Annotated in this window: 41 protein-coding genes and 2 pseudogenes; 22 read left to right on the top strand and 21 right to left on the bottom strand. The window is 66.6% G+C overall.

What is annotated here, in order from left to right:
* A pseudogene (locus VB777_RS15870) lies at positions 1 to 143 on the top strand (photosystem II D2 protein (photosystem q(a) protein)); the annotation flags it as partial.
* A gap of 416 nt (positions 144 to 559) precedes the next feature.
* Here the strand turns inward: VB777_RS15870 and VB777_RS15865 are convergent.
* Complete coding sequence (locus tag VB777_RS15865) at positions 560 to 2,227, bottom strand: DUF2079 domain-containing protein (RefSeq protein WP_322758253.1); 1,668 nt, start codon at positions 2,225 to 2,227, stop codon at positions 560 to 562.
* 4 nt (positions 2,228 to 2,231) lie between these two features.
* On the bottom strand, positions 2,232 to 3,770 hold the full coding sequence (locus VB777_RS15860) for an ArnT family glycosyltransferase (protein WP_323250115.1): 1,539 nt from the start codon (positions 3,768 to 3,770) through the stop codon (positions 2,232 to 2,234).
* 146 nt (positions 3,771 to 3,916) lie between these two features.
* Between VB777_RS15860 and VB777_RS15855 the strand changes: the two genes are divergently transcribed.
* The 3 genes from VB777_RS15855 (at position 3,917) to VB777_RS15845 (ending at position 8,353) form a co-directional block, all read left to right on the top strand.
* Positions 3,917 to 5,521 (top strand): iron uptake porin, encoded by a 1,605-nt coding sequence (locus VB777_RS15855; protein ID WP_323250113.1) that lies wholly within the window; start codon positions 3,917 to 3,919, stop codon positions 5,519 to 5,521.
* A 390-nt stretch (positions 5,522 to 5,911) separates the two neighbouring features.
* On the top strand, positions 5,912 to 7,516 hold the full coding sequence (locus VB777_RS15850; RefSeq protein ID WP_416238378.1) for an iron uptake porin: 1,605 nt from the start codon (positions 5,912 to 5,914) through the stop codon (positions 7,514 to 7,516).
* Between the two features lie 99 nt (positions 7,517 to 7,615).
* Positions 7,616 to 8,353: a J domain-containing protein gene (locus VB777_RS15845; RefSeq protein ID WP_323250108.1), complete on the top strand. Its 738-nt coding sequence runs from the start codon at positions 7,616 to 7,618 to the stop codon at positions 8,351 to 8,353.
* An 18-nt stretch (positions 8,354 to 8,371) separates the two neighbouring features.
* Here the strand turns inward: VB777_RS15845 and ndhO are convergent, their stop codons facing one another.
* Entirely contained in the window at positions 8,372 to 8,623 is a 252-nt protein-coding gene (gene ndhO, locus VB777_RS15840) for an NAD(P)H-quinone oxidoreductase subunit O (RefSeq protein WP_322758257.1), read from the bottom strand.
* 53 nt (positions 8,624 to 8,676) lie between these two features.
* Here ndhO and VB777_RS15835 point away from each other — a divergent pair, with 53 nt between their 5' ends.
* Entirely contained in the window at positions 8,677 to 9,930 is a 1,254-nt protein-coding gene (locus VB777_RS15835; protein ID WP_323250105.1) for a cation:proton antiporter, read from the top strand.
* 33 nt (positions 9,931 to 9,963) lie between these two features.
* Positions 9,964 to 10,899, top strand: coding sequence for a TIGR01777 family oxidoreductase (locus VB777_RS15830; protein WP_323250103.1), 936 nt, complete (start codon positions 9,964 to 9,966; stop codon positions 10,897 to 10,899).
* On the opposite strand, the gene VB777_RS15825 is transcribed toward VB777_RS15830, so the two are convergent.
* From VB777_RS15825 to VB777_RS15810, 4 genes are read right to left on the bottom strand one after another with little or no spacing between them, the layout of a single operon-like run.
* Entirely contained in the window at positions 10,856 to 11,113 is a 258-nt protein-coding gene (locus VB777_RS15825) for a hypothetical protein (RefSeq protein WP_322758259.1), read from the bottom strand. The genes VB777_RS15830 and VB777_RS15825 overlap by 44 nt on opposite strands.
* On the bottom strand, positions 11,106 to 12,410 hold the full coding sequence (locus VB777_RS15820; protein ID WP_323250102.1) for a lipid-A-disaccharide synthase-related protein: 1,305 nt from the start codon (positions 12,408 to 12,410) through the stop codon (positions 11,106 to 11,108). The genes VB777_RS15825 and VB777_RS15820 overlap by 8 nt, the downstream gene beginning before the upstream one ends.
* Positions 12,407 to 12,826, bottom strand: coding sequence for a tetratricopeptide repeat protein (locus tag VB777_RS15815; RefSeq protein ID WP_197158612.1), 420 nt, complete (start codon positions 12,824 to 12,826; stop codon positions 12,407 to 12,409). Before VB777_RS15815 ends, VB777_RS15820 begins: the two co-directional genes overlap by 4 nt.
* Before the next feature lie 58 nt (positions 12,827 to 12,884).
* Positions 12,885 to 13,310 (bottom strand): HesB/IscA family protein, encoded by a 426-nt coding sequence (locus VB777_RS15810; RefSeq protein WP_416223884.1) that lies wholly within the window; start codon positions 13,308 to 13,310, stop codon positions 12,885 to 12,887.
* 342 nt (positions 13,311 to 13,652) lie between these two features.
* Between VB777_RS15810 and zds the strand changes: the two genes are divergently transcribed.
* From zds to VB777_RS15795, 3 genes are read left to right on the top strand one after another with little or no spacing between them, the layout of a single operon-like run.
* Positions 13,653 to 15,155: a 9,9'-di-cis-zeta-carotene desaturase gene (zds, locus tag VB777_RS15805; protein ID WP_197158614.1), complete on the top strand. Its 1,503-nt coding sequence runs from the start codon at positions 13,653 to 13,655 to the stop codon at positions 15,153 to 15,155.
* 18 nt (positions 15,156 to 15,173) lie between these two features.
* A complete protein-coding gene (locus VB777_RS15800) occupies positions 15,174 to 15,653 on the top strand; it encodes an SRPBCC family protein (protein WP_197158615.1) in 480 nt (159 codons plus the stop codon).
* A complete protein-coding gene (locus tag VB777_RS15795) occupies positions 15,574 to 16,140 on the top strand; it encodes a hypothetical protein (protein ID WP_197158616.1) in 567 nt (188 codons plus the stop codon). The genes VB777_RS15800 and VB777_RS15795 overlap by 80 nt, the downstream gene beginning before the upstream one ends.
* Positions 16,141 to 16,149: 9 nt before the next feature.
* On the opposite strand, the gene VB777_RS15790 is transcribed toward VB777_RS15795, so the two are convergent.
* The 5 genes and pseudogenes from VB777_RS15790 to VB777_RS15770 form a co-directional block, all read right to left on the bottom strand.
* Positions 16,150 to 16,953 (bottom strand): uroporphyrinogen-III synthase, encoded by an 804-nt coding sequence (locus VB777_RS15790; RefSeq protein WP_231605593.1) that lies wholly within the window; start codon positions 16,951 to 16,953, stop codon positions 16,150 to 16,152.
* Between the two features lie 774 nt (positions 16,954 to 17,727).
* Positions 17,728 to 18,150, bottom strand: a pseudogene (locus VB777_RS15785) (glycosyltransferase family 2 protein); the annotation flags it as partial.
* Between the two features lie 91 nt (positions 18,151 to 18,241).
* The gene (locus tag VB777_RS15780) at positions 18,242 to 19,918 is read right to left on the bottom strand and encodes a glycoside hydrolase family 3 N-terminal domain-containing protein (RefSeq protein WP_323250097.1); all 1,677 of its coding nucleotides are present in this window, start codon (positions 19,916 to 19,918) and stop codon (positions 18,242 to 18,244) included.
* Positions 19,915 to 20,334 carry a 30S ribosome-binding factor RbfA gene (gene rbfA / locus VB777_RS15775; protein WP_197170785.1) on the bottom strand — a complete coding sequence of 140 codons (420 nt, stop codon included), beginning with the start codon at positions 20,332 to 20,334 and terminating at the stop codon, positions 19,915 to 19,917. The genes VB777_RS15780 and rbfA overlap by 4 nt, the downstream gene beginning before the upstream one ends.
* Positions 20,335 to 20,336: 2 nt before the next feature.
* A complete protein-coding gene (locus VB777_RS15770; RefSeq protein WP_197158619.1) occupies positions 20,337 to 20,543 on the bottom strand; it encodes a DUF751 family protein in 207 nt (68 codons plus the stop codon).
* Between the two features lie 127 nt (positions 20,544 to 20,670).
* On the opposite strand from VB777_RS15770, the gene VB777_RS15765 reads away from it, so the two are divergent.
* Complete coding sequence (locus VB777_RS15765; RefSeq protein WP_197171934.1) at positions 20,671 to 21,390, top strand: glutathione S-transferase family protein; 720 nt, start codon at positions 20,671 to 20,673, stop codon at positions 21,388 to 21,390.
* Here the strand turns inward: VB777_RS15765 and VB777_RS15760 are convergent.
* The gene (locus VB777_RS15760) at positions 21,347 to 22,048 is read right to left on the bottom strand and encodes a DUF6816 family protein (RefSeq protein WP_323250095.1); all 702 of its coding nucleotides are present in this window, start codon (positions 22,046 to 22,048) and stop codon (positions 21,347 to 21,349) included. The genes VB777_RS15765 and VB777_RS15760 overlap by 44 nt on opposite strands.
* Here VB777_RS15760 and VB777_RS15755 point away from each other — a divergent pair.
* Positions 22,047 to 22,313, top strand: coding sequence for a chlororespiratory reduction protein 7 (locus VB777_RS15755; RefSeq protein WP_197158621.1), 267 nt, complete (start codon positions 22,047 to 22,049; stop codon positions 22,311 to 22,313). The two genes, VB777_RS15760 and VB777_RS15755, sit on opposite strands and share 2 nt — an antisense overlap.
* A 22-nt stretch (positions 22,314 to 22,335) precedes the next feature.
* Here the strand turns inward: VB777_RS15755 and VB777_RS15750 are convergent, their stop codons facing one another.
* Positions 22,336 to 23,040: a shikimate kinase gene (locus VB777_RS15750; RefSeq protein ID WP_323250093.1), complete on the bottom strand. Its 705-nt coding sequence runs from the start codon at positions 23,038 to 23,040 to the stop codon at positions 22,336 to 22,338.
* 196 nt (positions 23,041 to 23,236) lie between these two features.
* On the opposite strand from VB777_RS15750, the gene VB777_RS15745 reads away from it, so the two are divergent.
* Both VB777_RS15745 and VB777_RS15740 read left to right on the top strand, forming a co-directional pair.
* Positions 23,237 to 24,109, top strand: coding sequence for a 6-carboxytetrahydropterin synthase (locus VB777_RS15745; protein ID WP_231605596.1), 873 nt, complete (start codon positions 23,237 to 23,239; stop codon positions 24,107 to 24,109).
* Positions 24,110 to 24,120: 11 nt separating this feature from the next.
* A complete protein-coding gene (locus VB777_RS15740; RefSeq protein ID WP_231605539.1) occupies positions 24,121 to 24,855 on the top strand; it encodes a RibD family protein in 735 nt (244 codons plus the stop codon).
* 10 nt (positions 24,856 to 24,865) lie between these two features.
* On the opposite strand, the gene VB777_RS15735 is transcribed toward VB777_RS15740, so the two are convergent.
* Positions 24,866 to 25,342: a hypothetical protein gene (locus tag VB777_RS15735; RefSeq protein WP_231605540.1), complete on the bottom strand. Its 477-nt coding sequence runs from the start codon at positions 25,340 to 25,342 to the stop codon at positions 24,866 to 24,868.
* A gap of 69 nt (positions 25,343 to 25,411) precedes the next feature.
* Here VB777_RS15735 and VB777_RS15730 point away from each other — a divergent pair, with 69 nt between their 5' ends.
* Positions 25,412 to 26,593, top strand: a complete 1,182-nt coding sequence (locus tag VB777_RS15730) for a GNAT family N-acetyltransferase (protein WP_323250091.1) — start codon at positions 25,412 to 25,414, stop codon at positions 26,591 to 26,593.
* Positions 26,594 to 26,602: 9 nt separating this feature from the next.
* Positions 26,603 to 27,001: a DUF4346 domain-containing protein gene (locus VB777_RS15725; protein WP_197158625.1), complete on the top strand. Its 399-nt coding sequence runs from the start codon at positions 26,603 to 26,605 to the stop codon at positions 26,999 to 27,001.
* A 55-nt stretch (positions 27,002 to 27,056) separates the two neighbouring features.
* Here the strand turns inward: VB777_RS15725 and VB777_RS15720 are convergent, their stop codons facing one another.
* Positions 27,057 to 28,664 carry a B12-binding domain-containing radical SAM protein gene (locus tag VB777_RS15720; protein WP_197158626.1) on the bottom strand — a complete coding sequence of 536 codons (1,608 nt, stop codon included), beginning with the start codon at positions 28,662 to 28,664 and terminating at the stop codon, positions 27,057 to 27,059.
* A 153-nt stretch (positions 28,665 to 28,817) separates the two neighbouring features.
* On the opposite strand from VB777_RS15720, the gene VB777_RS15715 reads away from it, so the two are divergent.
* Complete coding sequence (locus VB777_RS15715) at positions 28,818 to 28,910, top strand: cytochrome B6 (RefSeq protein ID WP_197158627.1); 93 nt, start codon at positions 28,818 to 28,820, stop codon at positions 28,908 to 28,910.
* Between the two features lie 37 nt (positions 28,911 to 28,947).
* On the opposite strand, the gene VB777_RS15710 is transcribed toward VB777_RS15715, so the two are convergent.
* Positions 28,948 to 30,168, bottom strand: coding sequence for an MFS transporter (locus tag VB777_RS15710; protein WP_322758784.1), 1,221 nt, complete (start codon positions 30,166 to 30,168; stop codon positions 28,948 to 28,950).
* 101 nt (positions 30,169 to 30,269) lie between these two features.
* On the bottom strand, positions 30,270 to 31,664 hold the full coding sequence (gene rimO / locus VB777_RS15705) for a 30S ribosomal protein S12 methylthiotransferase RimO (RefSeq protein ID WP_323250089.1): 1,395 nt from the start codon (positions 31,662 to 31,664) through the stop codon (positions 30,270 to 30,272).
* 138 nt (positions 31,665 to 31,802) lie between these two features.
* Here rimO and VB777_RS15700 point away from each other — a divergent pair, with 138 nt between their 5' ends.
* Positions 31,803 to 32,717: a vitamin K epoxide reductase family protein gene (locus tag VB777_RS15700; protein ID WP_323250087.1), complete on the top strand. Its 915-nt coding sequence runs from the start codon at positions 31,803 to 31,805 to the stop codon at positions 32,715 to 32,717.
* 112 nt (positions 32,718 to 32,829) lie between these two features.
* Here VB777_RS15700 and nadB read toward each other — a convergent pair whose 3' ends face one another.
* The 3 genes from nadB to VB777_RS15685 all read right to left on the bottom strand — a co-directional run bounded on the left by nadB (position 32,830) and on the right by VB777_RS15685 (position 35,814).
* Positions 32,830 to 34,473 carry an L-aspartate oxidase gene (gene nadB, locus VB777_RS15695; RefSeq protein ID WP_416238379.1) on the bottom strand — a complete coding sequence of 548 codons (1,644 nt, stop codon included), beginning with the start codon at positions 34,471 to 34,473 and terminating at the stop codon, positions 32,830 to 32,832.
* A gap of 153 nt (positions 34,474 to 34,626) precedes the next feature.
* On the bottom strand, positions 34,627 to 35,004 hold the full coding sequence (gene psbU, locus VB777_RS15690) for a photosystem II complex extrinsic protein PsbU (RefSeq protein ID WP_197158631.1): 378 nt from the start codon (positions 35,002 to 35,004) through the stop codon (positions 34,627 to 34,629).
* A 165-nt stretch (positions 35,005 to 35,169) separates the two neighbouring features.
* A complete protein-coding gene (locus VB777_RS15685; protein ID WP_323250083.1) occupies positions 35,170 to 35,814 on the bottom strand; it encodes a DUF3120 domain-containing protein in 645 nt (214 codons plus the stop codon).
* Between the two features lie 252 nt (positions 35,815 to 36,066).
* On the opposite strand from VB777_RS15685, the gene VB777_RS15680 reads away from it, so the two are divergent.
* From VB777_RS15680 to VB777_RS15660, 5 genes are all read left to right on the top strand, one after another.
* Positions 36,067 to 36,945 (top strand): undecaprenyl-diphosphate phosphatase, encoded by an 879-nt coding sequence (locus VB777_RS15680; protein ID WP_197171926.1) that lies wholly within the window; start codon positions 36,067 to 36,069, stop codon positions 36,943 to 36,945.
* Between the two features lie 68 nt (positions 36,946 to 37,013).
* Positions 37,014 to 38,441 carry a TIGR03279 family radical SAM protein gene (locus VB777_RS15675; protein ID WP_416238377.1) on the top strand — a complete coding sequence of 476 codons (1,428 nt, stop codon included), beginning with the start codon at positions 37,014 to 37,016 and terminating at the stop codon, positions 38,439 to 38,441.
* A 255-nt stretch (positions 38,442 to 38,696) separates the two neighbouring features.
* Positions 38,697 to 40,271, top strand: coding sequence for a TolC family protein (locus tag VB777_RS15670; protein WP_323250081.1), 1,575 nt, complete (start codon positions 38,697 to 38,699; stop codon positions 40,269 to 40,271).
* A gap of 17 nt (positions 40,272 to 40,288) precedes the next feature.
* Positions 40,289 to 41,683 carry a BCD family MFS transporter gene (locus VB777_RS15665; RefSeq protein WP_323250079.1) on the top strand — a complete coding sequence of 465 codons (1,395 nt, stop codon included), beginning with the start codon at positions 40,289 to 40,291 and terminating at the stop codon, positions 41,681 to 41,683.
* Positions 41,680 to 42,483: an inositol monophosphatase family protein gene (locus VB777_RS15660; protein ID WP_197158633.1), complete on the top strand. Its 804-nt coding sequence runs from the start codon at positions 41,680 to 41,682 to the stop codon at positions 42,481 to 42,483. The genes VB777_RS15665 and VB777_RS15660 overlap by 4 nt, the downstream gene beginning before the upstream one ends.
* Positions 42,484 to 42,752: the final 269 nt, after the last annotated feature.

Here is a 42,752-nt window from a genome sequence, read left to right as displayed (position 1 = left end):
CTGAGGATCCTGAATTCGAGACCTTCTACACGAAGAACATCCTTCTGAATGAAGGTCTGCGGGCCTGGATGGCCCCGGCCGACCAGCCGCACGAAAACTTCGTCTTCCCTGAAGAGGTTCTGCCCCGCGGCAACGCTCTCTGATCCCTCCACCAGGCTTCAGCATTTGCTCGATCCGAGGTGTCCCTCAGCGGGGCACCTTTTTTCTTGGCTAGAATTCATCTGTTCTGGCAGCAGTGGTGTGGCAGGTTCCCTCCTCCGGGAGAGTAGCCGCCGAAGGCATCACCGGCTGTCATCCATCCCCGAGGAGGAGGTGTCCATGAGTCCCAGTTGTTCGACCCAGGGTCTGCTGATCGCGGAGAACGCCGGCTGATCGCGGCGCCACCCCCTTGATCAAACGGTTCCGCGCTAAGAGTGGACCCGGCGAGAGCCCCCGGATGCCTCTAAGGCAGCCGGGGGCATCGTTTTATCTCCTGCTCAGCCAGTTTCAGGTGGTGGAATTGATGCTAGCTCCCTCTCGTGCAGACCTCCTATATCTTCAGAGACCTATCCAGGGCTGATTAATCAAGGCCGCTGCTCAGGAGTTGTTTCAGTCGCTGATGGTCAACTTCTAGAGAGGCTGATCCGCGCTTGAGCACAACCACACCATCCTCAATCGCCTGTATTCCATACGTTCGCTTGTGAACAAGCTGGAGCAATCGTTTGCGAACCTTGCGGTACTGCTGTCGGTCGCCTGGAAAGGCTACGGCGTAGCGCTGCAGCCAGTCCACGTCGACGGCGATCCAGTCCACGGGCCGTTCCTGGCCCTGGCGGTCCTGGTAGGCCTGATCATGGGGAAAGCGCACCACCACCTCACGATCTGCCAACAGAGGGACCAGGGGGGTGTTGGCGGCAACCGAGGCTTTGGCCGGTATCGCCGAGAGGACCAGGCGCGCTGCTCGGCCATGCTCCCATTGCCGCCAGGGAGCCTGGTAAACCCATGGATCAATGCTGTCCGGAATGATGAAGGAGAGGCTTCTGTTTGGATTTCCGCTGAGGGCGAACATCAGGGAAAGCAGCATGGCTGCAGCCCAGATTGCCTTGAGGTAGCGGCTACGGAAGAGAGCACCATGGCGCGACCACCAGAACACTGCTCCACTGAACAGACCAGGCACCACCAGGAATGTGTAGCGGATATTGATGGAGAGTGGGTTGTTGGTTCCCTGGGCCAGCAACAGCCCCAACAGCGGTAGACCCATCATCAGCCAGCTGTCGAGGCTGATCAATGGCACAAAGGCCAGGGGCAGGCCCTGGGCCGCCAGGTAGCGGAGGGTCTCCCCCGGCGGACTCACCAGTTCCCGCAACAGGATCAGGGGTTGCCGCAGGACCAGAAACAGCACCTCCAGGCTGCTGGCTTGATCCCGCTCGCCCAGGTATTGCCCGAAGTTCTCCACCATGAAGCGTCGGGAATTGTCTTCGCTGAACAGGGGCATCAGCACATTGGTGACCAGGACCACCCAGCCGCCGCCGTAAGCCGCCAGAGCCAGGGCGAGCGGCCAGCGCTGTCGTTCGCGAACCACCAGCCAAAGGGCGACCCCCACCAGAAGCACTCCGGTGTCTTCCCGGATCAGGGGCATGGCGAGCCCTCCCAGGGCGATCTGCCAGATGCAACGGCGCTCCAGTCCGAGGATGAGGACGAAGAAAACCAGTGGCAGCTGGCAGAGGTCGGTGAAGTTGCCCCAGGTGGGGCCGATCACGGCGTTGGCGACGAAGAAACTGAGGGCGACCCACGCGGCCAGCGCCGGCTCCAGGCGCCGACGGGCCAGGTGGTGCAGCACCAGGCCAGCGGCGGTGACCAGCCCCACCTGAATCAGGGGAAGGGCCCAGATCCCCAGCAGTCGTACCAGTGGAATCCACAGCGCCAGGATCGGCGTGAAGTGTTGGCCAAGGCGGTGATACCCCAGGGCGGGAAGTTCGCCGCCATGCACCACGTTGGTGGAGAGCTGCGAGGAGAGGGTGCTTTCGAAGGGATGCCCTCTCCAGCCATTGGCGAGCACCTGCAGAAAGATGCCCTGGTCGTAGGAGGCGGTGAGCACGCTCAGGCGCCACCACTGGAGCAGCAGTCCCACGGCCGCGAAGATGGCCGCGGCGATCCACACACGCCGCGCCGCTGTTTTCTGCCGCTGGGTTCGGTTGGGTGTGTGGGAGGCCGTCCCTCCCTCAAGGCTGGCAGGCTCGTGTGTGTGCATGGCGTCAGTTCAGCGGCATGACATACCAGCTCTGCTCAGGCCAGGGGCAGGCGGTCTTGGTCGCCGACGGGTCGCCGGCGCTGGTAGCGCTGCGGGATTCTGAGCCGGTGACGTTCTCGTGGAGCTGGCAGAGGGTCTGCACCAGCTTCTGTCTCTCTGTCCCATGGTCAAACGGGCGGAAGCTCTCGATCGTGTCCAGGCTGCCTGCCAGCACCACAGCCCCCTGGCGCCGCCAGCGCCGGATCGCCTTGGCACTCACTTTGCCGGGGCTCACCAGCCAACCCTGCCTCTGGGCCAGGTTCAGCAGGGTGGGATCCGGGCCGGTGACGGCCACAATGCGGTCGCCCGGAGCTGTGGTGGCCCGGATCGCCGCCGCCAGAGGTCCGAGCTGCTGCAGTTGCTGGCGCTCCACCCTCCAGTAGTCCAGCGAGAGGATCGTGAGGCTGCCGGCCAGCAGCAGGGCCAGTCCGCCGAAGGCGATCCACTGGCGTGGCGGCGCTGCCCATCGCTGTCGCAGTTGTTCCCAGCCCAGACCCATCAACGGGCAGGCAAAGAGCATCAGCGGCAGCTGGTAGTACTCATGCACGGCGCTGGAGCGGGCTGCCAGGGCCCCTGCTCCCAGCACGGCGGCGACGCCGACGATCAGGGCCGTGCCCCCCCGGGCCGGCGCGGCCCCCAGACCCAGGACCAGCAGGGGCACGCCGAGCACCGCCAGATTCCGAACCGCGATCCGCAGCAGCAGTTCCAGCCAGTAGCGCCAACCGAGCAGTGCCAGTGGGTTAGCGCGATCGACATCGTCACCCCAGAAGCCGAAGCTCAGCCCGCTGGCCTGGCCGAGTCGGTAGGCATGCCAATACCAGAGGGCCGTGACAACCACGCTGGCCAGGCCGAAGACCATCGGACCGGCCCAGCCCACGGTGGTGGCCTGCCGATTGGGCTGCCTGTGCCAGAGCCACAGCATCGGCAGGCCGAGCCAGAGCAGGGGAAACACTTTGAGCAGGCAGGCTCCCGTGAAGGCAAGCCAGCTCAGGAGCAGATCACGGCGTTGACGCCGCTCTCGCCAGGCCAGCAACCGCTCAAAGGCCAGGGCCGCCAGCAGCATCAGCAAGGGCTCCGGCTGCACACTGCGGCCGAAGTAGACGCTGCTGGGCAGCACGCCGAAGAAGAGGCCTCCCCACCATCCGGCGCTGGGGCCGAACAGCTGGCTGCCGATCCGGATCACCAGCCAGAGGGTGAGCAGGCTGAAGGTCACCGCCAGGCCGCGGGCCAGCCACTCGTGCACGCCGAACAGGCGGTAGAGCAGGGCACTCAGATAAGGAGACAGGGGGAACTCGCTTTCCACATATCCGGGAGAGGCCCCGGCCCAGTCGATCTGAGGAAGCCAGAACACGAGGCCGTTCCCGGCGAAGTGGCGTGCCATGGCCGCCGTGTCCGCCTGACGCCAGCTGTGGACTCCCACGATCGGCATCCAGATCTGCACCAGCCGCAGCGCGGCACTCAGACCCAGGGGCAGCCAGGGACCCGGGTCTCTGGATCGGTGCATCCCCGGGGCTGGCAGCAGGCGCTCACCCTATGTCCAGAGCACCAGGCCGCTGGTCATTGCCCGGAGTGGCACAGCGGTGCTTGTGGGCTGCCGATCCAGCCGCCATCCTTCGGGTTGGCGCATTGCGCCTTTTGTGTGAGGACCCCATGAAACTCTTTAAGCAACTGCTGGTTGCTCCTGCGGCCCTTGGCTTGCTGGCCCCGATGGCCGCCAACGCCAACGAGCTCAACCTGGACGGCGTCAACCAGTACGCCTCCCAGGAGCAAGTCACCAGCATCAGCCAGTTCTCCGACGTTCGCCCCACCGACTGGGCGTATCAGGCACTCAGCAACCTGATCGAGCGCTACGGCTGCGTCGCCGGCTACCCGAACGGCACCTACAAAGGCGGCCAGGCCATGACCCGCTATGAAGCGGCGGCCCTGCTGAACGCCTGCCTCGACCGGATCACCGAAGTGACCGACGAGCTCAAGCGCCTGATGAAGGAGTTCGAGAAGGAACTCGCCGTGCTCCGCGGCCGCGTCGACGGTCTTGAGGCCAAAGTGGGCGAACTGGAAGCCAACCAGTTCTCCACCACCACCAAGCTGAAAGGTAAGGCCACCTTCGTTCTGGGTGCCAACAGCTTCAACGGCGACGCCACCTTCCTGCGGAACCAGTACCGCTCCGAACTGGGTGCCACCACCTTCAACTACGACGTTCAGCTGGACTTCGATACCAGCTTCACCGGCAAGGATCTGCTGCGGACCCGTCTGCGCGCCGGTAACTTCCGCGACACCACCTACCTGGGTGGCAACGAGTTCGCTCCCAACCCCCTGAGCGCCCTGGAAATCGCCTTCCAGGAAAGTGAGGCCTCGGATAACCTCGTAGCGATCAACCGCCTGTTCTATCAGTTCCCGGTTGGCAGCGACTTCACCGTCACCATCGGTGGTCGCGTCCGTCAGGACGACATGCTGGCCATGTGGCCCAGCGTGTACCCCGCTGACACCGTGCTCGACTTCTTCACCTACGCCGGTGCGCCCGCTGCCTACAGCCTGAACCTCGGTTCCGGTGCCGGTATTTGGTGGCAGAAGAACGGCTGGAGCGTCAGCCTCAACTATGTGGCCGCCAACGGCAACAATGGCAGCCCTGATGACAGGAACCCCAACTGCGGTGGTATCGGCACCGATTGTTCCGCTCAGACCGGAACCGCTCAGATCGGTTACGCCGCTGAGAATTGGGGCCTGGCCGTGGCCTACACCTATGCCAACGGCATCGGGTTCGCCTCCGGTACCCCCTTCGCCGTGGGCGTCAGCGAGTTCGGTGGTTTTGACAGCAGCAACTCCATCGGCATCAGCGGCTACTGGCAGCCTTCCCAGGCTGGCTGGGTTCCCTCGATCAGCGCTGGCTGGGGGCTGACGGGCTACAACTCTGAAGATGATGCCTTCGGTTTCGATGGTCTTCAGAGCCAGTCCTGGTACGTCGGCCTGCAGTGGGAAGACGTGTTCATCAAGGGTAATGCCGCCGGTATGGCCGTTGGCCAGGGTACCTTCATCACCAGCTTTGGTAATGACTCCGACATCAAGGATGCCCTTGGTGACACCCCCAACGACGGCAACTACGTCTGGGAGTGGTGGTACAAGTTCCAGGTGACCGATAACATCTCCGTCACCCCGGCCATCTACTACCTCAGCGCTCCTCTGGGTCAGCTCCAGAAAGTCAATGGCGATACCTTCAATCAGTTCGGCGGTCTGGTCAAGACCACCTTCAAGTTCTGATCAGGGCATGAGCTTGGCAGGGAGAATTGTTAACGCTTTTCTCCCTCCTTGTTCAGTTTGACTGACTTTCTCCGTCGATTCCATCGGCGCTAGCGCAGGCTCCTCACACACCATGCCTTGCTGCAATTAATGCGCCAGGATTTTCTTGCTTTGCAACCTGTGCTTTAAGTACCACGCACCCCGAGCATTCTTCCTTTCTTCGTTTTCCCTGTCCCGGTGAGCTTGTCTCGCCGGTTTTTTTGTGCTGATCTGATCTTGCGCGCCGCTGAGTCTGGTATCGCAGGGCACCCCGGTCTGTGCTCACACTGCAGGCACTTTGCAGTTGTGTCAGGCAGGATATCGCAGTCGATCCCTTGGATTGGCCTCCCTCAATTTGGTGTGAGGATTTCGATGAAACCATTCCAGAAACTCTTTCTGGCGCCAGCTGCCTTGGGCCTGCTGTCCCCCCTGGCTGCCCAGGCAGCCGATCTCAATCTGGCCGGCGTGAATCGCTACGCCGAAGCTGACGTGGTGGATGGCCAGGATCAGGTCACCAGCATCAATCAGTTCTCTGATGTACGCCCCACTGACTGGGCGTATCAGGCACTCAGCAACCTGATCGAGCGCTACGGCTGCGTCGCCGGCTACCCGAACGGCACCTACAAAGGCGGCCAGGCCATGACCCGCTATGAAGCGGCGGCCCTGCTGAACGCCTGCCTCGACCGGATCACCGAAGTGACCGACGAGCTCAAGCGCCTAATGAAGGAGTTCGAAAAGGAACTCGCTGTGTTGAAGGGCCGCGTGGATGGCTTGGAGGCCAAGGTGGGAGAGCTGGAGGCCACCCAGTTTTCCACCACCACCAAGCTCTCGGGCGAAGCCACCTTCTTGCTGGGTGCTTACGCCTTTGGCGGTAGCGCTGGAGAGGCGCGCGATCTGGCTCGTGAAGAATATGGGGCCACTGTCTTTGTTTACGACGTTCGCCTGAACTTCGATACCAGCTTCACGGGCAAGGACCTGCTGAGAACTCGTCTGCGTGCCGGCAACTGGGCATCCAGCGCTTTCGATGGCCCTACCGATTTCCGCAGCCTGAAGTTCGATAAGTCGTTCGAGTCTGACGCTGGCCCTAACGTGGTTGATATCGACCGCTTGTACTACACCTTCCCGGTGGGCGACCAGCTCAAGTTTACTCTTGGTGCTCGAGCTCGTAATACAGAGCTCTTAGCTCTTAAGCCTGTTGTTTATAAGTCCGATCTCCTGGACTTCTTTACTGGCACCTTTGGTGCTTCGGGTACCTATAATAAGGAGACTGGCGCCGCTGTCGGTGCTATCTGGAAGCAGAAGGTGAAGAAGGGTAATCCCTACCTCGCGGCTGCGGTGAACTACGTCGCCAAGAATGCCGCCAATGGGAACCCTAGTGAGGGTGGCGTGGGGACCGACAACTCCGCAGCTTCCTTCATGGCTCAGCTGGGCGGGGCTGGTAAAAACTGGGGCTTAAGTGCCGCTTACCGCTATGGCCAGTGTGGTACTAATCTGCGCTCTGGTACCGGCTACACCTACCGTGCGTCCAGGGTGGGTTGCGATGATCTAGGCAATGGTGGTGGCAACACCAACAACTTTGCTGTCAGCGCCTACTGGCAGCCCTCTGAGTCTGGCTGGGTCCCTTCGATCAGCGGTAGCTGGGGAATCAGTACCTTCAGCGACAGCTATAAAGTTGCCACCGATACCCAGGCTGCTCAGTCCTGGATGGTGGGTCTGCAGTGGAGTGATGTGTTCGTGAAGGGGAATAAGGCGGGTATGGCCGTTGGTCAAGCCCCCTTCACTACCTCTGCCTTCAGCGATACCACCCCCCAAGACGGCAACTACGTCTGGGAGTGGTGGTACAAGTTCCAAGTCACCGACAACATCAGTGTGACCCCTGCGCTGGTGTATCAGAGCCGTCCTCTTGGTCAGAACACGCCCTCAGGAAAGAGCCTCGATTCCCTCGGCGGAGTGGTCCAAGTGGGCTTCAAGTTCTGATTGCCTGATTGCTTCACTCCTCACACATCACAAGTCGTTTGCCTCCCGCGTCAGCGGGGGGCTTTTTTATGGGGCGCCCCTGTGCTGCCTGCGGTGAAAATGGAGCCTGATCCCGTGCCGTTGCCCTTGTCTGCGTTCCAGCCCGCCCGTGATCCCTACCAAGTCCTGGGGGTGGCCAGCTCCGCTAGTGCCGCCGAGATCAAGGCGGCTTACCGCGCTCTGGTGAAGCAACACCATCCCGACGCCGGCGGTGGCGACGACACGATCCTGGCCCTCAATGCGGCCTGGGAGGTGCTGGGCGATGGTGAGCGGCGCCGGCGCTACGACGGCCATCGCGGTCGGGGGGCCGTGGCAGCCTCTGCCGCGTCGTCTGCCGCTGCAGCCAGCGGGACCGGTCGCGGAGTGCGACGGGCAGCATCACGCCGCGGCGGCCAGGACGATGGGTTGCTGCTGGCCTGGTTGCAGCAGGTCTATGCACCGATTGATCGGTTGCTCGGGCAGGTGATTAATCCCTTCCCTGCCCAGCTGCGGGAGCTGGCCGCGGATCCTTATGACGATCGCCTGATGGACGTGTTCTGTGGGTTTCTGGCCCAGAGCCAGGCGAAGATCGAGAAGGTGGAGGCGCTGTTTGGCTCACTGCCCTGCCCGGCCTCAGCCAAGGGCTTTGGCCTCAGCCTCTATCACTGCCTCAGCCAGGTGAAAGACGCCCTGCAGGAGCTGGAGCGCTACACCATGGGATATGTGGACGGCTATCTGCACGATGGCCGCGAGATGCTGCGGGAGGCCAAGCAGCGTCGCAGCCTGTTGAAGCAGGAGCGGCGCCGCCTGGAACTCTGAGCTGCTGTTGCCGATCGCTCAGGCGACGTAGGCCTCCAGTTGATCCAGCCGCAACCACACGTCAGGCACGGGGCGGCGCCAGCGCAGCTGGGCGTAATCCCCCTTCACCAGCAGGATTTCGCCGGGCCCATCAAAGAGATAGGCCGGCGGTGCCGGATCGCTCGCCGCGGCCTCAAGGCTGCCGCAGTAAGCAGCCCGGTTCACCCGCACCAGGCTCCCCTTCTTTAATGGAGGCGGGCTGGTGGTGGTGTCGGTCATCGTTTCAGCCATCGGTGGCTGCTGGACTTGAGACACGCTAGGACCCCTGCAGCTCAACCACGCCGATGTCCCCCACCCTGGCCTTGCTGCTGGCCGTGTTTGGCGCCCTGATGCTGGTCGCGGTGCTGCTCGACGACATGGCGGCCCGCCTGCGGGTTCCTGGCGTGCTGCTGGTTCTGGTGCTTGGCCTGCTCACCGATAACGACCTCGATGCCCTGTCCGGCCTTGATGCCCAGCCGCTGCTCACCCTGGCCGGTGCTGATCAGATCGCCCAGGTTTCGCTGGTGCTGGTGCTGTTCTTCGGTGGGCTCACCACCAACTGGGGCGAGCTGCGGGCCGTGCTTCAGCCGGCTGCCCGGCTTGCCAGCCTTGGTTCGTTGGTCACGGCCCTGTTGATCACGGGGGTGGTGATGGCCATTGGCTCCCTGCCGGATGTCGATGTGCCGGTGAGTTTCCCTTTGGCCCTGTTCATCGGTGCCATGGTCTGCAGCACCGACGCTTCTGCCGTGCTGGCCCTGCTGCGGCCCCTGGCGGGGCGGCTGCCGAAGCGCCTGGTCGATCTGATCGAGTGTGAGTCCGCTTTCAACGACCCCGTGGCGGTGGTGCTGGCCGGTGTGGCGATGGCGATGGCTGGGGCCGGCGGGGAGTCGGGGCTGGCGACGCCCTCCTCCCTGGTCACCGAGGTGATGCGTCAGTTTCTGCTGGGGATCCTGCTGGGCTTTTTAGGCGGCAGTCTGGCCGGGCAGTTGCTGGGGGCGCGCCGTTCGCTCACCAGCCCGGCCTTGCTGGCCGTGGTGAGCCTGGCGGTGCTGATGTTGCTGGTGGGCGGCACCCAGTTGTTGGGCGGCAGTGGTCTGCTGGCGGCCTACATCGCCGGTCTGGTGCTGGGCAACAGCGCCGATTCCGAGCGCCTGGTGCTGGAGGAGGCCCACGCCGGCTTCGCCAAGATGGCGGAGCTGCTGCTGTTCCTCTGCATGGGACTGGTGGTGAGCGCCGATGCGGTGGTGGAGTCGTCCCTGCAGGTGCTGGTGCTGTTCGGCTCGATGTTGCTGGCCCGCTGGCTGATGGTGGAACTGGTGTTGGCGCGTTCCGGCTTCCGCCGCAATTCCCGGCTGTTCATCTCCTGCTCCGGTCTGCGCGGCGCGGTGCCGATCGCCCTGGCGATCCAGGCCGCTGCAAGCTCCGTCCCCTGGGGGGATGCGATGCCTCCCCTGGCCCTGGGGGTGGTGCTGCTGGGCTTGCTGGGACAGGGCTTTCTGCTGGTGCCACTGGCGCAACGGCTGGGACTGGCCACCGCCGCGGAGCCGCCGCAGACCTAGCCTCGCCGCATTCCATCGCATTGATCGACGGGCGTGCGTTTGCTGTTGCTGGGTTGTTCGGGTTTCGTGGGGCGCGAGTTGGTCCCGTTCCTGCTGGAACTGGGGCATTCGATCGTGCTGGTGAGCCGCCAGGCCCAGCCGTTCCCCCATCTGCTCGGGGAGCGATTTGCGGCCATGCAGCTCGACCCAACGGACGTCACCAGCTGGCAGCGATCCGAGCTGCTGCAGGCCCTTGCTGAGGCCGATGGGGTGGTGAATCTTGCCGGGGAGCCGATCGCCGAGAAGCGCTGGAGTGCGTCCCAGCGGCAGCTGCTGCTCGACAGCCGCCTGAGCACCACCAACGGTCTGGTGCAGGCGATGGCCGGCCTCAGGCGCCCCCCGGCCGTGCTGGTCAACGCCTCGGCGGTGGGGTACTACGGCACCAATCTGGAGAAGCGGTTTTCCGAGTCGAGTCCCGCGGGGGCAGATTTCCTTGCTGATGTCTGCCGGCAGTGGGAGGCGGCGGCCGATCGGGCGCCAGCGGGCTGCCGGGTGGTGAAGCTGCGCATCGGCATTGTGCTGGGGCCCGATGGTGGTGCCCTGGCCAAGATGTTGCCGGTGTTCCGGGCCGGTTTCGGCGGTCCGATCGGCTCAGGCCGGCAGTGGATGAGCTGGATCCACCGTCATGACCTCTGTCGCCTGATCGGTGCGGCCCTCGAGGATGGAGGCTTCAGTGGGGTCTACAACGCGGTGGCACCGGAGCCCACCACCATGGCCTCGTTCGCGGCGGCCCTGGGCAAGGCTCTGGGCCGCCCCAGTCTCCTGCCTGTTCCCGGCCCGATCCTGCAGCTGTTGCTCGGCGATGGCGCCCAGGTGGTGCTCGAGGGCCAGCGAGTCGTGTCGGAGCGGCTGCAGCCGCAGGGTTTCAGCTTTCACTACCCGGAGCTCAACGCTGCCCTCGTCGCTGCCACCAGCCCAGCGCCCCACTGATCAGGGCAGCGGCCATCAACAGACCGATCGCCGGCGTGAACAGGGGCTCCCAGAGCCCTTGAAACACTCGCAGCGGTGCCTCGATCTCCTGGCTGTGCAAGACCACCGCCAGGGCGAACCAGCCGGCACCGGTCAGCACCACGAACACATCGATCACCAGCACGGTGTCGAGGGCACCCTTGAGCCGCTGAAGAATTGTGGGGGGGTCAGCCATGGGCGGCACAGGACTCCTGGGGCAACAGGGTCATGATCGCTGCGGCCATGCGCTGGGTGCCGGCGGCCTCGCCGATCCGCTCCAGACCCAGCTGATGCAGCTGCCGGCGCCATTGAGCCCCGCGTTCGGCATCAGCCAGCTCTTCCAGCAGTCGCGCGGCCAGAGCCGCACTGGCGCGCAGGGTGTCGAGCATGCCGGCCTCACCAGGAGCACACACCACCCCGGGGCCGAGCAGGCGGCGCTGCGCCTCGGCGAAGCCCTCTGTGAACTGGGGGCCCTGGCCGGCCAGCTGCAACACCGGTTTTCCCAGCCCAACGGCCTGCTCGGTGGCGGTCCCGGCCATGGCCAGCACCAGATCGCTCTGCCGCAAAAGGGAGGCGAATCGATCCCAGCCCAGCTCCAGCCGCAGCTCCTCACGCTGCATCCAGAGGCCCTGGGGTTGATCGGCGGAGCCCTGCAGTTGCCAGCCCAGTCGCTGGGCCAGGGCTGCCAGGCGCTCGCTGTCGAGGTGCCGCACCAGAGCCGCCCGCAGACACAGCCGTGACGGCTGCCTCAGCTCCTGCGGCAGCAGGATGAGCAGGTGCAGCATCAGCTCCAGGTTCTGCTCGGCTTCCGGCAGGCGACTGCCGGGCAGCAGGACCAGGCTCTGTGGTGCAGCACTGGCGTTCCTGGCTTCGTCCGTGGGCGTGGCGCTGTCGATCGCTTCGGCATCTCCAGGCCCTGCCGGCGCTCCGGTCCCGGAGCCATCTGCCACCAGATCAAAGAAGGGGTTGCCCAGGAACAGCACCGGCCGCCCCAGCTGCTGGCTCAGGTCAGTGGCGGTGAGGGCGTCGCGGCTCCACACCTGCAGCAGGCGGCGCCGCCGCAGGATCCAGCCGCAGGGCCAGGGCAGCCGCAGGCGGCCTTCGTAGTGGCTGGAATACGCCACCAGATACACGACGCCTCGGCAGCCGGTCAGCCACCAGGCCAGCAACGGCACCACGTCGCCCACGATCACCACCAGATCGGTCTGCTTGCGCCGCCGCCACAGACGCAGCAGCTGCCCGAACAGGTACACCACCTGACCCTGGGCCAGTTCGGTGAGGCGCCCGCGCAGACTGGTGTAGCCGAGCCCACCGGTGCTGAAGGAGCGGGTGCGGCCCAGCACGGCGATGCCGGCCTGGCGGTAGGGCTCGCCATGGCCCACCAGGGGCAGGGCGCTCACCTGGATCCCCGGCTGCTGGATCAGGGCCCGGCCGAGCAGGGCGCCACTGAGGTCTTCCCCGTGGCCGTTGCTCAGCAGCAGCAGGCGTGTCAACCCTGCAGCCACCGCTGCACCTTCTGCATGGCCGGCCAACCTGGCTTGCGCTGCAGGCCATCGGCCATCGAGTCGTTCAGTTCAGCAGCCAGTTCCGGTGCCATCTGCATCACCCGCTGCACCATCTCGATCTGTTCGCGCACCCCCTTGGAATCGGTCTCGAGCAGGGCCAGGCAGAGGTTGATGCGGGCCTGGGGATCCTGGGGATTGAGCTTCACGGCCGTGCGGGCCGAGCGCAGGGCGTCGTCGGCCTGGCCTTCCAGCAACTGCAGCCAGGCCAGGCAGGTCCAGCCCGCCGACTGGCGGGGGGCCTGCTGGGTGATCGCCTGGAATTCCCCGATCAACTCGGCGGACGGCCCACCCTGCTGATAGCGGGCGATGGCCGCATCGAAGCGGGATTCAAAGGTGGCCGTCATCGGCGGGAGCGAAGCCTCGGGATCTCAGATTCCCATGTCGGCCGTCGCAGCCCAGGGATCAGACGGCAAAGGAACTGCCGCAGCCGCAGGTCTGGGTGGCGTTGGGGTTGGTGAAGTTGAAGCCGCCACCGATCAGGGCGCTGGAGAAGTCGAGCTGCATGCCGTAGATGTACAGCAGGCTCTTGGGGTCGCAGACCACCTGGAAGGCAGCCGATCCGTTGGGTTCGTAGGTGTACTGCTCGTCATCGGAGCGGATCTGGTCGGCATCGATGAAATCCATCGTGTAGCTCATACCGCTGCAACCGCCGGAGCGCACGCCCACCCGCAGCACTTTGCTGTCCCCCTGCTGGCTCGTCAGGGCGGCCAGCTGCTTCATGGCCGGCTCGGTGATCAGGATGCCCCGGCCGTCCTTGCCGGCGGAAGCCTGGGGGGGGGCGGAGGCGGGTTGGCTCGCGGTGGGGGCCGCGATCGTTTCGGTGTTCAAGGTTTCGAGGGTTGCGGATGTCGTAGTTGCGGTTGCGGTTGCGGAGCGCACGGTCTCGGGGCTCATCGCTGGGGCCGCGGATGGGTCATGCCACAACTCTATGGAGCCCTGGCTGCCATTGTTGCTTTCGTGGGTGTCCGCGGCTTTCGCTTCCTTGTGGTCACGAGGGCCATCCGGTCACGAGGCCCATCCGGCGCTGTTGCAGCCATCCCTCTGACTTTCCGTGCTGCTGGGGCTGTCGTCTCGCCGACAGACGCCACAGGCTGGCGGCTGCCTCGACCGGATATCCGCTCGCTGGCGCAGCCGTCTCCATAGAGTCGGCCCAGTTTGGGAATTCAGAGGGTGAGGGTCGCCATCGTGGGAGCGGGGCTGGCGGGACTCTCCGCAGCAGTGGATCTGGTCGATGCCGGTCACCAGGTGGATCTTTACGAGGCCCGGCCCTTCATGGGTGGCAAGGTGGGCAGCTGGGAAGATCCCGAGGGCAACCACATCGAGATGGGGTTGCATGTGTTCTTCTTCAACTACGCCAACCTCTTCGCCCTGATGCGCAAGGTGGGGGCGTTCGAGAACCTCCTGCCCAAGGACCACACCCACCTGTTCGTGAATGCGGGTGGGGATCTGCGCGAACTCGATTTCCGTTTCCCGATCGGCGCCCCCTTCAACGGTCTCAAGGCCTTCTTCACCACCCCCCAGCTCGACTGGATCGACAAGCTGCGCAATGCCCTGGCCCTGGGCACCAGCCCGATCGTGCGCGGACTGGTGGATTACGAGGGGGCGATGCAGGTGATCCGCGATCTCGATCGGATCAGCTTCCAGGAGTGGTTCCTCGGCCATGGAGGCAGCCTGCGCAGCATCGAGCGCATGTGGAATCCGGTGGCCTACGCGCTGGGTTTCATCGATTGCGCCACGATCTCGGCTCGCTGCATGCTCACCATCTTCATGATGTTCGCGGCCAAGACCGAGGCCTCCAAGCTCAACCTGCTCAAGGGGTCGCCCCATCGCTGGCTCACCGGCCCGATCCTGGCCTATATCGAAGCCCGTGGCGGCCGCCTGCACCTACGCCACCGCGTCAAGGAGGTGCACTTTGAGGAGGCACCCGCAGAGCCCGGTGATTCGGCCCTTGCTCCGCTCACCCGGGTCACGGGGCTCACGATGGGAACACCGGCGGGGGATCTGAACGTGCAGGCCGATGCTTATCTCGCCGCCTGTGATGTGCCCGGCATCCAGCGCCTGCTGCCGCAGGCCTGGCGCTGCCACGAGGCTTTTGATGCGATCTACCGGTTGGAGGCCGTGCCGGTGGCCACCGTGCAGCTCCGCTACGACGGCTGGGTCACCGAATTGGGCGATTCCGCCGAGGCGACCGGTCGCCGGGCCGACCTCGCCCATCCGGCCGGTCTCGACAATCTCCTCTACACGGCAGACGCCGATTTCAGTTGCTTCGCGGATCTGGCCCTGGCCAGCCCGGTGGACTACCGCAGGCCTGGCCTGGGCTCGCTGCTGCAATGCGTGCTCACCCCGGGCGATCCCTGGATTCCCAAAAAGACCGAGGAGATCGTGGCCGCCACCGATGCCCAGGTCCGCAGCCTCTTCCCCTCGGCCCGCAACCTGACGCTGGTGTGGAGCAACGTGGTCAAGCTGGCCCAGTCGCTCTACCGCGAGGCGCCAGGGATGGAGCCGTTTCGCCCGGATCAGCGCACCCCGGTGTCCAACTTCTTTCTGGCGGGCAGCTACACCCGCCAGGACTACATCGATTCGATGGAAGGCGCCACCATGAGCGGGCGTCTGGCTGCGGCCGCGATTCTGGACCGCCCGGTTCAGCTCGCCAGCAATGCGGCCGTGGCCTGACCCCTTGCACCTTTCCCCATGGGCCGTTGGCTTGAGCACAGCGTCACCACCGAGATCCAGGCCCCCGCGGATCGGGTCTGGGTGGTGTGGAGCGATCTCGAGGCGATGCCGCGCTGGATGCGCTGGATCGAGTCGGTCAAGACCCTTGATGACCCCGATCTCACCGACTGGACCCTGGCGGCCCAGGGATTTCGTTTTCATTGGAAGGCTCGCATCACCCAGCGGGTCGAGGCCCAGCAGCTGCACTGGGAATCGGTGGGGGGATTGCCGACCCGGGGGGCGGTGCGCTTCTATCCCCAGGGTCCCGGATGCACCACGGTCCGGCTCAGCGTCAGCTATGAGCTGCCGGGGGTGCTTGCACCCCTGATGGAACCCACCATCCTGGGGGGCATCGTCACCAAGGAACTGCAGGCCAACCTTGACCGTTTTCGCGACCTGGTCGAAATCTCCAGCGGCCCTGGCGCTGACCTTGCTGCTGACGGGCTGTCAGGGGATTGAGCTTCCCTTCTCGATCCCCGGCTTTGGCGGCGGCCCTGCATCTGAGGCGCCTGCTCCCGATCGCCAGCCGCCAGCCCGGGAGAACCCTCTGTCCGAACCTCCGCTCGACTCTGCCGGCCTGACTCCCCTGCTCAAGCCCCAGGCCGTGGTGGCTTCCATGGTGGTCGGCCGCCTGGATCCCTTTAGTTCGCCGTTGCTCAGTGCCAACGGCCAGCTCATCTCTGGCCTTCCAGGAGCTCCTGGAACGGAGGTGCGACCTCCACTGCTGTTGCCCGAAGCCTTCCGCTTCAATGGTGTGGTGGCATCCAGTGGTCGGCCGAAGGCTCTTGTCCAGTTCGAATCTGTGAGCGGCAGTCTTGCTCCCGGGGATCAGGGTGGCCGCTCCACCGATCTTCTGCCGCCTGGTTGGTCTGTGCAGGCGGTGGACGTGCAGCAGGGGCGTCTGGTGCTGCGCCAGGCCGACCGCACGATCACGGCTGAGCTTTGAGGGGTTGCCTCAGTCTTGTTCGCTGAGGGCCCTGCAGCAGGCTGCCACCAGTCCGTTGAGGTCATGGGGGTCCGCTTCGGCGTCCACCCGGCCCAGCTCCTGGCGGCAGCGGGCCGTGGTCTGGGGGCCGATCGAAATCACGGCCACGCTGTCCAGCCGCTGGCGCCAGTCGCTCCCGAAGTGGCGCTGCAGCAGCTGGCAGGTGTGGCTCACCGTCTTGCCGCTGCTGAAGGTGATCGCATCCAGGTCGCCTCGCTCCAGAGCCAGCAGGGTCTGCGAGGGCAGGGCCTCAGGGCAGCGCGTTTCGTAGGCGGCCACTTCCACCACCCGGGCACCGGCTTCGCCGAAGGCCTCCGCCAGCACGGTGCGGCCGCCGCTCTGCACCCGTGGCAGCAGCAACCGCAGGCCCCAGGCTGAGACAGGGAAGTGCTCGATCAGGCTGTCGGCGACATAGGCAGGAGGTACGAAGTCTGCAGGGGCGCCGAGATCCTCCAGCTGCCGGGCCGTCTTGCGGCCCACCGCGGCGATGTTGAGGCTGCCGGGGAGGTGCGCCAGGTCGCCGCCGCGGCGGCGCAGCCGCTGTTGCACCGCCTCCACCCCGTTGGCGCTGGACAGGATCAGCCAGTGAAAGTGCTCCAGTTCCGCCAGGGCGTCGTCGAGCGGACCCCATTCATCGGGGGGACCGATCACGAGGGCCGGCAGATCCACGACGCGCGCTCCCATCGCCTCAAACAGAGCGCGAGCTTCCCCCAGCTGTTGCTCCGCCCGGGTCACCGCCACGGTGCGGCCCGTCAACGGGCTGGCAGGCTCCAGCTTCACCAGCGAGGACGCCTGCTGGCGCAGGGCCTCCGCTGCCGAGGTCTTGCCCTGGCTGGTAAGCAGGGCGATCGCCTCACGGAAGCCCTCGCGGGCTGCGGGGATGTCGCCCATCAGCAGGGAAACCACGCCCAGGTTCTGGTGGGCCCCTGCCTGGCTGCTATCGCAGGTGATCGCTCGGCGATAGGCCGCGGCGGCGGCCTCCAGGTGACCGCAGCGCCGTTCGATCAGACCGAGCTGGATCCAGCCCGGCGCCAGTTCGGGAGCGGCGCCGGTGGCGGCACGGGCCAGTTCGAGGGCTTCGCTCAGGTGGGATGGCGTGGCGGAGGGTCCAGCGTTCTCGGCTTGTTGCAGCAGCAGCGCCGCCAGATTGTGAAAGGCCGCCAGTCGGACCCGCGCCGGCAGGGGCTGGGTGAGGGCTTCGCGATACAGCGTGGTGGCCCGCTGCGGCTGGGATGGCGCCGTGGCGATGGCGAGATGCAGCAGCAGCTCGTAGCGCTCCGCCACCGCTTCAGCGGGGCACTGGGCCAATCCCTGCTTCAGCAGGGACAGCCCCCGTGCCGTGTTGCCGTCACTCACCTCGAGGGCGCCCAGCTTGGCGCAGGCGTAGGGGTCGCCGGGCTTGCGGCGCAGTTCCTGCTCCATCGCCTGGCGCAGGCGCTGGGCCTTGCGTCCATCGGCCAGCAGTTCCGGTCGGTAGCCGTCGTGCAGCAGGGCCGGTTCCGGACAGTCGGCAATGCGCCAGTGGGGCTCCTGCGCCATCAGCGCCATCACGCTGTCGTCCACCAGGGAGTGGTAGGCCTGGCTCCAGTGGATCGCCGGATGGCGGCGGAACAGTCGGCTGACACTGGAATAGGGCGACTGACTGGCCCCCTGCTCCCGTCGCAGCAGGTTGATCAGCAGCAGGTCGGGCTGCTCCATCAGTTGCCGCAGAGCGGGAATGGCCTCGGGGAGCAGCACCTCGTCCGCATCGAGAACCAACACCCACGCGCCCCGGACCCACTCCAGGGCGCGGTTGCGTGCCGGTGCGAAATCGCCGGGCCAGGTGATCGGGTGCACCACGGCGCCACACCGCTCGGCGATCGCCACCGTGTCATCGGTTGAGCCGGTGTCCACCACCACCATCTCGTCGACGAAGTCCCGTACCGAGGCCAGGCAGCGCTCCAGGCACGCGGCCTCATCCCGCACGATCATCGAGAGGCTGAGCTGAGGCTCGGTGCCCATGGCGGTGGGTAGGGACTTGGTCACGGTTGGTCTGGAGCGAGGCGGAGGGGCGCCAAGGCGCTCAGTCGGTGAAGGACCCAGCCTGGCTTCCTTCTCCAAGGCCGATGGCCTCCAGGGCGTAGCGCTGGGCCAACGGTGTCTGGGCGGGGCAGTAGGCGGCGGGAATCTGCGGGTCGAGCTCCGCCACCAGGCTGTCCCAGCGATAGGGGCTGCCGTAGACCACCAGGGCAGCCAGCCGGCCGATCTCCTGAAGTTGCTGGATTGCCTGCTCCCACGGCTCCTGACCGCCGGCGCCGCCGGTGAAGGGATTGCCGCGCAGGAACAGCTGCAGCAGCACCGCTCCACTGCCCAGGCTCTCCAGGTTGAGCGGATGGCGGGGATCCTGGCTCCAGGGGGAGGGGCTGCGAGGTTCGAGCAGGCGGCTCCGGAAGCCCGCTGCTGCCGGCAGGTTCAGGGCTGGTGCCCCCAGCGGCAGGGCAGGGCATTGCAGGGCGTTGTCGATACGAATCAGGTTGCAGCCTGCCGCGCTCGGTGTGCCCTGCGGGCGGACCGTCAGGCGGCCGCCGCGATGCTGCAGACCGCCCTGCACCAGCTCCCTGGCCAGTGCCCGGTGCTCAGCCCGGGGGCCCTCGCTGAGGCGCCGGAGTGGCAGGGCCACGTCTGCACCGGAGGGCTGCTGAGCCGCGGGTTCCGCGACCGAGGCCAGGGCGCGCCGCCGCCGTTGCTGGCTGGCTGCCAGCCGCTCTGGCGACAGGCGGCCCTGCTGCACGGCCTCCAGGATTGCGTCGATGGCCGCGTCGGCGTTCTCCGGCATCAGCACCAGATCCGCCCCGGCGACCAGGGCCAGCACGGCGGCCTCGGCCCCGCCGGTGCGGGCCGCAATCGCCTCCATCACCAGGGCGTCGGTCACGATCAGGCCCTCGAAGCCCAGCTCCTGGCGCAGCAGTCCGTCCAGGACGGCCGGCGACAGGGTGGCAGGCTGCTCCCTGTCCAGCTCGCTCAGCAGCAGGTGGGCGGTCATCACCGAGGCCACTCCAGCGGCGATCGCGGCCCGGAAAGGCGGCAACTCCACCTGCTCCAGCCGGGTGCGCTCGTGGTCGAGGCGGGGCAGTTCCAGATGGGAATCCTCGGCCGTGTCGCCGTGCCCCGGGAAGTGCTTGGCGCAGCAGAGCACCCCCTCGGCCTGGGCGCCGCGCAGGAAGGCCGTGGCCAGGGCCGCCGCGGTGGCGGGATCCTCCCCCCAGGCGCGCAGGTTGATCACCGGGTTGGCGGGATTGTTGTTGACATCGCACACCGGCGCCAGCACCCAGTTGAGGCCCAGCTCCCGGGCTTCGGCGCCCGTGCAGCGGCCATAGCGCTCGGCAAGCTCCTCGGCTCGCCCTGGCTCCCGCTGGTAGAGGCGACCCAGAGTGAGGGGTGGTGCCAACCAGCTGGCCCCCTCGAAGCGCTGCCCCACCCCCTCTTCCACGTCGGCGCAGAGCAGCAGTGGCTGGCCTGACCAGGCCTGGAGCTGGCGGCAGCGCAGACCCAGCTCGGCGGCGCTGCCGCCCAGCAGGATCACGCCCCCCACCCCCTCAGCCAGAAGGCGCCGCAGGGTGGCGTTGTCGAGCTCCCAGCGGGGATAGCGCCGCTGATCGTCGCTGAGGTGGCCGCTGCAGCGCACCACCAGCAGCTCGGCCACCAGGCGCCGCAGGTCCTGCTCCGTGGCCGTTCCAGCGCCAGCCCCGGCCGCCGTCATGGCGCAGTGCCGTTCTGGTCCTCGGGGGCCTCAGTCAAGGGTGGCTCACTGTCTTTGCTCAGCCGTTCTTCCCCAAGGCGGTTCAGCAGACTCAGCACCGTGGTCCCGCGTTCGAGGCCACGATCCAGTTGGAACACCACCTCGGGTGTTCGGCGCATCTTCAGCCGGCGGCCCAGTTCGCCTTTCACGTAGGCCGCGGCCGACTGCAGGCCGGCCATCGCCTGGATGCGGTCGTCGTCGCTGCCGAACACGCTCACGAAGATCTTGCAGTGCTGCAGATCGCCGGCCACATCCACATGGGTGACGCTCACCATGCCCTGGCTGACCCGTTCGTCTTTGATGCCCGTGATCAGGAGCTCGCTGATTTCGCGGCGGATCAGGGCCGCCACCCGTTCCACCCGTCGGCCCTGTGCCATGGCTATGCCAGAGGTGCTGTGGTCACCATCGCACGCAGCACCAGGCCCAGACTGAGCAGGCCGCTGATCAGGGCCCCCACCAGGGCCACCGCCGTGACCGGATTGCTGCGTCGCCGTGCCAGCGGCTCCACCACCGAATTGATCACCCCGAGGCTGAAGGCGATCAGATAACGCGGGTACCGCGTTACGTTCACGAAAAAGTCCTTCATGGCCGCCGTGCACCGCGCTCGCAGGTGCTAGCTACTCTGCCGCCCGGAGGTTGGCTCTGTCGCATTCCGGCCGCGGATCCCTCCCGCCGCATCCCGCCAGTCCCCCTTGCCCCCGGAGTCACCGCCGATGGAACTGCATCAGTTCAGACATTCGGCCTTCTGCGAGAAGGTGCGCCTGATCCTGGCGGCCAAGGGTCTCGATTACACCGTTGTGGAGGTGACGCCAGGCCTTGGCCAGCTGGAGGTGTTCCGCCTCTCGGGTCAGCGGCAGGTGCCGGTGCTGGTGGATGGCGGTGAGGTGATTGCTGATTCCACTGCCATCGCCCTGCATCTGGAGGATCGCTACCCCACGCCGGCCCTGCAACCCGTCGATCCGGTCGAGCGGGCCCGCCTCTGGCTTCTGGAAGACTGGGCCGATACCGCCCTGTCCGCAGGCTGTCGCCTCGCCCTGGTGCAGGCCGCCGCCGCCGATCCGGTCTTGCGCACGGCCCTGCTGCCGGATCGGTTGCCCGGCCCGCTGCGCAGCCTGGTGGGTGCCCTGCCGGCCGAGGCCCTCTCCTCCCTCACCGGTGCTGTTGGCGAGGCGATCGCCGGTGAGGCGATGCAGCAATTGCGCCGCAACCTCGAGCAGCTCGCCCTGCTGGTGGAGTCCACTCCCTATCTGGTGGGCGATGCTCTGTCCATTGCGGATCTGGCCGTGGCGGCCCAGCTGTCGCTGCTGAAGTTCCCCGCCAGCGCCGGAGCACCCCTGGCGGGCCGTGGCGTCACCGGTATCGCCGACAACCCCCTGCTGGAGCCCCTGTTCAGCTGGCGGGACCGGATTGTGGCCGCAGCGGGACGAGCCTGAGCTCGTACTCGGCGAGGCTCCTGGGGCTGGCCATCAGGCCCTCGGTCGGGGAGGGGTAGGTGGCCAGCCATTGCTCGCCCCTGATGGTTCCATCCGCTTCAAGCTGGTAGTGGCTCAGCACCTCCACCCGGCTGACCCTGGGTGCCGCCTCACCATGCAGCACCTGCAGGCTGAGTTCGTCGGCCAGGAACTGGTCGGGTGGCAAGGTCAGCACCTGCCGACCGATCACGCGGGTTTCCAGCAGGGATCCGTCGCGCAGGCGGGCCAGCTGGCGGTTCGGGTTCGCGGGGTCGTCTTCCACGCTGACCAGACGATGGCCCAGCACTGCCCGGCCGATCGCAGCGGCGTTCGCGGCCCGGGCGCCCACGATGCGGCCCCGGCGATCGGCGATGAAGTCGACGCGGTAGTGCAGCGGTGGCTCCTGGGCTGGCCCCGCAGGCGCTGCGGTGTCGCCCTCAAGGCTGTGGCTGGTCACCTCCCAGGCTCCCGCAAACCAGTGGGGATAGATCAGGTCGCCTCGCCCCGGCCGCGGCAGGGGGACCGGCAGCCGCCACTGCGGCCAGCTGCTCAGGCGCTCCTGCACAACCGTTCCAGGGGCGGCTGCGACCGGCAAAGCCAGCAGGATCGCCAGGATGGTGCCCAGCAGCGTTGCGGCCATGTCTGATCCCCTGATGCGGGAGCTTGATCATTACGTGGTGCTCGAGCCGGGGCGGCCTCAGGAGATCCTTGATGTGGGCGCCGCGTTGGGTTGGTTGGCGGCCCACCTCGAGCGTCTGCCTGCGGTCCCAGAGGATCTGGCCGGCCTCGCCGATGCCCGGGCCCAGGCGGAACGCCTGCTCGACACCGCCTGCGAGTTGGAGCTGGCACCGGGGCTGGCGATCCAGTGGTTCGCGGTGCGTCTGGAGCCCGGCGGCCACCGGTGAGCCGTGGTCGGCTGAGCGGTGGTCAGTTGAGCGAGGAAGTGATAGCTCCGTCGCCGTTGATCAGCGTCAGTGGTTCGCTGGGGCCGGCCTGGCGTTCCTTGAGGATCGAGGGGAGCCCGTCCAGCACCTGGAGCGCCACCTGCTCCGGGGGGCCGCTGCCCTGCACGATGTGCAGATCCGCCTGGGCATAGAAGGGGCGGCGCTGCTCCAGCAGCTCCCGCAGCCGTCCGTGCGGGTCGGGGCCGGCCATCAGCGGGCGCGGGGTGGGGTCGGCGCTGAGCCTCTGCAACAGCACCGCATCGGCGGCATCCAGCCACACCACAACCCCCTGGTGCAGGTGGCCCCAGTTCTCCGGCCGTGTCACGGCGCCGCCGCCGGTGGCCACCACCAGGGAGTGCCAGCTGGCGATGCGATCGAGCACTGCGGTTTCCAGGGCACGGAACCCCGCCTCCCCCTCCTGCTCGAAGATCGCCGGAATCGGCTGGCCGGCCACCTGTTCGATCGTGGTGTCGGCATCGAGGAAGCGGTAGCCGAGCGCCGCGGCCAGGGGCCTGCCCACCGCGCTCTTGCCCGCGCCCATCATCCCCACCAGATAGATGTTGATCCCCTCCAGCCGGCGGGCGAGGGAGCGGTGGGTGGTGCGATCGGCGGCTTCCCTGCTGATGTCTGAGGCAGAGCCCCTGAATCCGTCACGGCCATCGGATCCGGAGGAAGCGGCGGGGGGCATGGGCGGCGGGCGTCGAGCGCGGCAGTGCTTGGGATCCGGTTTCTAGGATGCACGCTCTACACAGGCATGGGCGAAAATGGCTACCGGCTTGCGTGCGCCCACCCTGGCCCCACCGGAGTCGGCTGCGCTGCGGCCGGCGTCTGCGGCATCCGTGCCCGCTGGAACGGCCTGCCCCCACGGCCGGGGCCGCCCCTGTGTGATCACACGGCGGGCCACCTTCAGTGCCAGCCACCGCTACTGGTTGCCGGAACTGGATGCGGCCACCAACCAGGAGCGCTTCGGTCCCTGCAGCATCGCCCCCGGCCATGGCCATAACTACGAGTTGGTGGTGGCCATGGGTGGCGATCTCGACGCCGATGGCATGGTGCTCAATCTCTCGGATGTGAAGCACGCCATCCGCCGTGAGGTGACCGGACAGCTCGACTTCCGCTACCTCAACGAGGTCTGGCCGGAGTTCGATCTCTCCACCCCAGCCGGTTGTCTGCCGACCACCGAAGCCCTGGTGCGGGCGATCTGGACCCGCCTGGCCCCCCATCTGCCCCTGATGGGGCTGCGCCTCTACGAAACCGCCAACCTCTGGGCCGACGTGATCGGCGACACCATGGAAGCCTTCCTCTCGATCCGCACCCATTTCGCCGCCGCCCATCGCCTGGCCCGCCCCGAGCTTTCCCAGGCGGAGAACGAGGCGATCTACGGCAAGTGCGCCCGGCCCCATGGCCATGGCCACAACTACCTGCTGGATGTGACCGTGCGCGGCAGCATCGACCCCCGCACCGGCATGGTCTGCGATCTGGCGGAGCTCCAGACCCTGGTCCAGGACCTGGTGGTCGAGCCCTTCGATCACACCTTCCTCAACAAGGACGTGTCCCACTTCGCCGCCTGCGTGCCCACCGCCGAGAACATCGCGCTGCATATCTGCGATCTTCTGGCGTCACCGATCGCCGCCACAGGCGCCTGCCTGCACAAGGTCCGCCTGCAGGAGAGCCCCAACAACGCCGCCGAGGTGTTTGCCGAAACCGCCCAGCTGGGCATGCTGCCCCGTGGGCTTGAGGTGCTGGCGGCGGCCTGAGGCCTGTCGCCGTGGTTGCCCTGTCGCCTGGCCGGAGCCGACCACTGCTGAGGCTGGTGCTGGCCGTGAGCCTGGATGGACGGCTGGCGCCGGCAACGGGAGGTGCGGCCCAGATCGGCGGCCGCGGCGATCGGCGGGTGCTGGAAGAGTCCCTGGCCTGGGCAGACGGCTGCCTGATCGGCGCCGAGACGTTGCGGCGCCACGGCACCACCTGCCTGATCCGCCAGGCCGACCTGCTGGCCCAGCGCGCTGCCGCCGGCCGTGAGCCCCAGCCCCTGGCGGTGGTGGTGAGCCGCAGTGGTGTTGTGGAGGTCGGTCTGCCTTTTTTTGCCCAGCCCCTGCGGCGTTGGCGGCTGGATCCTGGTGGCGATCCGGCCGGCCTGGCGGCTGGTCCTGGTGCCCCCGCCGGGGATCGAGCCTCCGCGCCCGCTGGTTTTGAGCGCCAGCTGTGTTGTGGCGGCTGGCAGGAGGCGTTGGAGCAGCTGGCGTTGGCCGGCCTGGAGCGGCTGGTGGTGCTGGGCGGCGCACGGCTGGTGGCCTCCCTTGTGGCCGAAGGCTGGCTCGATGAACTGCAGCTCACCCTGTGCCCCCAGCTCCTGGGGGGGGCGCACAGCTGGTTGCCGGCGACATCGCCGGTGATGGATGCGCTGCAGCGCGGCTGGCGGCTGCAGGAGCAGCGCCTGCTTGAGGACAGCGAGCTGCTGCTGCGTTATGACCGCCCCGGCCTTGGTGGCGATCGCGCGTAGGGCGTGCCGTTCAGGGCGTACGGCTTCGGTCTTTGCCTGTCCCCGCGCTCTGACCGAAGCGTTTGGCCAGCTCCTCCAGCGGCACCTCCTGCAGGCTTTCGGGTTTCAGTCCCAGCAGACGGGCCAGGCAGCGTTTCACCACCCATTCGCTGTCGTCGCCGAAGCGGCCCTGCACCAGTTCGCTGACCACGCCGAGGCTGCGGCCACTGCGGTCGGTTTCTTCGATCAGGCAGGCACTGGTGGGCCCGGCCAGCTGGCGGCAGGGATCCTTCAGTCTGCGGGCCAGATCGCTCTGCCCTCCAGAGGCGGTCTCCACACAGACCCGGGCGAGCCGCTCCTCCAGCTGCGGTTTCATCATCATCAGCAGCGGCCGGGCCAGGCCAGCCCGGGCCGGTGGCGCTGCGCCCAGCCCGCCCAGGCCACCCAGCAGTGCGGCGGCCAGGGGCAGCAGCAGGGATCGGTGCGATCGTCGCTGGGGCTGGTGCATGACAGACCGCCGTGGCTGGAACAGTCCCGTTAGTTTTGCGCCCGAACACTCGCCACCGCGGCCCGCTCCATGGCTGAGTTGCACGCCCGCTGGCACCAGTCGATGGCGGAGCTGCCTTCCGAACAGTGGCAGGCGCTGGTGGGCCAGCACCTGCCGTTCTATGGCTGGGACTGGCTGCATCAGCTCGAGGCCAGCGGCAGCATCGTGCCGCGCCAGGGCTGGCAGCCCTGTCACCTGTGTCTGTGGCGCGGCGACCTGCTGGTGGCGGTGGCACCGCTCTATCTCAAGGGGCACAGCTATGGCGAATTCGTCTTCGACCAGGCCTTCGCACGCCTCGCCGACGACCTGGGGCTGCGCTACTACCCCAAGCTCGTGGGCATGAGTCCGGTGAGCCCGGTGCAGGGCTATCGCTTCTGGTTCGCCCCCGACGAGGACGCCGCGGCACTGACCGGGTTGATGCTGGAGCTGATCGACGCGTTCTGCCGCCGCAATCATCTGCTCAGCTGCAACTTTCTCTATGTCGATCCCGCCTGGCAGCCCCTGGCCGAGGCGGCCGGCTGCGCCACCTGGATCAATCAGCAGAGCCTCTGGCACAACCCCGGCTATCGCAGCTTTGCTGATTACCTGGCCAGCTTCAACGCCAACCAGCGCCGCAACATCAAGCGGGAACGCAAGGCTGTCGCCAGTGCGGGGCTTCAGGTCACGCCTCTGGTGGGGGCGGAGATTCCCCCCCGGATGGTGGGGCGGATGCACGACTTCTATGCCCAGCACTGCAGTCGCTGGGGGCCATGGGGCAGCAAGTACCTCACCGAGGCGTTCTTCACGGCGGCGGCTGAGCAGTTGCGGCAGCATCTGGTGCTGTTCAGTGCACACCGCGGTGATCCCTCGGAGCCGGTGGCGATGTCGCTGTGCGTGCGCTCCGAGCAGGAGCTCTGGGGTCGCTACTGGGGCAGTGATGTGGACCTCGACAATCTTCACTTTGAGGTCTGTTACTACGCGCCGATTGAATGGGCGATCGCCCAGGGCATCCGCAGCTTCGATCCCGGTGCGGGGGGCAGCCACAAGCGTCGTCGCGGTTTCCTGGCCGAGCCGCGGGCCAGCCTGCACCGCTGGAGTGATCCCCGCTTCGACACGATGCTGCGCCAGTGGCTGCCCCGGGCCAATGCGTTGATGCGCGAGGAGATCGAAGCGATCAATGCGGAGTTGCCCTTCAGTGCGACTCCGCTGCCTCTCGACCAGCGGGCGGCTTAACTTGGAGCCATGGTTCTGTTTTCCCCCGCCAGCGCCGCCGATCAGCGCCGCAGCCTGGATGAGCAGCTCTCGCAGCGCCAGATTGCACTGGATCCGGCCGGTTATTTCCTGATCAAGCTGGATGCCGAGGCCGGTGAATTGGTTGCCGAGCACTACGGCAACGGCATCAATGACCAGGGGCTGGCCACCGATCCGGAAAGCGGGGAGGTGTTGAGTTGCCGCGGCGCCGGTCCCCATGCCCCCCTGGCGGTGTTCCGGGGCCGCACGGCCAAGGAGCTGGGTGTGGCTCTCACCGAGGGGCCTGGGCCCCATCCGCTCAGCCGTCTGGATCATGCCCTGTATCTCGGGCGTGAACTGCAGAAAGCGGAAGCCTGCCTGCTACAGGGAATCCCCTACATCCAGGACTGAGCGTCAGCCAGGCCGTGCGTCAGTCAGGCAGTGAATGAGCCAGACACTGCTGTCTTCAAGCAGGCTGCAGCTGACGATCGGCCACCTGGCTGCGCGGCGGTTCGGGGGGAAGGGCCGAGAGCTGGTCCTGAATTTCCCGGGTCACCACCTCGCGATATTCCTGGAAGTGCTCGTTGTGGGCCAGGGTGACGAGGAACTGTTCGAGGTTGTCCGGGTTGCAGCGGGCGATCTTGACAATGGAGCGCCAGAAACGGAAGCGGGTGTCCCGCTGAAAGCCCTGACGCCAGATCACGATCAGCAGGGCACGCACATCGGTCCAGGTGGGGAGGGAGGCCTTGCCGAAGGCTGCGGCCTTCACATATTGCTGCCAGCGTGGTTTGCCCACCTTGGTGTAGTAATGCGTCACCCGATCGATGTAGGCGTTCGGCTCGTAGAGACGGCAGAACGCATCCACATATTCGTTGGCGATGTCGCGGATCGGCCGGGTGGGCACGAAGTTGAGCAGGTTGGTCTGGTTCACACCCTTGGCGTCGGCCTTTTCCTGGATCAGCCGATTTTCCTTCTCAAGGCGATGCCAGAGCCCGGTATTGGGCAGGGCCTGCAACATGCCCATCATCGCGGCGGGGATGCCGGTGCGGCTCACGAACGTCACGATCCGATCGCCTGCGCCCTTCTTCTCACCGTCGAAGCCGATGATGAACCCTGCCATCACCCGGATGCCATAGGACGTGATCCGGTCGACGGATTCCTCAAGGGAACTGCGGGTGTTCTGGTGCTTGCCGGCGATCGAGAGGCTGGCCTCATCGGGGGTTTCGATGCCGAGGAAGACCGAATCAAAGCGGGATTCGGCCATCATCAGCATCATTTCGTCGTCCGAGGCCAGGTCGACCGACGCTTCAGTGGCAAAGCTGAAGGGATAGCCATGCTCGATCTGCCACTGCTTCAGAGCAGGCAAGAGCAGCTTGGCGTTGCGCTTGTTGCCGATGAAGTTGTCGTCCACCAGGAAGATGGAGCGGCGCCAACCCAGGTCGTAGAGATATTGGAGCTCGGCGATCAGCTGCTGCGGTGTTTTGGTGCGCGGCTTGCGGCCGTAAAGCACGATGATGTCGCAGAACTCGCACTGGAACGGACAGCCCCGCGAGAACTGAACGCTCATCGAGTCGTAGGCATCGAGCTCGAGCAGGTCGAAGCGGGGAATCGGCGTGCCCGTCACATCCGGCTTTTCCCCCTCGGAGCTGAAGCGACCTCTGGATTCACCCCGCTCGATCGCTTCGATGAACAGAGGCAGGGTGATCTCACCTTCATCCAGCACCTTGTAGTCGGCCAGCTGCAGCTCGGGTGCATCCGGAGTCGAGCTCGCAAAGGGCCCGCCAACCGCCACGGGCAGTCCCCGGGCCTTGGCCTTGGCGATCTGGGCGGCCATGTCCGCCTTCTGGACGATCATCCCGGAGATGATCACCAGTTCAGCCCAGGCCCATTCAGCCTCGCTCACCTCGCGCACATTGCGGTCGACCAGCTTCATCTCCCACGTCTGGGGGAGCAGGGCTGCCACGGTGACCATGCCCAGGGGGGGCAGCAGCACCTTGCGATTCACCAGCTCGAGAATCTTCTCGTAGCTCCAGAAGGTTTTGGGAAATTCCGGGTAGATGAACAGGGTGCGCATGCTCGGCGGGGGAAGGAGGTGTGGAAAAGGTGCTTGCGCAGTCGGCGTCCGGGTCGCCTGGTCAATGGTGCTGGCCACCCTAGGTGCATCCAGCTGGGAGCGCCGATCTCGGGCCTTCTGCTGTAATGGCACCCAAACGCTTCAATCACGGCCATGGGTGCGGCAATCTATCTGGGTCTGGTCGGTGGTGGCCTTGCTGCCGCGTTCATCGCCGCCGTGGTGCTGCGCGGCATCCGGCTGATCTGATCCGCCTGAGCTGAACCCAGCACGCCAACCCTGCGCGTCAATCGACGGGTGGTGGAATGCGCAGGCCGGCGCGCTGGGTCAGTTCCCAGAGCCCCAGCAGCACGCCGATGCCACCCAGCCAGGCAAAGGTGGCGGCCAGCCCGATGGTCATCGACAATCCGGCGGCGATCAGCCCGCTGAGGCCGCCGCCACCGAGGAAGGCGACCTGACCCAGGCCGGCCATCCGGCCGCGCAGCACCATCGGGCTGCCCACCTGGCTGATCAGATTCACCCCGGCCAGCAGCGATGCGGTCCCGGCGCCGATCACCCACGCCATGGCCAGTGCAAAGCCGGTGGATGTGCTGACGCCCATGCCCACCTGGGCCGCTCCGGTGGCCAGCACACACGCCCCCATCAGCAGGGCGGGGCGTTGGCTGAGCCAGCTGCTGTTCCGCTGCAGCACCACCCCTCCGCAGATGCTGCCGGCCGCCAGCACGCTGGTGAACAGGCCCAGGGCCTGGGGTGATGGGCCGAGGATCTCCGCTGCCATCAAGGGGGCCAGGCCAGGGTGGAAGAAGCCCGCCAGGCAGGCCAGGGCGGTGAAGCCGAGCACGTGCCGCAGGGGACGGCCGCAGTCCTTCCACGCGCTGATCAGGCTGGCTTTCTGACCCGGTCGGCTGCGCTGTTCCATCGCCCGGTTGGGCCGCAGCAGCCAGACCACGGTCGCAATCGGCAGCAGGTAGGTGGCGGCATCGATGGTCAGGGCCGCCAGGGGGCCGGTGGCCGCCACCAGCCAGCCCCCCACGGGCGGGCCCACCAGCTTGCCCACGTTGAACACCACCGAGAAACTGGTGATGTAGCGGGCCAGCTGGCCGGGATGGTCGACCACGAGGGCGCAGTACTTGTTGCGGGCCGTGAGTTCGAAGGAACTGGCGATTCCGGCCAGCATGGTGCTGAGCATCAGCAGCACCACCTGCATCGTGCCGGTCTGCAGCGGAATCGCCAGGGCGCCGAGGGTGCCGGCCAGAAACAGTCCCCACTGGGCGCGGATCAGCACCGTTTCGCAGCCGAGCCGATCGGTGAGCACCCCGGCCGGCCCGCTCACCAGCAGGCTGGGCAGGGCCAGCACGGCGAAGTGAAGGGCCAGCACCATGGGGTTGCCGGTGCCCTGCATCAGGATCCAGCCCTTGGCGGTGAGTCCGGCAAAGGATCCGGCGGTGCTCACGCCCGAGGCGATCAGGAAGGTGGTGCGCTGATGGCGGTGCAGCGTCTCCAGCAGGCCAGCTGGATCGTGTCCCGGGGGCTCAGGGGGCCGCCCGGACGCCCGGCTCGCCGCCGGAAGAACGGCCCGGGGGGCCTGGCTGGAGCTCTCCCTAAGGCTCAAGCGCCGCTCCGGTGGGCGGCGAGGGCGTCGCCCACCATGGCCCTGGCTCCTACAACTTCGCCCTCCAGGTCGTAGATGTCTGCCGCGGTGATCCGGACCGGCACCATGGTTCCCGGAGCGGCGCACAGACCCCCCACGCCTGGCCTCACCCGCACCTCGCCGTCCACCTCGGGGGCGTAGCGGGCGCAGCGGCCGAGCATCTCACCGGTGGATGGATTCTCCTGCTCGATCAGCACGTCCACGATCCGGCCCACCCAGGCGGCATTGCGCTCGGCAGAGATCGGTTGCTGCAGGGCCATCAGCCGGTCCTTGCGCTCCTGGGCAAGCTCGGGAGGCACCGGGTTGGGCAGGGACGCGGCGGCGGTGCCCTCCTCCGGGGAGAAGGTGAACACGCCCACGTGGTCAAAGCGTTGCGCGGCCACGAAGTCGAGCAGGTGCTGGAACTGTTCCTCGGTTTCACCGGGGAAGCCCACGATGAAGGTGGTGCGCAGCACGGCTTCGGGCAGCTGCTCGCGGATCCGTTGCAGCAGGCCCGCGGTCACATCGGCCTGCCAGGGGCGATTCATCGCCCGCAGCACCTCCGGGTGGCTGTGCTGCAGCGGCAGATCCAGGTAGGGCAGCACGTTGGGAACCTCCCGGTAGGCCGCCAGCACCTCGGGGGTGAGGCCGGTGGGATAGGCGTAATGCACCCGGATCCAGGGGATCTCCACCTCGCCCAGGGCCCGCAGCAGCTCGGCCAGCTGGGGTTTGCCGTAGAGATCCAGGCCGTAATTGGTGGTGATCTGGCTGATCAGCACCAGCTCCTGCACCCCCTGAGCGGCCAGCTGCCGGGCCTCGGCCACGATCGATTCGATCGGCCGCGACCGCTGGTCGCCGCGCAGCTTCGGGATGATGCAGAAGGCGCAGCGGTAGTCGCAGCCCTCCGCCACCTTGAGGTAGGCCACCGCCTCGGAGGTGGTGCGGTAGCGGGGCAGATGTTCATCACCCACGAAGGTGGGGATGGCGCTCACCTGGTTCACCCGCTCGCCGGCTTCCACCCGCTCCAGCACGCTGACGATGTGCTGGTAGTCGCCGGTGCCCACAATCGCTTTGGCCTCCGGCAGGCTCTCGAGCAGTTCCTCCTGGAAGTGCTGGGCCAGGCAGCCGGCGATGATCAGTTCCTTGCCCTGTTCCGCCAGTTCCACCAGGGTGCGCACCGATTCCTCGCGGGCGTCCTGGATGAAACTGCAGGTGTTGACCACCACCACGCTGGCCTCGCTTTCATCGGCACTCACGCCGTAGCCGGCCTGGGCCAGCAGGCCGAGCATGTGCTCGGTATCCACCCGGTTCTTCTCGCAGCCCAGGTGGGCGAAGGCCACGGTCTTCCGGCTGGACTGGCTTGGCGGGGACATGGAGGTCGCTGGGTTCAGGGTGGGCCGGATGGGTGAGAGATGGGCCAATCCACCACCCTATGCAATGGGAGAGGGTGTCAGGGGCCTTCGGCGCGCCGCCGCAGGACTGCCACAATTCCGTCAGCGCTTTCTGCCCCCGTGACGTCGAGTCTTCTCAGCAGTCGCCTCAGCAGCCGGCGGCCCAGCGAGCCCAGCCGGCGCTGGGTGTGGGTGGTGATGGCCGTGCTGGCCACCGTTGGCGTGATCGATACCGGCTCCATCACCCTGAAGCGGTGGGGGCTGCTCGGACCTTTGGTTTGCCCGGGGGGCGCCGAGGGTTGCGACAAGGTGCTCAACAGCGCCTGGGGCACCGTGCTGGGTCAGCCCCTGTCATTGCTGGGCTTCCTCGCCTATTCCAGCGTGCTGGTGCTGGCGGTGCTGGCGTTGGTGCTGCGCGGCGATCTGCGGAGCCGGTTATTGCCGGTCGGTCGCTGGGGACTGTTCCTGATCGCCACGGGCATGGCGGTGTTCAGCCTGCTGTTGCTGGGGCTGATGGTGTTCAAGATCCAGGCTTTCTGCTTTTTCTGTCTGCTGTCGGCCACTCTGAGCCTGGCTCTGTGCGTCTTCAGCTTGCTGCAGGGGGGCTGGGAAGACCGGGGCCAGCTGCTCTTCCGTGGGGTGCTGGTGGCATTGGTCGTGGCCCTGGTGGGCCTGGGCTGGGCGGCGTCTGTGGATCGGCCCGCCGCCGTCGACACCCGTGGCACTCCGCCAGCCGTCATCGCCGCCAGCACGCCGGAGTCCATTGCCCTGGCTGAACATCTCACCGCCACGGGCGCCGTGATGTACTCCGCCTACTGGTGCCCCCATTGCCATGAGCAGAAGGAGCTGTTCGGCAAGGAGGCCACCACCAAGCTGAAGGTGATCGAATGCGCCGCCGATGGCAAGAACAGTCAGAAGGAGCTGTGCGACAGCAAGAATCTGGAAGGTTTCCCCAGCTGGGAGATCAAGGGCAAGCTCGATTCCGGTGTCAAGTCGCTGGAGCAGCTCAAACTGATCAGCGGTTTCTCGAACTGATCAGGGGCTGAATCCGTCTGGATGAACAGCGCCTGCAGTCGTCTGAGGTTCAGGGCTGCGTTTCAAGGCTTCAGCTCAGTGCGATGGCCTGCCTGCTGGGGCATCCACGTGCTCACCGGTGCTGTGCAGCTCTGCTGTCCACGTTGACGGGATTCACCAGCTGCCCCACCGGAGCTGTCTGCACCGGATGCCCCAACCTCTGGACGCTGTGGCGTTGCCAGAAGGGCTGGGGCGCAGGAACATCGGTGCGGAAGTGGCCGCCACGGCTTTCCTGGCGAAACAGGGCCGCCTCGATCAGCCGTTCGGCCAGCACCAGCCGCTGCTGCAGGTTCTGGCCACGCTGCAGGGCGGCAGCGGCACTCGGTTCGAGGCCGAGCCGATCGCCTGGCTCCAGATGGGCCAAGCGCGCATCCAGGGAGCCGGAGGGCCAGAGCCCGGCCCGTTCCTGCACCCAGGCCAGGGCGCGTCGGAGACCGCTGCCGCTGCGCTCAACCCCGGCCTCCTGCCAGCAGAGCCGCCGCAGTGCCTGGATGCGCGCTCGCAACACATCCGGATCGGGCAGCGTCAACCCTGGTGCCAAGGCTTCCAGGCTGAACCGGCGCCCATGGGCGGTGATCGGGGCCGTGGCCCCGTCTGAATCCGCGGGCTGGAGTTGCCTCAGCTGCCGGGCAAACACCAGGCATTCCATCAGGGAATTGCTGGCCAGGCGGTTGGCGCCGTGGACGCCGGTGCAGGCCACCTCTCCCACCGCATAGAGCCCGGGCAGGCTGGTGGCGGCCTCCAGGTCGGTGGCCACGCCTCCCATCCAGTAGTGGGCGGCCGGCGCCACGGGGATCGGGTTCCGGGTCGGCTCCAGGCCCAGTTCGCGGCAGCGCCGCAGAATCGTGGGGAACTGTCGTTCCAACCGTTCGCCGCCCACTGGGCGTAGATCCAGCCAGAGATGGTCGGTGCGCAGCTCCCGCATCCGCCTGGCCAGGGCACGGCTCACCTGGTCGCGCGGGGCCAGATCGCCGCCACTGAGCCCGGCCACCGGACTGGCCCCAGCGCCATCAAGCAGCCGGCCCCCTTCGCCACGGACGGCCTCCGAGATCAGGAAGTGGGGAGCATCCGGCAGCATCAGGGCGGTGGGGTGGAACTGCACGAACTCCAGGTCCCGCAGTTCCGCCCCGGCCCGCCAGGCCATGGCGACGCCATCGCCACTCGACTGCGACGGGTTGGTGGTGTGGGCAAACAGGTGGCCACCGCCGCCACAGGCCAGCACCACAGCCCCGCTGCGGATCCAGCCCAGCTCCTGCTGGTGCAGGACCTGCAGCCCCCGGCATCGGCCGGCGGAAACCCATAGCTGCAGCGCCACGGCTCCTTTGAGGCAGCAGAGCCCCGGTCGCTGCAGGGCCCTCCGCTCCAGGGCTTCCACCAGGGCGCCACCGGTGCGGTCCTGGGCATGCAGCACGCGCCGATGGCTGTGGGCGGCCTCCAGGGTGGTGCTGAGCTCGGCGCCATGGCGGTCGAAGGCCATGTCCAGGCTGAGCAGGCGTTCGACGCAGGCTGGGGCCTGGCGCACCAGCAGCTCCACCGCCGCGGGATCACAGAGGCCGGCACCGGCCTTCAGGGTGTCGGCGATGTGACTGGCGAAGCTGTCATCCGGCCGGGTCACGGCGGCGATTCCACCCTGGGCCCAGCGGCTGGCGGAGCGGGGCTCGCTGTCTTTACTGAGCAGCAGCACCCTCAGCTCAGGCGGCAATTCCAGGCAGGCCATCAGGCCGGCGGCGCCGCTGCCGACCACGACCACGTCCCAGGAGCGTTGGAAGGGCGACCGCTCGCTCGAATCGTCTGCTTGCGTCACGGCATCGCCCATGAAAAAAGCCGCCGGGAGGGCCCGACGGCTTTCACCTGAGGCTGATGGTAAGGCTCAGCGGTAGACGCCGTCATTGATGCGATCGAAGCCTTCATTCAAGGCGATCGAGGGCGGGGTCACGGTGAAGTTGTCCTTGTACTTGTCGAACAGTTCCTTCTGGCGTTCGGTCAGATCCAGCTGAAGAACGTCGTCGACGCTCTCGTAGGGACCTCCCAACACGATTTTGCCAGCCAGGGTCGGATACATGCCGGGATACTGCTGGAAGCGGCGCACTGAAGCATTGTTGAGATCAACTTTGCCTGCAGACTCGGCGATCTTGTCGTCGGCCACATTGCGCAGCTCATCGGCCCAGGCTGCGGGGGGCAGCACCAGCGAAGCCATCAGCCCGATCATGGCAACCCCGCCCATCAGCCAGGCAACCAGCCGTTTCATCTCCACTCTCCGTTGAATACGGGACATTGAATCCGGGACCTGAGGCGACAGAAAGCCGCCAGGCCAACAACGTTACAGATCTCTCCTTCCGCTAACCCCGATGGGGCCGGTGGCTTTTGCAGAACTTCAGCTTTGCCTGGCGCCGGAGGCCTGGGGCCAGCCGGCTCAGACCAGACCCGAGACATGGGGGGCGAGCAGCGCCGCCAACAGAAACAGCCCATCAACCACCAGTGTGGTGAGCAGGCTTGAGGCGGCCACTCGCCAGGCCGTGCCCCGCTGCCAGATCTGACGGCAAAGCAACCCGATCGCAACGGCCGCCAGCAGCACAGTGAAGAGGGGCAGTGGCTGAAGCACCTGGCGGGCTGCGTCCTGCAGCAGCAGCGGGGCCTGCTCCGGACTGGCCTGCAGCACGATCGTCCAATGGGCCATAACTCCCGTCAGGGCCATCACGGCATCGGTGGCGGCGGTGCCGAGCAGGGATCCGAGATAGAAGGCACAGGCCAGCCGCCAGCGACCGGCCAGGCCGGTCAGGGCCAGCGGCAGGGCGAAGGCCTCAATCGGCAGATGCCAGAGCGGGTGGAGGCGGCACCAGCCCCAGAAAAGGGAGCCGGCCAGCCAGCTGCCGCTGAACCCCACCAGCAGGGCGCCGGCCTGGCTCGATCGTTCCTGCGCCTGACGTTCCAGCACCAGGCCCACAAGGAGCAGGACGCCGGTGAACAGGGCCGAGCTGGCCGGGGCGACACGCACCCAGGGAGCCTGCAGAAACACCGGCAGACTCACCAGAAGGGCCGCCAGCCAGGGCGCAGACATGGCCTGGATGGAAGCCAGACCAGGCCTCCGTGGCTCGGGGCGCTCCAGACTCCGCAGCAACGGGATCAGGCTGAGGGGACCCACGCCGGAGGGGGATTGCAGGCTGGAGGGAACCCCGATCACCAAGGATGTGAAGAAAGTTGGCCAACCTTAAAGGTGAAGCCGCCCCCGGTGAGGGGCTGCTGGCCGCCATAGGGTCGGCATTGGTGCTCGTCTTCCTGCATGGCCTTCTCCGGCATGGCTTTCGGCGGCATGCCCTTCGGCGTCGCTGTCGACCCCGCCGGGGCCGGCGCCCTCGACCTCTGGACCGCCTGCTGGCATGCGCTGGTGCTCGGGGTGGTGCAGGGACTCACGGAATTTCTGCCGATCAGCAGCACCGCCCATCTCAAGGTGGTTCCTGTCCTGCTGGGCTGGGGAGATCCCGGTGTCGCCGTGACGGCGGTGATTCAGCTCGGCAGCATCGCGGCGGTGCTCGCCTACTTCCGCGATGACCTCCGGACCGTGGTCCTTGGAATGGTCGAGGCCAGCCGCCGCCGCGATTGGAGCGATCCTTCCGCCCGACTGGGGGTGGCGATTCTGGTCGGCACCGTGCCGATCGTTGTGGCGGGTCTCTCGATCAAGCGCTTCTGGCCGGGCTACGAGACATCCGTGCTGCGCAGCCTTCCCTCGATCGCCATCGTTTCGATCGTGATGGCCCTGCTGCTCGCCCTGGCCGAGCTGCTCGGCCGCCGCCGCCGCACCATCGACGACACCTTCCCCCGCGATGGTCTCGTGGTGGGACTTGCCCAGGCCCTGGCGTTGATTCCCGGTGTCTCCCGCTCCGGCAGCACCCTCACTGCCGCCCTGTTCGATGGCTGGCAGAGGCCTGCCGCCGCGCGCTTTTCCTTCCTGCTCGGCATCCCGGCCATCACCCTGGCGGGCCTGGCCGAGATCAAGGGCGCCCTGTCGGCGCCGGCCGGTGGCGGTCTGGTGCCGATGCTGCTGGGCATTCTCTCGGCGGCCCTGGTCTCCTGGTTGGCGATCGCCTGGTTGCTGCGTTTCCTGCAGCGCCACAGCACCTGGATTTTCGTGGGGTATCGGCTGCTGTTCGGTCTGTTTCTGCTGCAGTGGGTGTCTCGCTCCGGTTTCTGAACACTGCTCTCTGGGGCAGGTTTGCTCCGCTGCCCCAACCTTCTGACCCCTACCCCCTGGATTGAGTCGTGTGGACTGAACTGAGTGCCGAGGCCACTGCGGCGGCCAGGGAGCGAGAGCCTGCAGCTGTCGCCGGTGAGATCGGCGGGATTCCGGGCCGCCAGCCGATGCCTGCGGAGGTGGCCAGCGTCGAGCCCGGCTCGATTGCCGAGGAGCTTGGCTTCCAGCCGGGGGATCGCCTGGTCAGCATCAACGGGGTTCGGCCGCGGGATCTGATCGATGTGCAGTTTCTCTGCGGTGACGAGGACCTGGCCCTTGAGGTGCTCGATCCCGATGGAACCAGACATCTCGTGGAGTTGGAGAAGGACGCCGACGAGGGGCTGGGCCTGGGCTTCACCGAAGCGCTGTTCGATGGCCTGCGCCAGTGCAATAACCACTGCCCCTTCTGCTTCATCGATCAGCAGCCGCCAGGCCGGCGCGACAGCCTCTATCTCAAGGACGACGACTACCGGCTCAGCTTTCTTTACGGCTCCTATCTGACGCTCACCAACCTCACGGCCGCTGATTGGCAGCGGATCGAGCAGCAGCGCCTCTCGCCTCTCTACGTCTCGGTGCATGCCACCGATCCGGAGCTGCGCAGTCGCCTGCTGATCAATCCTCGCGCCGCTCTGCTGCCGCAGCAGCTGAGCTGGTTTGCCGAGCGGCAGTTGCAGATCCACGCCCAGGTGGTGGTCTGCCCTGGTCTCAACGATGGCGATGCCCTGGAGCGCACCCTGCGGGATCTGGCTGGTTTCGCCGCCGGCGACTGGCCTGCCGTGCTCTCCGCCGCTGTTGTGCCGGTGGGGTTGACCCGCTTTCGGCCGGCTGGGGATTCGCTCGTGCCGGTGGATCGGGCCTGTGCCCGGGCTGTGATCGAGCGGCTGGAGCCCCTGCAGCGCGAGTTCGCTGGCCGGCTGGGCAGCCGCTTTGCCTGGCTCTCGGATGAGTGGTATCTGATCGCCGGCTTGCCCCTGCCGCCAAGGGCCACCTACGAAGATCTGCCCCAACAGGAAAACGGCGTCGGCAGTATCCGCGCTTTTCTTGAGCAGCTCGATGCCGCCACCACGGCCCTGCCGGCGGCGGTGACCCCCGCCCGTCACTACAGCTGGGTGGTGGGCAAGCTCGTGGCCGAGGCCCTGCAGCCGGTGGTGGAGCGGCTCAATGCCGTCGTGGGGCTCACTCTGACCTTGCACGGCCTCCCCAGCCCCTACTGGGGCCAGGATCAGGTGGTCACCGGGCTGCTCACCGGCTCGGATCTGCTCGACGGCGTGGCGGATCGTCCCCTGGGCCAGGCGCTGCTGCTGCCGAGGGTGATGCTGCGCCAGGGCGAGCCGGTCTTCCTCGATGACATGACCCTTGATGAGCTGTCGGCCCGGCTGCCGGTGCCGGTCCATCTGCTGGAAGGGGCGGACGATCTGGTGTCCGTCTGCCTCGGCAATCCGGTGGGAGCTGCTTAAGCTGCGGCCGACGGATTGGATTGGACAGACGGCGTGACGCGCTCCTTGCTCCTGCGTGCAGTTCTCATCGCCAGTGTAGGCCTCCCTGCAGGGGCTTCGGTGGCGCATGCGGAGTCACAGTCTGCGGCGGCTGCACCGCCCTCGACCTCGATCGCTGCTGGTGGGAGTCCCCCGGGGTCTGCGACGGATGCTGCGCTGGCTGGGGAGCCTGTTTCGGCCGTTGACACCGTTCCGTCCGAACAGACAGGCGATCCGGTGGTTCAAGCCCAGCCCGAGCCCCTGCCGCTGGCACCGGATGTCAAGGGTCCGCGGCCCAAGTCCGATCCCTCTGTCTTGCCTCCGGCCGCGACCACCCTTGATCCGGCCCTCCAGCCCCTGGCGGCCCCTGAATCCCTCGGCCTGCCGATCAAGACCGATCAGGTCCGTATCAATGAGCTCCGGCCCCTCGGACTCGGCGAGGTGGAGCAGCTGGCCGAAGTCAACAATCCCAACCTCAAGTCCCTGGCCAGCCAGGTCGAGCAGGCCCAGTCCAATCTGCGCGCCCAGATCGCCCTGTGGTACCCGAATCTCAACCTCAACGCGGGCTCCTTTCCCAGCTACACCGGTGGTCAGCAGTACAGCTCCAGCATCACCGGCACGGGCCAGGAGAGGGGCAACACGATCTCCAGCATCTGGAACATGGAGGCCAGTCTCCAGGCCACCTGGTCGCTGATCAACCCCACCCGGGTGCCCCAGATCGCCGCGGCCCGCGACCAGTTTGAGCAGGCCAAGAACCAGTATCTGATCGGTCTTCGCGACCTCCGCCTGCAGGCGGCACAGGCCTATTTCGATCTGCAGGAATCAGATGAACAGGTGCGCATCGGCCAGGAGTCTGTCCGGGCTTCGGTGGTGAGCCTGCGGGACGCCCGGGCCCGCTTCCAGGCCGGCGTGGCCACCAAGCTGGAGGTGCTGGAAGCCGAAACCCAGCTGGCCCGCGACCAGCAGCTGCTCACCGCTTCCCTGTCTGCCCAGTCGATCGCTCGCCGCACCCTGGCCTCCCTGCTGGATCTTCCCCAGACCGTGACCCCTACGGCGAAGGATCCGGCTCGGGTGCTCGGCACCTGGCTACCGTCCCTTCAGGAGAGCATCATTGCGGCTTATGCCTTCCGCGAGGAACTCGATCAGGCTCTGCTGGACATCTCGATCGCCAACAGCCGTGCCAACGCCCAGCTTGGCGAAGTCCAGCCCTTCCTCAACATTGTCAATACGTTGCGGGCTGGTCGCTCCAGCGGCTACCAGTTTGTGACACAGCCGATCCCGAACGAGATCGGTTGGAACGTGGATAACAGCATTGGCCTCAACCTCAGCTGGAATCTCTTCGATGGGGGCCGCGCTCGTGCTCTTTACCGGCAACAGAAGCAGGTAGCGGAGGAGAGCCGCTTCCGGTTCGCTCAGCAGCGTGATTCGATTCGTCAGGAAGTGGAAGTCAGTTTTTACGAGCTGCAGAAGAATAACCGCAATATCCTCACCACAACCCGCGAGGTTGTCTCCGCTCGGGAGGCACTTCGCCTGGCCCGTCTCCGCTTCCAGGCCGGTGTGACGACCCAGCGGGAAGTTGTTGATAACCAGCGCGACCTCACCAACGCCGAAGTTCGCTACGCCAGTGCCATCAGCGATTACAACCGCAGACTGGCCGAGATGAGGCGCCGCACCGGCCTCGATCAGATTGCACTCTGCAAGCCCCAGGCTCTGCCCGCTGAGAAGCCAAGCAACACCGGCGAGATTGTCGTTCCTGTGGAACCACAGCCGCTTGAGCCGGCCTGTGCCTTCAACGCCAATCCGGTCAATTGAGTCGTTTCCCCTGAGTCATGGCCTCGGCCGCTCCGCCCCTTTCGCCGCTCCGTTGGATCGATGTGCTCCGGCTGAGCCTCTTCCAGGGCTGCGTTGGGGCGATGGCGGCGGTGTTTGTGGGGATGCTGAATCGGGTGATGATCACCGAGCTGGCCTTGCCGGCCCTGCTGGTGGGAGGCGCCCTGGCGTGTGAGCAGTTTGTGGCGCCCAGTCGTGTGCTGTTCGGCCACCTCTCCGACAACCACCCGATCGCCGGTCGCCACCGACTGCCCTACATCCTTCTGGGGGCGGTTCTGTTCAGCCTTCTCGCCCTGCTTTCAGTACCGCTGGTCTTCCATACCGCCCGCCTGCTCGACGGTGGCATCGGACTGACGGCAGGGTTTTCGATCGCCGCCATCGCCGGTCTGTTCGCCCTGTACGGGCTGGCTGTCTCCATGGCCACCACCCCCTATCTCGCCCTGGTGATCGATCGCACAACCGAAAGCCAGCGGCCCCGTGCGGTGAGCCTGCTGTGGTGCATGCTCACGGTGGGGATCATCGTGGCCTCGATCGCGATCCGCCTCTCCCTGCGCTCCCTTGATGGGGTCACCGATCCTTCGGTGCTCGAGCCGGTCCTGGCCGGATTCATGCAGCGTCTGGTGCTGGTGGTGCTGGCCCTCACCCTGCTGGCCATCGCCGGCATGGAGCCTGCTCGGCTTCCCCAGAGCGTGGCGTCATCGCGCGACGATGCCATCACCCTGGCTCAGTCCTGGGCCCTGATCACCTCCAGCCGTCAGGTGGCCGTGTTCTTTGGCTTCCTCGTGCTGTTCACCCTGGCTCTGTTCATCCAGGACCCCATCCTCGAGAGCTTCGGGGGTGAGGTGTTCTCCATGCCGATCTCCGCCACGGCCCTGCTCACCACCTTCTGGGGGGTCGGTACCCTGCTGGGGCTTGTGATGGCGGGACTCTGGGTGGTGCCGAGATTGGGCAAGCTGCCCACGGCCCGGCTTGGCTGTCAGCTGATCCTGCTCAGCCTTCTTCTCCTGATGGTCAGTGGCGTGCTGGGCCAGGTGGGCTTTCTGAAGGTTGTGATGCTGATCTTCGGCCTGGCATCCGGCATCGCCACCAACAGCGCCCTCTGTCTGATGCTCGATCTCACCCTTCCCCAGGCCGCCGGCACATTTGTGGGGGTCTGGGGTCTGGCCCAGGCTCTCTCCCGTGCCCTAGGCAAGCTGGTGGGTGGTGGTCTGCTCGATCTGGGTCGGTTGCTGTTTCCTGGCGCTCCTGCCCTGGCGCCGTACCTGCTGGTCTTCGGGATCGAAGCGCTGGTGGCCTTTGCCGCCATCCTGTTGCTGAGTCGCGTCAATCTGCGCCAGTTCAGGGAAGATACGGGACGAAGCCTGAGCAGGGTGCTCGCTCTGGAGCTCGGATGACCGCATCCCCCGTTCTCTCCTCTCACCTTGATCCGGCCCTTGATGCCTTGGTCGATCGGGTGGCAGACCGGCAGCGGCGGGATTTCGGGCACATGGCCTCTGATCTGAAGGCCGACGGCACCCTGATCACGGCGTGTGATCGCTGGAGCGATGCCACCCTGGTGGAAGGCCTGCAGCGGATCTATCCCGAGGATGGAGTCCTCAGTGAGGAGGGCCGTCAGATCGTTCCTGACACCCCGAGTTTCTGGGTTGTGGATCCGCTGGATGGCACCACAAACTTTGCCGCCGGCATCCCGTACTGGGCGATTTCGCTGGCCCGATTCGAGCGGGGCCGCCCCGTGCTGGCGGTGCTGGATGTCCCCCCGTTGCGTCAGCGCATCGTGGCGATCCGGGGCGAGGGAGCCTGGCGCAATGGCAAGCGGCTGGAGCCGCCTTCCTTGCAGGCCCGCACGGCGGGCTGTGCGTCTCTGTGCAGTCGATCGATCGGGGTGCTGCAGAAGCTGCCGAATCTCCGCTTCCCCGGCAAGATCCGCCTGCTGGGGGTCGCGAGCCTCAACCTGGTGAGTGTGGCCATGGGGCAGACCGTGGCGGCGCTGGAAGCCACCCCGAAGCTCTGGGACCTTGCCGCGGCCTGGCTGGTGCTGGATGAATTGGCCTGCCCGCTCCGCTGGCTCGATGCGGAGCCCCAGTTGCTCAAGATCGGCAGCGACCAGGCCACCCAGGACTATCCGGTGCTGGCCGCGGACAGCGAAGAGAGTCTGGAGAGATTCCTCCCGTGGGCTGAAGCCCTGCTGGATTGATCTTCTCGTGCAGACCCTCTGCCTGGCCCTGGTGCTGGTGGTGCTGAGCCTGGCGGGCTGAAGTTGCCCGCGGCCCCATCAGTGGGAGCTTGCGCAATCGAAGGTGTATGGGGTATGGTTTTGGACTGCGCAGCACACCGGAAGCGAGAGCACCGGTGGAAACGCAGAGTCTTCGGTGCCGCGAGGCACTGAGGGCGAGTGCCGTTTGCCTGGAAGGGTGAAGGGTGCGTGCTTACGACGAAGGAGGCGCGAGCCACCGGTGTTGTAGG

Origin of the sequence: Synechococcus sp. CCY9202 (genome assembly GCF_034931685.1) — a bacterium.
Classification (GTDB): Bacteria; Cyanobacteriota; Cyanobacteriia; order PCC-6307; family Cyanobiaceae; genus CBW1002.
This window is presented reverse-complemented; position numbering and strand designations above follow the sequence as displayed.

Bases quoted from the DNA above. Each gene is read 5' to 3' on its own strand.
- VB777_RS15665 (WP_323250079.1), top strand. From the start codon at position 40,289: ATGGCCTCGGCCGCTCCGCCCCTTTCGCCGCTCCGTTGGATCGATGTG.
- VB777_RS15730 (WP_323250091.1), top strand. From the start codon at position 25,412: ATGGCTGAGTTGCACGCCCGCTGGCACCAGTCGATGGCGGAGCTGCCT.
- psbU (WP_197158631.1), bottom strand. From the start codon at position 35,004: ATGAAACGGCTGGTTGCCTGGCTGATGGGCGGGGTTGCCATGATCGGG.
- VB777_RS15680 (WP_197171926.1), top strand. From the start codon at position 36,067: ATGCCCTTCGGCGTCGCTGTCGACCCCGCCGGGGCCGGCGCCCTCGAC.
- VB777_RS15800 (WP_197158615.1), top strand. From the start codon at position 15,174: ATGGGCCGTTGGCTTGAGCACAGCGTCACCACCGAGATCCAGGCCCCC.
- VB777_RS15865 (WP_322758253.1), bottom strand. From the start codon at position 2,227: ATGCACACACACGAGCCTGCCAGCCTTGAGGGAGGGACGGCCTCCCAC.
- VB777_RS15850 (WP_416238378.1), top strand. From the start codon at position 5,912: ATGAAACCATTCCAGAAACTCTTTCTGGCGCCAGCTGCCTTGGGCCTG.
- VB777_RS15755 (WP_197158621.1), top strand. From the start codon at position 22,047: ATGTCTGATCCCCTGATGCGGGAGCTTGATCATTACGTGGTGCTCGAG.
- VB777_RS15855 (WP_323250113.1), top strand. From the start codon at position 3,917: ATGAAACTCTTTAAGCAACTGCTGGTTGCTCCTGCGGCCCTTGGCTTG.
- VB777_RS15735 (WP_231605540.1), bottom strand. From the start codon at position 25,342: ATGCACCAGCCCCAGCGACGATCGCACCGATCCCTGCTGCTGCCCCTG.
- VB777_RS15845 (WP_323250108.1), top strand. From the start codon at position 7,616: ATGGAGCCTGATCCCGTGCCGTTGCCCTTGTCTGCGTTCCAGCCCGCC.
- VB777_RS15720 (WP_197158626.1), bottom strand. From the start codon at position 28,664: ATGCGCACCCTGTTCATCTACCCGGAATTTCCCAAAACCTTCTGGAGC.
- ndhO (WP_322758257.1), bottom strand. From the start codon at position 8,623: ATGGCTGAAACGATGACCGACACCACCACCAGCCCGCCTCCATTAAAG.
- VB777_RS15780 (WP_323250097.1), bottom strand. From the start codon at position 19,918: ATGACGGCGGCCGGGGCTGGCGCTGGAACGGCCACGGAGCAGGACCTG.
- VB777_RS15750 (WP_323250093.1), bottom strand. From the start codon at position 23,040: ATGCCCCCCGCCGCTTCCTCCGGATCCGATGGCCGTGACGGATTCAGG.
- VB777_RS15825 (WP_322758259.1), bottom strand. From the start codon at position 11,113: ATGGCTGACCCCCCCACAATTCTTCAGCGGCTCAAGGGTGCCCTCGAC.
- VB777_RS15815 (WP_197158612.1), bottom strand. From the start codon at position 12,826: ATGACGGCCACCTTTGAATCCCGCTTCGATGCGGCCATCGCCCGCTAT.
- VB777_RS15765 (WP_197171934.1), top strand. From the start codon at position 20,671: ATGGAACTGCATCAGTTCAGACATTCGGCCTTCTGCGAGAAGGTGCGC.
- rimO (WP_323250089.1), bottom strand. From the start codon at position 31,664: ATGTCCCCGCCAAGCCAGTCCAGCCGGAAGACCGTGGCCTTCGCCCAC.
- VB777_RS15715 (WP_197158627.1), top strand. From the start codon at position 28,818: ATGGGTGCGGCAATCTATCTGGGTCTGGTCGGTGGTGGCCTTGCTGCC.
- VB777_RS15685 (WP_323250083.1), bottom strand. From the start codon at position 35,814: ATGTCTGCGCCCTGGCTGGCGGCCCTTCTGGTGAGTCTGCCGGTGTTT.
- VB777_RS15835 (WP_323250105.1), top strand. From the start codon at position 8,677: ATGTCCCCCACCCTGGCCTTGCTGCTGGCCGTGTTTGGCGCCCTGATG.
- nadB (WP_416238379.1), bottom strand. From the start codon at position 34,473: ATGGCCTGCCTGGAATTGCCGCCTGAGCTGAGGGTGCTGCTGCTCAGT.
- VB777_RS15725 (WP_197158625.1), top strand. From the start codon at position 26,603: ATGGTTCTGTTTTCCCCCGCCAGCGCCGCCGATCAGCGCCGCAGCCTG.
- VB777_RS15760 (WP_323250095.1), bottom strand. From the start codon at position 22,048: ATGGCCGCAACGCTGCTGGGCACCATCCTGGCGATCCTGCTGGCTTTG.
- VB777_RS15860 (WP_323250115.1), bottom strand. From the start codon at position 3,770: ATGCACCGATCCAGAGACCCGGGTCCCTGGCTGCCCCTGGGTCTGAGT.
- rbfA (WP_197170785.1), bottom strand. From the start codon at position 20,334: ATGGCACAGGGCCGACGGGTGGAACGGGTGGCGGCCCTGATCCGCCGC.
- VB777_RS15770 (WP_197158619.1), bottom strand. From the start codon at position 20,543: ATGAAGGACTTTTTCGTGAACGTAACGCGGTACCCGCGTTATCTGATC.
- VB777_RS15660 (WP_197158633.1), top strand. From the start codon at position 41,680: ATGACCGCATCCCCCGTTCTCTCCTCTCACCTTGATCCGGCCCTTGAT.